At 63.8% G+C, this 57671-nt stretch carries 46 protein-coding genes and 2 tRNA genes (2 of these 48 cut by a window edge); 21 read left to right on the plus strand and 27 right to left on the minus strand.

All coding sequences use genetic code 11. The features are described from left to right. From QCE88_RS11505 to alaS, 7 genes are all read right to left on the minus strand, one after another. Nucleotides 1-177 carry the start of an ABC transporter ATP-binding protein gene (locus QCE88_RS11505; protein ID WP_309903537.1) on the minus strand. It extends 564 nt beyond the left edge of the window, so the window shows 177 of its 741 coding nt (coding positions 1-177); it begins with the start codon at nucleotides 175-177; the stop codon falls past the left edge of the window. 5 nt (nucleotides 178-182) lie between these two features. Further along, on the minus strand, nucleotides 183-1310 hold the full coding sequence (locus tag QCE88_RS11510) for a branched-chain amino acid ABC transporter permease (protein ID WP_309901925.1): 1128 nt from the start codon (nucleotides 1308-1310) through the stop codon (nucleotides 183-185). Beyond that, on the minus strand, nucleotides 1303-2184 hold the full coding sequence (locus QCE88_RS11515) for a branched-chain amino acid ABC transporter permease (protein WP_309903539.1): 882 nt from the start codon (nucleotides 2182-2184) through the stop codon (nucleotides 1303-1305). The genes QCE88_RS11510 and QCE88_RS11515 overlap by 8 nt, the downstream gene beginning before the upstream one ends. 68 nt (nucleotides 2185-2252) lie before the next feature. Next, a complete protein-coding gene (locus QCE88_RS11520) occupies nucleotides 2253-2690 on the minus strand; it encodes a thioesterase family protein (RefSeq protein ID WP_309901927.1) in 438 nt (145 codons plus the stop codon). Nucleotides 2691-2787: 97 nt separating this feature from the next. Next, nucleotides 2788-3849, minus strand: a complete 1062-nt coding sequence (locus tag QCE88_RS11525) for a low specificity L-threonine aldolase (RefSeq protein WP_309901929.1) — start codon at nucleotides 3847-3849, stop codon at nucleotides 2788-2790. A 143-nt stretch (nucleotides 3850-3992) separates the two neighbouring features. After that, nucleotides 3993-4229: a hypothetical protein gene (locus QCE88_RS11530; RefSeq protein WP_309901931.1), complete on the minus strand. Its 237-nt coding sequence runs from the start codon at nucleotides 4227-4229 to the stop codon at nucleotides 3993-3995. A gap of 124 nt (nucleotides 4230-4353) precedes the next feature. After that, complete coding sequence (gene alaS, locus QCE88_RS11535) at nucleotides 4354-6978, minus strand: alanine--tRNA ligase (RefSeq protein WP_309901933.1); 2625 nt, start codon at nucleotides 6976-6978, stop codon at nucleotides 4354-4356. 295 nt (nucleotides 6979-7273) lie between these two features. Here alaS and QCE88_RS11540 point away from each other — a divergent pair, with 295 nt between their 5' ends. Then, nucleotides 7274-8494, plus strand: coding sequence for a CaiB/BaiF CoA-transferase family protein (locus QCE88_RS11540; protein ID WP_309901935.1), 1221 nt, complete (start codon nucleotides 7274-7276; stop codon nucleotides 8492-8494). Nucleotides 8495-8516: 22 nt separating this feature from the next. Here QCE88_RS11540 and QCE88_RS11545 read toward each other — a convergent pair whose 3' ends face one another. Further along, nucleotides 8517-8726 (minus strand): ornithine carbamoyltransferase, encoded by a 210-nt coding sequence (locus tag QCE88_RS11545; RefSeq protein WP_309832787.1) that lies wholly within the window; start codon nucleotides 8724-8726, stop codon nucleotides 8517-8519. A gap of 350 nt (nucleotides 8727-9076) precedes the next feature. Here QCE88_RS11545 and QCE88_RS11550 point away from each other — a divergent pair, with 350 nt between their 5' ends. Both QCE88_RS11550 and QCE88_RS11555 read left to right on the plus strand, forming a co-directional pair. After that, nucleotides 9077-10786 carry a glutamine--tRNA ligase/YqeY domain fusion protein gene (locus QCE88_RS11550; RefSeq protein ID WP_309901939.1) on the plus strand — a complete coding sequence of 570 codons (1710 nt, stop codon included), beginning with the start codon at nucleotides 9077-9079 and terminating at the stop codon, nucleotides 10784-10786. Between the two features lie 99 nt (nucleotides 10787-10885). Next, on the plus strand, nucleotides 10886-11857 hold the full coding sequence (locus tag QCE88_RS11555) for a transporter substrate-binding domain-containing protein (protein WP_309901941.1): 972 nt from the start codon (nucleotides 10886-10888) through the stop codon (nucleotides 11855-11857). On the opposite strand, the gene QCE88_RS11560 is transcribed toward QCE88_RS11555, so the two are convergent. From QCE88_RS11560 to QCE88_RS11570, 3 genes are all read right to left on the minus strand, one after another. After that, a complete protein-coding gene (locus QCE88_RS11560; RefSeq protein ID WP_309808998.1) occupies nucleotides 11858-12307 on the minus strand; it encodes an NUDIX hydrolase in 450 nt (149 codons plus the stop codon). It abuts the gene before it with no gap. Nucleotides 12308-12370: 63 nt separating this feature from the next. Continuing rightward, complete coding sequence (locus QCE88_RS11565) at nucleotides 12371-12772, minus strand: RT0821/Lpp0805 family surface protein (RefSeq protein WP_309901944.1); 402 nt, start codon at nucleotides 12770-12772, stop codon at nucleotides 12371-12373. A gap of 198 nt (nucleotides 12773-12970) precedes the next feature. Further along, on the minus strand, nucleotides 12971-14329 hold the full coding sequence (locus QCE88_RS11570) for a cytochrome c peroxidase (RefSeq protein ID WP_309901946.1): 1359 nt from the start codon (nucleotides 14327-14329) through the stop codon (nucleotides 12971-12973). Between the two features lie 253 nt (nucleotides 14330-14582). Between QCE88_RS11570 and QCE88_RS11575 the strand changes: the two genes are divergently transcribed. After that, entirely contained in the window at nucleotides 14583-16145 is a 1563-nt protein-coding gene (locus QCE88_RS11575; protein WP_309901948.1) for an acid phosphatase, read from the plus strand. 100 nt (nucleotides 16146-16245) lie between these two features. On the opposite strand, the gene QCE88_RS11580 is transcribed toward QCE88_RS11575, so the two are convergent. Next, a complete protein-coding gene (locus QCE88_RS11580) occupies nucleotides 16246-16992 on the minus strand; it encodes a GntR family transcriptional regulator (protein WP_309901950.1) in 747 nt (248 codons plus the stop codon). A gap of 166 nt (nucleotides 16993-17158) precedes the next feature. Here QCE88_RS11580 and QCE88_RS11585 point away from each other — a divergent pair, with 166 nt between their 5' ends. After that, the gene (locus QCE88_RS11585; protein ID WP_309901952.1) at nucleotides 17159-18496 is read left to right on the plus strand and encodes a cyanate transporter; all 1338 of its coding nucleotides are present in this window, start codon (nucleotides 17159-17161) and stop codon (nucleotides 18494-18496) included. Here QCE88_RS11585 and QCE88_RS11590 read toward each other — a convergent pair. The 8 genes from QCE88_RS11590 to QCE88_RS11625 form a co-directional block, all read right to left on the minus strand. Then, entirely contained in the window at nucleotides 18396-18851 is a 456-nt protein-coding gene (locus tag QCE88_RS11590; protein ID WP_309901953.1) for a hypothetical protein, read from the minus strand. The genes QCE88_RS11585 and QCE88_RS11590 overlap by 101 nt on opposite strands. A 254-nt stretch (nucleotides 18852-19105) precedes the next feature. Beyond that, nucleotides 19106-19771: a GNAT family N-acetyltransferase gene (locus QCE88_RS11595; protein ID WP_309901956.1), complete on the minus strand. Its 666-nt coding sequence runs from the start codon at nucleotides 19769-19771 to the stop codon at nucleotides 19106-19108. Beyond that, a complete protein-coding gene (locus tag QCE88_RS11600; RefSeq protein ID WP_309901957.1) occupies nucleotides 19768-21096 on the minus strand; it encodes an aminotransferase class I/II-fold pyridoxal phosphate-dependent enzyme in 1329 nt (442 codons plus the stop codon). Before QCE88_RS11600 ends, QCE88_RS11595 begins: the two co-directional genes overlap by 4 nt. A 15-nt stretch (nucleotides 21097-21111) precedes the next feature. Continuing rightward, complete coding sequence (locus QCE88_RS11605; protein WP_409018116.1) at nucleotides 21112-22029, minus strand: UDP-3-O-acyl N-acetylglycosamine deacetylase; 918 nt, start codon at nucleotides 22027-22029, stop codon at nucleotides 21112-21114. Next, a complete protein-coding gene (locus tag QCE88_RS11610; RefSeq protein WP_309901961.1) occupies nucleotides 22029-29555 on the minus strand; it encodes a type I polyketide synthase in 7527 nt (2508 codons plus the stop codon). Before QCE88_RS11610 ends, QCE88_RS11605 begins: the two co-directional genes overlap by 1 nt. A 4-nt stretch (nucleotides 29556-29559) precedes the next feature. Next, nucleotides 29560-30993, minus strand: coding sequence for an LTA synthase family protein (locus QCE88_RS11615; protein ID WP_309901963.1), 1434 nt, complete (start codon nucleotides 30991-30993; stop codon nucleotides 29560-29562). A 101-nt stretch (nucleotides 30994-31094) separates the two neighbouring features. Continuing rightward, nucleotides 31095-31880 carry an SDR family NAD(P)-dependent oxidoreductase gene (locus QCE88_RS11620; RefSeq protein WP_309901964.1) on the minus strand — a complete coding sequence of 262 codons (786 nt, stop codon included), beginning with the start codon at nucleotides 31878-31880 and terminating at the stop codon, nucleotides 31095-31097. Continuing rightward, complete coding sequence (locus tag QCE88_RS11625) at nucleotides 31873-33078, minus strand: capsular biosynthesis protein (protein WP_309901966.1); 1206 nt, start codon at nucleotides 33076-33078, stop codon at nucleotides 31873-31875. Before QCE88_RS11625 ends, QCE88_RS11620 begins: the two co-directional genes overlap by 8 nt. A 442-nt stretch (nucleotides 33079-33520) precedes the next feature. On the opposite strand from QCE88_RS11625, the gene QCE88_RS11630 reads away from it, so the two are divergent. From QCE88_RS11630 to QCE88_RS11660, 7 genes are all read left to right on the plus strand, one after another. Further along, the gene (locus QCE88_RS11630; RefSeq protein WP_309901968.1) at nucleotides 33521-34741 is read left to right on the plus strand and encodes a hypothetical protein; all 1221 of its coding nucleotides are present in this window, start codon (nucleotides 33521-33523) and stop codon (nucleotides 34739-34741) included. An 8-nt stretch (nucleotides 34742-34749) separates the two neighbouring features. Beyond that, nucleotides 34750-35544: an ABC transporter permease gene (locus QCE88_RS11635; protein ID WP_309901970.1), complete on the plus strand. Its 795-nt coding sequence runs from the start codon at nucleotides 34750-34752 to the stop codon at nucleotides 35542-35544. After that, nucleotides 35541-36188: an ABC transporter ATP-binding protein gene (locus QCE88_RS11640; protein ID WP_309901972.1), complete on the plus strand. Its 648-nt coding sequence runs from the start codon at nucleotides 35541-35543 to the stop codon at nucleotides 36186-36188. The genes QCE88_RS11635 and QCE88_RS11640 overlap by 4 nt, the downstream gene beginning before the upstream one ends. Nucleotides 36189-36191: 3 nt before the next feature. Next, nucleotides 36192-37820 carry a glycosyltransferase family 1 protein gene (locus tag QCE88_RS11645; protein WP_309901974.1) on the plus strand — a complete coding sequence of 543 codons (1629 nt, stop codon included), beginning with the start codon at nucleotides 36192-36194 and terminating at the stop codon, nucleotides 37818-37820. A gap of 67 nt (nucleotides 37821-37887) precedes the next feature. Continuing rightward, on the plus strand, nucleotides 37888-39957 hold the full coding sequence (locus QCE88_RS11650) for a hypothetical protein (protein WP_309901976.1): 2070 nt from the start codon (nucleotides 37888-37890) through the stop codon (nucleotides 39955-39957). After that, nucleotides 39944-40894, plus strand: coding sequence for a KpsF/GutQ family sugar-phosphate isomerase (locus QCE88_RS11655; protein ID WP_309901978.1), 951 nt, complete (start codon nucleotides 39944-39946; stop codon nucleotides 40892-40894). The genes QCE88_RS11650 and QCE88_RS11655 overlap by 14 nt, the downstream gene beginning before the upstream one ends. A 9-nt stretch (nucleotides 40895-40903) precedes the next feature. Next, nucleotides 40904-42202, plus strand: a complete 1299-nt coding sequence (locus tag QCE88_RS11660) for a cytidylyltransferase domain-containing protein (protein WP_309901980.1) — start codon at nucleotides 40904-40906, stop codon at nucleotides 42200-42202. 53 nt (nucleotides 42203-42255) lie between these two features. On the opposite strand, the gene QCE88_RS11665 is transcribed toward QCE88_RS11660, so the two are convergent. Further along, entirely contained in the window at nucleotides 42256-43437 is a 1182-nt protein-coding gene (locus QCE88_RS11665; RefSeq protein WP_309903540.1) for a polysaccharide biosynthesis/export family protein, read from the minus strand. A gap of 141 nt (nucleotides 43438-43578) precedes the next feature. Between QCE88_RS11665 and QCE88_RS11670 the strand changes: the two genes are divergently transcribed. Genes QCE88_RS11670 through QCE88_RS11680 form a run of 3 tightly spaced genes read left to right on the plus strand, consistent with a single transcriptional unit; the run spans nucleotide 43579 to nucleotide 48021 of the window. Continuing rightward, nucleotides 43579-44739 (plus strand): glycosyltransferase family 1 protein, encoded by a 1161-nt coding sequence (locus QCE88_RS11670; protein WP_309901982.1) that lies wholly within the window; start codon nucleotides 43579-43581, stop codon nucleotides 44737-44739. Then, nucleotides 44739-46586 carry a capsular biosynthesis protein gene (locus tag QCE88_RS11675; protein ID WP_309901984.1) on the plus strand — a complete coding sequence of 616 codons (1848 nt, stop codon included), beginning with the start codon at nucleotides 44739-44741 and terminating at the stop codon, nucleotides 46584-46586. Before QCE88_RS11670 ends, QCE88_RS11675 begins: the two co-directional genes overlap by 1 nt. A gap of 4 nt (nucleotides 46587-46590) precedes the next feature. Further along, the gene (locus QCE88_RS11680) at nucleotides 46591-48021 is read left to right on the plus strand and encodes a mannose-1-phosphate guanylyltransferase/mannose-6-phosphate isomerase (RefSeq protein WP_309901986.1); all 1431 of its coding nucleotides are present in this window, start codon (nucleotides 46591-46593) and stop codon (nucleotides 48019-48021) included. Nucleotides 48022-48277: 256 nt separating this feature from the next. On the opposite strand, the gene QCE88_RS11685 is transcribed toward QCE88_RS11680, so the two are convergent. After that, nucleotides 48278-48354: transfer RNA gene (locus tag QCE88_RS11685), tRNA-Arg, on the minus strand. Between the two features lie 99 nt (nucleotides 48355-48453). Continuing rightward, on the minus strand, nucleotides 48454-49284 hold the full coding sequence (locus QCE88_RS11690; RefSeq protein WP_309901988.1) for an undecaprenyl-diphosphate phosphatase: 831 nt from the start codon (nucleotides 49282-49284) through the stop codon (nucleotides 48454-48456). 578 nt (nucleotides 49285-49862) lie between these two features. On the opposite strand from QCE88_RS11690, the gene QCE88_RS11695 reads away from it, so the two are divergent. The 3 genes from QCE88_RS11695 to QCE88_RS11705 all read left to right on the plus strand — a co-directional run bounded on the left by QCE88_RS11695 (nucleotide 49863) and on the right by QCE88_RS11705 (nucleotide 51930). Beyond that, nucleotides 49863-50765 carry an aldose epimerase gene (locus QCE88_RS11695; RefSeq protein WP_309903542.1) on the plus strand — a complete coding sequence of 301 codons (903 nt, stop codon included), beginning with the start codon at nucleotides 49863-49865 and terminating at the stop codon, nucleotides 50763-50765. A gap of 113 nt (nucleotides 50766-50878) precedes the next feature. Continuing rightward, nucleotides 50879-51580 carry a peptidoglycan DD-metalloendopeptidase family protein gene (locus QCE88_RS11700; RefSeq protein WP_309901990.1) on the plus strand — a complete coding sequence of 234 codons (702 nt, stop codon included), beginning with the start codon at nucleotides 50879-50881 and terminating at the stop codon, nucleotides 51578-51580. Between the two features lie 47 nt (nucleotides 51581-51627). Next, nucleotides 51628-51930 carry a hypothetical protein gene (locus tag QCE88_RS11705; RefSeq protein ID WP_309901992.1) on the plus strand — a complete coding sequence of 101 codons (303 nt, stop codon included), beginning with the start codon at nucleotides 51628-51630 and terminating at the stop codon, nucleotides 51928-51930. A 45-nt stretch (nucleotides 51931-51975) separates the two neighbouring features. Here the strand turns inward: QCE88_RS11705 and QCE88_RS11710 are convergent, their stop codons facing one another. From QCE88_RS11710 to QCE88_RS11720, 3 genes are all read right to left on the minus strand, one after another. After that, entirely contained in the window at nucleotides 51976-52128 is a 153-nt protein-coding gene (locus QCE88_RS11710; protein WP_309901995.1) for a hypothetical protein, read from the minus strand. A gap of 293 nt (nucleotides 52129-52421) precedes the next feature. Further along, nucleotides 52422-52592 (minus strand): hypothetical protein, encoded by a 171-nt coding sequence (locus QCE88_RS11715; protein ID WP_309901997.1) that lies wholly within the window; start codon nucleotides 52590-52592, stop codon nucleotides 52422-52424. A 154-nt stretch (nucleotides 52593-52746) separates the two neighbouring features. After that, a tRNA-Pro gene (locus QCE88_RS11720) sits at nucleotides 52747-52823 on the minus strand. A gap of 148 nt (nucleotides 52824-52971) precedes the next feature. Between QCE88_RS11720 and sixA the strand changes: the two genes are divergently transcribed. Both sixA and QCE88_RS11730 read left to right on the plus strand, forming a co-directional pair. Further along, entirely contained in the window at nucleotides 52972-53430 is a 459-nt protein-coding gene (gene sixA / locus QCE88_RS11725) for a phosphohistidine phosphatase SixA (RefSeq protein WP_309901999.1), read from the plus strand. A 145-nt stretch (nucleotides 53431-53575) separates the two neighbouring features. Next, a complete protein-coding gene (locus tag QCE88_RS11730) occupies nucleotides 53576-54400 on the plus strand; it encodes a GNAT family N-acyltransferase (RefSeq protein ID WP_309832805.1) in 825 nt (274 codons plus the stop codon). A 144-nt stretch (nucleotides 54401-54544) separates the two neighbouring features. Here QCE88_RS11730 and ppx read toward each other — a convergent pair whose 3' ends face one another. Beyond that, nucleotides 54545-56056 carry an exopolyphosphatase gene (gene ppx, locus QCE88_RS11735; protein ID WP_309902001.1) on the minus strand — a complete coding sequence of 504 codons (1512 nt, stop codon included), beginning with the start codon at nucleotides 56054-56056 and terminating at the stop codon, nucleotides 54545-54547. Between the two features lie 289 nt (nucleotides 56057-56345). Between ppx and ppk1 the strand changes: the two genes are divergently transcribed. Beyond that, nucleotides 56346-57671, plus strand: the 5' portion of a protein-coding gene (gene ppk1 / locus QCE88_RS11740) for a polyphosphate kinase 1 (RefSeq protein ID WP_309902004.1). Its footprint extends 738 nt past the window's final position; only the first 1326 of its 2064 coding nucleotides appear in the window; its start codon is at nucleotides 56346-56348; its stop codon lies beyond the right edge, outside the window.

The following is a 57671-nucleotide window of genomic DNA, read 5'->3' on the forward strand; positions in this document are numbered from 1 at the left end:
CCCGCCATCGGGACGCGTGCGGCCCGAGATGAGATCGAAGACCGTCGACTTGCCTGCTCCGTTCGGGCCGATCAACGCATGCCGCTCGCCTTGCGCGACGCGCAGATCAACCCCGCGCAGCACGTGGGTCGCGCCGAAGCGCTTGCTAACATCGTGCAACTCAAGCGCCGTGTTCATCGTGTTCATGACGCGGGGCGCATGCGGCGCGCCAGCCAGTAACCGAGCACCGCACATGGCAGCGCGACGAGCCAAGCGCCGGCGGGCAGCGTGAGTGCGCCCGTCTGGCGCGCATAGAGCGTCTCGACGACCGCCACCGTCGCGACGCCCCACGCCAGCGCGCTGAGGCCGCCGAGGCACAATGTGCGCACGTCGCGCCGCAACAGTCCCGCGACACCTTGCGGCGCCGCGACCACGACCCACACGAAGAACAGTCCGAGGTACATCGGCCAGGAGGCGGTGATGTTCGCCAGGGCGACGCTCGCGAAGGTCAGCAGCACCGCGCCCACGACCGGCCCGAAGAACGTCCCCGTTCCGCCAATGACGGTGGCAACGAGCACGCTCGTCGAGCGCGCGAGACCGACGCTTTCCGCCGACACCAGTTCGACATTGATCAGCCCCATCACGCCCGCGACGCCCGCAAAGAACGCCGACACCACCAGCATCGTGAAGCGCACGCGCGCCGGCGCGAAACCGATCGCGGCGGCGCGCGCGGGGTTGTCGCGCACGGCGTTGGCGAGGCGGCACATCGGCGTGTGCGAGAAAACGTACAGCGCAAGCACGGACACCGCGCACCAGCCCGCAATCAGCGCGTAGGCCTCGCGCGGCGGCCCGAAGGTCCAGCCGAACACGGGCTGGCCGCCCGCCCGGTCGATGGTCACGCCGCCCTCCCCGCCGAACCATCCCGGCACGAGCCAGACGCAGGCGGCGACCAGTTCGCCGATGCCGAGCGTGATCATGGCGAACGCCGTGCCGGCGCGTTGCGTCGAGATGAGGCCGAAGACTGCTGCGACGCCCATCGCGACCAGGCCACCCACCAGCGGCAACAGCGTGAGCGACACACCCGCGCGATTGAACACGTGCGCCGCGGCGAACGCGCCGAGCCCGGCATACACCGCATGCCCGAAGGACAGCAGGCCAGTTTCGCCGAGTAGCAGGTTGTAGGACAGGGCAAAGACAATCAGCGTCGCGGTCTGCGCGAGATACGCGAGCAGCCATGACTGGGTGAAAAACATCGGCGGCAAGGCGAGCGCCGCAATCAAAGCGATGAAGCCAAACATCGCGGGCCTGATGGACTGACGGGACTTACGCATCGCGGCTGCGCTCGCCGAAGAGCCCGCGTGGCCGCGCGGCAAGCATCGCGACGAGCAGCAGGTACGGCAGCACGGGCGCGAGTTGCGTCACCGTCAGCGCGCCCCACGCGGGCGGCAGCGTCACGCCGAACACGGCGGCGATACTGCCCGCCGACGCGCTCGCGCTCACCGCGAAGGTTTGCGCACAGCCGATCAGCAACGACGCGACGAGCGCGCCATACAACGAACCCAGCCCGCCGATGACCACGACGACGAACACGATGGGGCCCATGGCATCGGCCATGCCGGGTTCGATGACGGCGAGCGGCGCGCCGATCACGCCGCCCAGCGCGGCGAGCGCGGTGCCGGCGGCGAATACCGTGGTGAAGACGCGCGGGACGTCGTGGCCGAGCGTTTCGACGGCGGCGGGATGCGTCAGGGCCGCGCGCACGACGAGACCCATGCGCGAGGTGCGCAGCACGAGCCACAACGCGCCCAGCATGACGATGGCCACGACCATCATGAACACGCGATAGCGCGCGAACGACGCGCCATACAGCGTGAACAGCGGACCTTCCAGCACGTCCGGAATGACTGCGGGCAACGGCCCGAGACCCCAGACAAGCTTGACACCCTCGCCGATCAATAGCGCCGCGCCGAAGGTCAGCAGTAGTTCGGCGAGCGCGCCGCGCGCATGCACGCGGCGCAACAGCACGCGCTCGAACCACGCGCCCGCCAGCCCGACGAGCACCGGCGCCGCAACGAGCGCCAGCCAGAAGTTGCCGGCAGCCGCGAGCATCTGTCCGACATAGGCGCCGAGCATATAGAAGCTCGCGTGCGCGAAGTTGAGCATGCCGAGCATCGAGAAAATCAGCGTGAGCCCGGCGGACAGCATGAACAACAGCAAACCGGTGCTCACGCCGTTGAGCAGATTCACGCTGAACCACTGGAGCAAGGCGCGCCTCAGCGGGCAAGCAGCGGCTTCAACGCAGCGACGAGGGGCGCAGGCAGCGCCACGGGCCGACGCGTCGCGCGATCGACGTAGACGTGCACGAAGTGCCCTTGCGCGGCGGCTTCGTCGGCACCCTGCGCGAAGATGGCCACTTCGTAGCGCACGCTCGTCGTGCCGAGTTTTTCCACACGCAGGCCTGCCTCGATCGGCTCCGGAAACACTACCGGCGCGAAGAAGTTGCAGCGCGTCTCCACCACGAGGCCGATGGTCTCGCCCTCGCTATAGTCGAGCACGCCGTGACGCAGCAGGTACTCGTTCACGACGGTATCGAAATAGCTGTAGTAGACGACGTTGTTGATGTGCCCATACACGTCGTTATCCGACCAGCGCGTGCTGATCGACAGGAAATGCGCATAGTCCGCGCGAGTGGTTCGGACAGGTTTGGTCATCGTGGGATGCGCGTCGGGACGCGGGACGGTCGGCGTGGCGCCATGTTAGGAGCGGCCCGCCGGACGTGTCAATCCGGCGCGGCAAAGAGGTTCGAAGCTAGTTGCCGGCGCTCGTGCACAACGCACGGACCTCGTCGGTGAAACGATCAACCGTCTCTTCGCGCGTATCCCACGCACACATCAGGCGGCATCCGCCCGAACCGATGAACTGATAGAAGCGCCAGCCCTTCGCGCGCAACTTGGTGGCGACCTGCGTGGGCAACTCGGCGAATACCGCATTCGCCTCGGGTTCGAACATGAGCTTCACGCCGGGAAGACCGGCGAGGCGCGCGGCCATCCGTTGCGCCATCGCATTGGCGTGACTCGCGTTGCGCAGCCAGACGTCGTCGTCAAGCAGGCCGAGCCACGGCGCGGAGATGAAGCGCATCTTCGAGGCAAGCTGTCCCGCCTGCTTCAGCCGATACGCGAAATCGGCGGCAAGCGCGCGGTCGAAGAACACCACCGCTTCCCCCACCGGCAAGCCGTTCTTCGTGCCGCCGAAGCACAGCACGTCGACGCCCGCGCGCCACGTGATCTCCGACGGATGCACATTCAGGCTCGCCACCGCATTCGCGAAGCGCGCGCCGTCCATGTGGACCTTCAGGTGCCGCCGCTTCGCAATCGCCGCGATCGCGCGGATTTCCTCGACGGTGTAGACGGTGCCGACTTCCGTCGCCTGCGTCAGCGCGACGACTTTCGGCTTCGGATAGTGGATGTCGGCGCGCCGCGTGACGATCTCCTCGATCGCGTCGGGCGTCAGCTTGCCGTTCGCACCTTGCGCGGTGAGCAGTTTCGAGCCGCCCGAGAAGAACTCCGGGCCGCCGCATTCGTCGGTTTCGATATGCGCGAGCTCATGGCAGATCACCGAGTGATACGACTGGCACAGCGACGCCAGCGCCAGCGAGTTCGCCGCCGTGCCGTTGAAGACGAAGAACACTTCGCAGTCGGTCTGGAACAGGTCGCGGATGCGGTCGCAGACCTGGGTGGTCCAGGAATCGTCGCCATAGGCGGGTTCGTGACCGCTGTTGTTGGCCTGGATGAGCGCCTGGAGCGCTTCGGGGCAGATGCCCGCGTAATTGTCCGAGGCGAAATGCTGGGTCGTGTCCGTGGGCGCTGTCATGGGAGCGGAGGGCCGGAGAATCTTGATGAACGGGCGCGCGCAGATGACAAAGGCACGCCCGGCGATCCGGCCATTCTAGCGGCTTGAAGCGGCGGCGCGTCCGATCCGTCCGACGCGCCGCCCAAAACCATACGAGGAGAGGCTTACTTGCTGTTCGGCGCGCTGGCCGCGTTGGCTTCCTGCGCCTTCTTTTCCTTCTTGCTGGCTTCGTGATGGCCGATTGCGCAGCCACCCACGGCGCCCACCGCGCCATGCTTGCCGGCGACATGCCCCGCCACGCCGCCCACGGCCGCGCCTTCGATACAGCCCTTCGCCTGAGCAGCGCCTGTTGCAGCCAGCATGGCCGAAGCCAGAACGATCGATGCCAATGTGCGATTCATCGTGTGTCTCCCTTGGGTTGTTGTGGACCCTGAAGGCGTTGCACGCGATGTGCCTGACAGGCTGTAAGAAAAAACGGCCCGATCTGAACCGATCGAGCCGTTCCTTGCGAGCGTCGAAAAACGCTTAGAGCTGCTGTTGCACCCACGCCGTCACACCGGCGAGCGCGGCCGGCAGCTTGGCCGGTTCGGTGCCGCCCGCCTGGGCCATGTCGGGACGGCCGCCGCCCTTGCCCCCCACCTGCTGCGCAACGAAATTGACGAGTTCGCCCGCCTTGACCTTCTTCGATGCATCCGGCGTCACGCCCGCGATCAGGCTGACCTTGCCGCCGTCCACCGACGCCAGCACGATGGCCGCATGCTTCAGCTTGTCCTTCAACCTGTCGACGGTTTCGCGCAGCGTCTTCACATCGGCGCCTTCGAGTTGCGCCGCGAGCACCTGCACGCCCGCCACGTCGACCGCCTGCGACACCAGTTCATCGCCCTGGCTCGCCGCCAGCTTCGACTTCAGCGCGCCCAGTTCCTTCTCCAGCGTCTTCACGTGCTCCTGCACTTGCGCGATGCGCTGCGTCAGTTCCGCCGGCTGGGCCTTCAGCACGCTGGCCGCCGCGTTGATGCGCTGGTCGAGTTCCTGCACGTAGCGCACGGCGTTGTCGCCGGTGATCGCTTCCACGCGACGAATCCCCGCCGCCACGCCGCCCTCCACCACGATCTTGAAGAAGCCGATGTCGCCGGTGCGCTGCACGTGCGTGCCGCCGCAGAGTTCGCGCGAGAAGCCGAGGTCGAGCACGCGCACCGTGTCGCCGTACTTCTCGCCGAACAGCGCCATTGCGCCGCCCTTTACCGCGTCGTCGTAGGCCATCACGCGCACCACGCCCGGTGCGTTCGCGAGAATTTCGTTGTTGACGATCTGCTCGACACGGCGGATTTCGTCGTCCGACATCGGCGCGTTGTGCGCGAAGTCGAAGCGCGTCTTGTCGGCATCGACGAGCGAGCCCTTCTGCTGCACATGGCCGCCCAGCACGTCGCGCAAGGCCTTGTGCATCAGGTGAGTGGCCGAGTGATTGCGTGCGGTGCGGGCGCGGCGGATGGCGTCGATCTCCGCCTTCACCACATCGCCCACCTTCAGCGTGCCCTGTTCCACCGTGCCGTGATGGCCGACGACATCCGCCTGCACCTTCAACGTGTCCGCAACGGCAAAGCGCACGCTGGCATTCGCCAGCACACCCTGGTCGCCGACCTGGCCGCCGGATTCCGCATAGAACGGCGTGTGATCCAGCACCACGACGGCCTGCTGGCCGTGCTGCGCCTCGTTCACCGTCACGCCGTCCACATACAGCGCGAGCACTTTCGCGTCGTCGAAGATTTCCTTCTCGTAGCCGTGGAACATCGACTTCGCGCCCGAATACTCGAGGCCCGCCGCCAGCTTGAACTTGCCCGCCGCGCGCGCCTGGTCGCGCTGGCGCGCCATGGCGTCGTCGAACGCGGGTTCGTCGACCGTCACGCCGCGCTCGCGGCACACGTCCGCCGTCAGGTCGAGCGGGAAGCCGTAAGTGTCGTGCAGCTTGAAGGCGAGTTCGCCGTCCAGTTGCTTCACGCCCTTCCTGTCCAGTTCGGCCAGCTCGCCTTCGAGGATCGACATGCCGTTCTCGATGGTCTCGAAGAAACGCTCTTCCTCCTGGCGCAGGACGTCGGTGACGCGCTGCTGCGCGTCCGCGAGTTCCGGGTAGGCCGCGCCCATTTCCGCGACCAGATCCGCCACCAGCTTGTGGAAGAACGCGCCCTTCCGGCCGAGCTTGTAGCCGTGACGGATCGCGCGGCGCACGATCCGGCGCAGCACGTAGCCGCGGCCTTCGTTGCCGGGAATCACGCCGTCCACGATCAGGAACGAGCACGCGCGGATGTGGTCCGCGATGACCTTCAGCGAGTTGTTCTCCAGATCCGCCGTGGCCGTTTCACGCGCCGCGGCCTTGATGAGAGTCTGGAAGAGATCGATTTCGTAGTTGCTGTGCACGTGCTGCAACACGGCGGCGAGGCGCTCGAGGCCCATGCCCGTATCGACGCACTGCTTGGGCAGCGGCGTCATGTTGCCCTGCGCGTCGCGGTTGAACTGCATGAACACGAGATTCCAGATCTCGATGAAGCGGTCGCCGTCTTCTTCCGGCGATCCCGGCGGGCCGCCCCAGATTTCCGGGCCGTGATCGTAGAACACTTCCGAGCACGGGCCGCACGGGCCGGTGTCGGCCATCTGCCAGAAGTTGTCGGACGCGTAGCGCGCACCCTTGTTGTCGCCGATGCGGATGATGCGCTCGACCGGCACGCCGATTTCCTTCGCCCAGATGTCGAAGGCTTCGTCGTCTTCCTGATAGACCGTGACGGTGAGCTTCTCCGCCGGCAGCGCATAGACCTTGGTCAACAGCTCCCAGCAATAGTGGATGGCGTCGCGCTTGAAATAATCGCCGAACGAGAAATTGCCCAGCATCTCGAAGAACGTATGGTGCCGCGCCGTGTAGCCGACGTTCTCCAGGTCGTTGTGCTTGCCGCCCGCGCGCACGCTGCGCTGCGCGGTGGTGGCACGCGAATACGGCCGCGACTCCGCGCCCAGGAAGACGTCCTTGAACTGGACCATGCCCGAATTGGTGAAGAGCAGCGTCGGGTCGTTGCCGGGCACGAGGCTCGACGAACGCACGATCGTGTGGCCCTTCGATTCGAAAAACTTCAGGAATTTCTCGCGTATTTCGGCGGCTTTCATAGCGTACGGGGCGTGTCTTCGGTTCTTTGATGGTGCCCGCGGGCGGCTCGCGCATGAATCGACGGCAAGCCCGGCCGGCGTGGCGAGGGTGACTGTCGATTATACGGGATTCGCCGCGTCCGGCCGGGCGCGCGGCCAGCCGGCACAAGCTCGCGCGTGCGCCTTTGCAGCGCCTTCGGTATCGCGCGCGGCGCGGTTCTGTGCGACAGTCGCGAAACCGGCGGCCGGCGCCGCAAGACGCCCGCCGTAGCCACTGACGCCACTGAAGCACGAACAAGAGGAAGCGAGCAGACGAATGGGAGCCTTGAGCCATATCCGCGTGCTGGACCTGACCCGCGTGCTGGCGGGACCGTGGTGCGCGCAGACCCTCGCCGATTTCGGCGCGGACGTCATCAAGATCGAACGGCCGGAAACCGGCGACGACACCCGCCAGTGGGGCCCGCCCTATCTCCGCACGCCCGCCGGCGAGGACACCCGCGAGGCCGCGTACTATCTCGCGGCGAACCGCAACAAGCGTTCGGTGACGGTGGATATCGCGACACCCGAAGGCCAGCGCATCGTGCGCGAACTGGCCGCGCAAAGCGATGTCGTGCTGGAGAACTACAAGGCCGGGCAGTTGAAGAAGTACGGGCTCGACTATGAATCGCTGAAGGCCATCAAGCCGGACCTCGTCTATTGCTCGATCACGGGCTTCGGGCAGTCGGGGCCCTATGCGCAACGGGCGGGCTACGACTTCATCGTGCAGGGCATCGGCGGCTTCATGAGCATCACCGGCGAGCGCGACGGCCAGCCGGGCGGCGGCCCGCAAAAGGCGGGCGTGGCGATCGCGGACCTGATGACCGGCATGTATGCGACCGTCGGCGTGCTCACGGCGCTCGCGCATCGCGACCGCACTGGCGAGGGGCAGTACATCGACATGGCGCTGCTCGACGTGCAGGTCGCAATGCTCGCCAACATGAACACCAACTTTCTCGCGAGCGGCACGCCGCCGGTGCGCTGGGGCAATGCGCACCCGAACATCGTGCCGTACCAGACGTTCCAGACCAGCGACGGCTGGATCATCGTCGCGGTGGGCAACGACGGGCAGTTCCGCAAGTTTGTCGAGGCGGGCGGCTGCCCGCAACTCGCCGACGATCCGCGCTTCGCGGCCAATCCGTCACGCGTGCGCAATCGCGAAGTGCTCGTGCCCCTGCTCGCCGACATGGTGCGGCGTCAGGGCAAGCATGAGTGGATCGCGCAGCTGGAGGAAGCCGGCGTGCCGTGCGGACCGATCAACGATCTCGGCGAAGTGTTCGAGGACCCGCAGGTGCTGGCGCGCCGGATGCAGATCGATCTGCCACATCCGAGCGGCGGCACGGTAAAGCTCGTCGCGAGCCCGATCAAGATGAGCGCGACGCCGCCCGAGGCACGCTCGCATCCGCCGCTGCTCGGCGAGCACACGGCAGGCGTGCTGGCCGAACTGCTCGGTTATGACGAGGCGCGGATTGCGGCGTTGCGGGCGTCGAAGACGATCTAGACCGAAGACAACGCGCGGGGAATCAGCGCACACCCGCGCCGATCACACCGCCCGCCGCCGCGCCCGCGACCGTGCCGATCGGCCCGCCCGTGACCAGATAGCCGAGCGCACCGCCCGCAGCGGCGCCCACGCCTGCATGGGCCTGCTGGCGCGAGACCGCGCAGGCCGCGAGGCTCGACACGAGTGCCGCCGCGGCGGCGAGCTTGAAAGTGGTGGCGAGGATCCGCTTCATGATCATCTTCCTTGTGTTGTCGTTGTGATGTGTTGTGGTTGTGCTTGCCTGCCGAAGCGCGTCGCAAAACGCCGTGCTTCATGCAGTCGAGCCGATCATAAAAGCCCGCGCGAGCGCCTTTCAACGCGATTTACGTCCGGTTACGGCGGTTACGAAGCGCACCGCACGCCGTAATCGGTGTAACGAAACTCGCGGGCGAACAACCCGCACGCATCGTCGGAAGCCGGCGGTTGCGTAAGGTAGAATCGACCCCATCTTCAAGGCATTCGTACGCGTCCCTGCCCGTCTCGCGGGAACGCTTCCCGAACCGTTTCACGCGCGCGAGCGCATCCGCTGGCACTCTTTTTCGCATGAACACCGATCGCAACGACGCCCCGGCCCCCTCCAATTTCATTCGCAACATCATCGAAGACGACAACCGCTCCGGCAAATGGTCGCAGCGGGTCGAGACGCGCTTTCCGCCCGAGCCGAACGGCTATCTGCACATCGGCCATGCGAAGAGCATCTGCGTGAATTTCGGCCTCGCCGCGCAATACGGCGGCGTGTGCCATCTGCGCTTCGACGACACGAATCCGGAGAAGGAAAGCGTCGAGTACGTGGATTCCATCATCGACGCCGTCGAATGGCTTGGCTTCGAATGGAACAAGGACGGCCGCGAGCACAAGTACTTTGCGAGCGACTACTACGACCAGCTGTACGACTACGCCGAGATGCTCATCAAGAAGGGCCAGGCCTATGTCGACAGCCAGACCGCGGAAGAGATGCGCGCCACGCGCGGCTCGGCCACCGAGGCCGGCATCAATTCGCCGTACCGCGACCGCACGCCTGACGAGAACCTCGACCTGTTCCGCCGCATGAAGGCGGGCGAGTTCAAGGAAGGCGAACACGTGCTGCGCGCGAAGATCGACATGGCGTCGCCGAACTTCAACATGCGCGACCCGGTGATCTACCGCATCCGCTTCGCGCATCACTACCGGACCGGCGACACCTGGTGCATCTACCCGATGTACGACTACGCGCACTGCGTCTCGGACGCGATCGAGAACATCACGCACTCGCTGTGTACGCTGGAGTTCGAGGATCACCGTCCGCTGTACGACTGGTTCCTCGCACAACTGGCCGACGACGGCGTGTTCCAGCGTCCGCTGCCGCAGCAGATCGAGTTCTCGCGCCTGAATCTCACTTACGCGATCACCAGCAAGCGCAAGCTGCTGCAACTCGTGCAGGAGAATCACGTCGAGGGCTGGGACGATCCGCGCATGCCGACCATCGTCGGCGTGCGGCGGCGCGGCTTCACGCCGGAGAGCATCCGCTTGATGGTGGAGCGCGTCGGCGTGACCAAGGTGGATTCGTGGATCGACATGAGCGTGCTGGAAGGCGCGCTGCGCGACGATCTCGACGAGAAAGCCCCGCGTGCGATCGCCGTGCTCGACCCGCTCAAGCTCATCATCGACAACTATCCGGAAGGCCAGAACGAAGACTGCAGCGCGCCGGTGCATCCGCATCATCCGGATCGCGGCGTGCGTTCGTTCCCGTTTTCGCGTGAATTGTGGATCGAGCGCGAAGACTTCCAGGAAACGCCGCCGAAAGGCTATTTCCGCCTTTTCCCGGGCAACAAGGTGCGCCTGAAATACGGCTTCGTGGTGGAGTGCACGGGCGCGGACAAGGACGAGCACGGCAACGTGACCGCCGTGCACTGCAACTACTTCCCGGACAGCCGCTCGGGCACCGAAGGCGCGAACAACTACAAGGTCAAGGGCACGATTCACTGGGTCAGCGCGGCAACCGCGTACGCGGCCGAAGTGCGTCTCTACGATCGCCTGTTCAAGGAACCGCAGCCCGGCGCGGGCGGCGCGGAGTTCCTGGACGCGCTCAACCCGGATTCGAAGCGCGTGGTGAACGCGTATCTCGAACCGAGCGCGCGCGAAGCGAATGCCGAAGACCGCGTCCAGTTCGAGCGGCATGGTTATTTCGTTGCGGACCGCGTGGATTCGCAGCCGGGCAAGCCGGTGTTCAACCGCATCGTCAGCCTGCGCGACAGCTGGGGCAAGCCGGCCTGAGGGCTTGCCTTCAAAGAAAACGCAGAAAACGCGCCGCGCGGCCACGCGGCGCTGCTGTAGCCGGTCCAGTCGTCGCACGCCGCTCCTCACGAGGACATCATGAAGCTGCCGCATGCCGTCGCGCACGGGTTCCGGGCGCATCGAAGCGCCGCCCTCGCCTGCCTGATCCTGCTCGTCTGCGCTCGGGCGCAGGCCACGAGCACCGCGGAGACGACCCGCGCCAATGCAGCCGTGGATCAGCTGCCGCCTTCCGCCACACTGCGCAAGATCGCCGAGAACGGCGCGATCGTGCTGGGCACGCGCGAGTCGTCGGTGCCGTTCTCGTACACGGTCAAGCAGCAGCCGGTCGGCTATTCGTATGCCATCGCACTGCGGATCGTCGACGAAATCAAAAAGCGGCTCGACATGCCGAACCTCGCGGTGAAGAACGTGATGGTCACCTCGGCCAACCGCATCTCGTACGTGGTGAACAATCAGGTCGACCTGGAATGCGGCTCCACCGCGCATGTCGCCGACCGCGAGCCGCTGGTGGCGTTTTCGAACAGCTTCTTCCGCTACGGCATCCGCATGGCGGTGAAGAAGAAGTCGGGCATCCGCGATTACGCCGATCTCGCCAACAAGACGGTCGCGACCACCGCCGGCACGTCCGATGAACGCATGCTGCGGCAGATGAGCATCGACAAGAAGCTGAACCTGCGCATCATCAGCGCGCGCGATCACGCCGAGGCCTTCGCCGCGCTGCGCTCCGACCGCGCCGTGGCCTTCGTCATGGATGACCCGCTTCTGTACGGCAAGATCGCGCAGGAAGGCAACGCGCGCGGCGAGTATCTCGTGACCGGTGCGTCGCTGGCGAACGAGGCTTATGGCTGCATGATGAGAAAGGGCGATCCGGTGTTCAAGAAGATCGTCGACGACGTGATCGCCGGCATGCAGCGCTCGGGCGAAGCAGCCAAGCTCTACGACACCTGGTTCATGAGCCCGATTCCCCCGGACGGCGTGAACCTCCAGTTCCCGATGTCGCCGGAAATGAAGCTGCTCTTCGACCATCCCAACGACCGCACGCTGGAATGATCAAAGCGTCTCGTGCAGGTCGGCCAGCGACAGTGTGGTCTGGAACAGACGCGCAAGGCTGCGGCTCGCGAACCGGTCGACATCGGCCGGACTGACCCAGCGGTACGCATCCATCTCGGGGATCATCGTGCCGTCGCTGTAACGCGGAAAATAGGATTCGCACACGCAGTTTTCGAGCTGCACTTCGTCGTCGCCGACGCGCACGGCAAACAGATGCAGGTCCTTGTCGCGGCGATAGAGAAAGCGCCCGAGATCCTTCAGCCGCTCCGGCGCCAGCACGATGCCGGTTTCCTCGACGAGCTCGCGCAGCGCCGCCTCGCGCGGGCTTTCGCCGGGATCGGACGCGCCCTTGGGCACGTCCCAGTGCGTGGTTTCGGTGGCGTGACACAGCAGCACGTCGCCCTGTGCGTTCAGCATGACCACGCCGCATGACACGGTGCGGTGGGTCATGCGCGGCTCGCCCCGTTGCGAGCGCTTCGGTTTGTTCTTCTGCTTGCCCGGTTCATCGCGCCTTCACTGCTTCTTCAGCTTCCATTTGCCGTCGCTGGCCTTGCAGGCGGTCGGCGTCCAGGTCTGGGTCTGCCCTTTCGCGTGCGCGACGAGTTCGACCTTGCGGCACTTCATGCCGTCGGACTCGAAGCTGCTCTGCGGCGTGACCGTGCCGTTGACCGGCACCGGATTGCCGGCGCCCTTGTTGTCCCAGTCGAGCGATTCGCCGTCCTGCTTGGTCTCGAGCGCCTTCTGCGCGGCGTTGTTGAGCGCCTGCAGGTCGCGCTGCTTCATGTAGGTGATCGGCGTGTTGTTCAGGAAGCCGAGGTTGGCGGCTTGTGCCGTGGTGCCGGCGATGACGCATGCGCCAGCCGCGAATGTCAGCGTCAGCGTCAGGCGAGCCATGACTCGGGATGGGTTCGGCATTGGGTTCTCCTCGTCGCGGATGAGTATGGCCGCCTGCACGTCCACGCACCCGTGCAACCACAGCGGCAACGGCGATACACCAACGTCAGCCCGTCAAAGCGGGCCGCAACGAGAATAGCATGATGCGGAGCCTTCAGCCGCCGCGCGGGCCGGGATGGCGCCTCGGGCGGCGGTTCGGCCGGCGGTTCGGCCGACAGTTCAGTTCGACACCGACTTCATCTCGCCGATGCCCGTCCCCTTCTGCGCGTCCTTGTCCTTCGCGGGATCGTAGCCGTCGGTGAGCGTGCCGAGGAACGCCACGACATCCTTGATCTCGGCATCGCTGAGCGCCGGCTTGTCGCCCTTCTTGCGATCGAAGGGCGGCTCGGTGTTGATGTTGTCCCAGTACTTCTTCGGCAGGTCGTCGAACTTCTGGACCGCGCCCGTCTTCGACACCGGATAGAACTTCTCCGGATTCGTATCGCGTTCGACGTAAAAGCGCACCACGTCGTCCAGCTTGTGATAGATGCCGTTGTGGAAGAAGGTCTTGCGCGTCGCGACGTTGCGCAGCGACGGCGTGCGGAAGATGCCGCAGTACTCGTCCTGCCCCTTGAGGTCGGTTCGTTCCGGACCGCACGCGCCGAGATCGTGATACTGCGGGTTGCGGTTGATCGGCAATGCGCGATTGCGCGGCACACCGAGCGCGATCAGACCGAAGTCGCTGAACTGCGGCGGCGAGCCGTCCTTCGCGCGCGTGCTGATGTGACAAGCCGCGCAGTTGCCCTTGCTCTCGTCGTTGAAAAGCTGCAGGCCGTGCATCTCGGCGTCGTTGAGCTTCGCGCGGCCGGCGAGGAACGCGTCGTACTTGCTCGTGTACGGATAGAAGCGCTCGGGACTCTGCTCGAAGGTTTCCAGTGCGACCAGCACCGCGGCGAAGACCCGCTCGTCGTTCTGGAAGACATCCGCGCCATAGGCCTGGCGGAATGCGTCGGCATAAGGCGCGGCCTTCACCGCCGCCGCGACCTTAGCCGGCGTGCTGCCCATTTCAAACGACGACAACAGCGGAATGCGCGCCTGATCCGCGCCATGGTCCACGCGGCCGTCCCAGGTGAGGCCGCCGGTGGGACCGGCGTCGACGCTTTCGTCACCTTCGTCGTCCGAGTCGTGGAAGTGCCGCGTGAAGGCCGGCACGCTCTGCAGATACTTGAGCGACGGCACCGCGCGAATCCCCGTCTGATGCATGTCGCTGCCGCCCAGTTGCACGGAGAGCGCGTTGGGCGGACCGAACGCGTGCTGCGGGCTGTGGCACGACGCGCAGGCGAGCTTGCCCGAGCCGGACAGCGAGGGATCGAAGAACAGCTTTTCGCCGAGCACGGTCATCTGATTGACGTGAGCGAAGACCTCGGCGCGCGACTGCGGTTGCGCCGCGACTTTGACGACGCCTGCTTGTGCGCTGGCCGCTGCCGCGCTCGTTCCCGTGTTGATATCGGCCGCATGAGAATCGCAGCCGCTGAGCGCCGCGGTCAACGCGGCAAGGGCGAGCGAGCAGAGAACGAAAGGCAAACGCATCGAAGACATGGGCTTGAAAAAGCGAATTTGAAAGATGCCGAAGCGTATGTCGAACGTGTGTCTTTCATGTGACAGCGCTGTCTTCCCCGTTGCGCCTCGGTCTCCGCCTAAAAATTATTAAGCGCAGATTACGTAATCGAAAGCCTTATTACATGTTCACGTCAAAACGAATTGCCACACTGCGCACGCCGGCGGGCAAAGGCTTTCAAAACTGACCAAGCTTGCGTCACGCGCCGGTCCCCAACACAAGAGAGATTCCTCAATGAACAAGAAACTCGTATGCGCGGTGCCGCTGGCGGCCACCGTTGCATTCGGCCTCTACGCTTGCGGCGGCGACGACCATCACGACGACATTTCCTCGGTGAAGAACGTCGTGGTGATTTATGCGGAGAACCGCAGCTTCGACAACCTGTACGGCCACTTCCCGGGCGCGAACGGCCTGCAGAACGTGACGGCCGCAAACGCGCAGCAGCTCGACCGCGACGGCAGCGTGCTGACGACGCGGCCGACCATCTGGGGCGGCCTGACGGCGACCGGCGTGACGCCGGCGATCACTGCGGCAATGACCACGAATCTGCCGAACGCACCCTTCGCGATCGACGATCCGAAGGGCTTCAACACGGCGCTCAACGTCACGACGCGGGATCTGTATCACCGCTTCTATGAGAACCAGATGCAGATCGACGGCGGCAAGAACGACAAGTTCGTTGCCTGGGGCGATTCGGGCGCGCTGGTGATGGGCCACTACGACACGCCGCCTGAGAAGCTGCCGCTCTACAAGATCGCGCAGCAATACACGCTGGCGGACAACTTCTTCATGAGCGCGTTCGGCGGTTCGTTCCTGAACCACCAGTGGCTGATCTGCGCCTGTACGCCGGTCTATCCGAATGCGGATACGAGCGTGGCCAAGGGTTCGATCTCGTCGGTGAATCCGGACGGCGTGTCGCTGAAACTGGCGACAGCGGCCGGCTCGGCCCTCACGGCCAACACGTCGGGCCTGTTCGTGAACTCGGGCAACCTGACGCCCGACTTCTACGCGGTCAACACGATGCAGCCGCCGTATCAGCCGAGCGGCAACAAGCCCGCGACGGGCGGCGACGCGAACCTCGCGGACCCGACCGTGGCGACGACGCTGCCGCCGCAGACGCAGCAGCACATCGGCGACCTGCTCAATAAGGCCAACGTGAGCTGGGCGTGGTTCGGCGGTTCGTGGAGCGCGGCGCTGGCGGACCGTTCGGTCATCAATGGCGCGGTCAACGTGGTGCCTGACTTCCAGACCCACCATCAGCCGTTCAACTACTTCGCCGATCTGGCGCCGGGCACGACCAACCGCGCGCAGCACTTGCTGGACGGCGGCACCAACGGTGCCGAGTTCATCAAGGCGATCGACGCGGGCACGCTGCCGCAAGTGTCGTTCTACAAGCCGCAGGGCAACCTGAACGAGCACGCCGGTTATACCGACGTGGCGTCGGGCGACCAGCACATCGCCGACCTGATCAGCCATCTGCAGAAGAGCCCGCAATGGAAGAACATGGTCGTCGTCGTGACCTACGACGAGAACGGCGGATTCTGGGATCACGTCTCGCCGCCGAAGGGCGATCGCTGGGGTCCGGGCACGCGTATTCCGGCACTGATCGTGTCGCCGTACGCGAAGAAGGGCTTCGTCGATCACACGCAATACGACACGACGTCGATCCTGCGCTTCATCACCAAGCGCTTCAACCTGCCGTCGCTGCCGGGCCTGACCTCGCGTGACGCGGCGCTGACGGCGAACGGTGCAGCGAAGATGGGCGATCTGACGAACGCGCTCAACTTCTCGCAATAAGCTTTTAGCAGCGTTGTAACCAGACGGGCCGCGGTCGTGTGACCGCGGCCCGTTGCTTTTTTGCCGTCCAGCGCGATGTGCTTCGTCGGTTTGCTTCGTCTCAGGCGCCCGCGAAGAGCGTCGCCAGATCGTTGCCGCGCGCGGCCCCGGCCTGCGCGAGCACGCGCGATTCGAGCTCGTCGATATGCAGGCGCATCGTCGCGAGCGCGGCGTCCAGATTACCCGCTTCGAGGGCATCGACGAGTTGTTCATGTTCGTCCGATGCGCAGTTGGACACCTTCGACGGATCGAACAGCGCCTTGTAGAGCTCGGTCTTCGCGACCAGCTTCGACAGGAACGCCTGCACCTCGGGTACGTTCGCGAGTTCCGCCAGCAGCACGTGGAAGCGCCCCGCGAGACGCACGCATTCCTCCACGCTGCCCGCCTTCACCGCCCGCTGCTCGGCCTTCACATGCGCCCGCAGCGCGCGCTTCGCCTGCGTGCCCAGGGCGCCGCACAGCGACGTGACGATGCCCGCCTCCACCACCTGCCGCGCGCGATAGGCCGCGCGGATATCCGCCACCGTCGGCGACGGCACGAACGCGCCGCGATTCACTTCCAGCGTCAGCTTGCCTTCCGCGCCGAGACGCGCCAACACCTTGCGGATCGTGCCGCGCGTGCAGCCGAAGGCGGCGGCGAGTTCGCGCTCGACCAGCTGCGCGCCCGGCGCGAGCTTGCCCTGCAGCAGCGCGGAAGTGATCGCCGCATGGACGCGTGCATCGGGCGCGGGTGGGTTCGCAGGGGAATCGTTTTCCGGGTGGGGAGTGCTTGCGGCCATGGTGACTTGGGTGCCTGGGTTGTCACGCATTGTAGCGACTGCTTTCGCCGGCGCACGAATCCGGAGTATCAGCGTCCGCGTATTCTTGGTTGACCAAATTCCTATAAAATGGTCAACCAAACGAACGATTCAACGAGGGCTGCTCCATGCAAACATCGACATCCATCCTCGGCTCATGGCTGGCGGATCCCGCGCGATGAAGCCGCGCACGTCGGACCTTGCGTGGCTCGTGGTGATCGTCGTGATCGGCCTGAATCTGCGGCCGCTGCTGACTTCGATCAGTCCGCTGATGAGCGTGATCCTGACTGCGACGGGGCTGTCGTTTCGCGGGGCGTCGATGCTCACCGGCCTGCCGGTCGTCGCGATGGGCGTGTGCGCGTTCGGCGCCAGCGCACTCTCCCGGGCGGTCGGCAACGCGCGCGGCGTGGCGCTCGGGCTGGTCGCGATCGCGGCGGCTTGCGCGGGCCGCTGGTTCGCGGGCAACGCCACGGCGCTGATCGTCAGCGCGGCGGTCGCAGGGACGGGCGTCGCCGTGATCCAGGCGCTCTTGCCGGGGGTCATGAAGGCGCGTTTCGCGGCGCGCCTGCCGTTTGCGATGGGTCTTTATTCCGCTTCGATCATGGCGGGCGGCGGGCTCGGCGCGAGCATCACGCCGGGTGTGGCTTCACGCATGTCGTGGCAGGCGGGGCTCGCGGTCTGGGCGCTGCCCGCGCTCGTCGCGCTGGCCGTCTGGCTGATGCTGATGCTGATGCGCGCCGCTGCGTCGCCGCGCGCCTCCTCGACGCAGCACGCCGCGGCGGCGCCGTCGCTCTTTCTGAACCGGCGCGCGTGGACGCTCGGCGTGTTCTTCGGGCTCGTCAATGGCGGCTATACCAGTCTCGTCGCGTGGATGCCCGCGTATTACCAGCAACTCGGCCAAAGCGTGAGCGCAAGCGGCGCGCTGCTCGCGCTGCTGACCGTCTTTCAGGCTTCTTCGGCCCTGCTCCTGCCGATGGCCGCCGCGCGTTTCGGACACTGGTTCGGGCATGCGAAGGATCGTCGTCCGTGGCTTGCGCTGGGCCTCGTCGCGCAGTTGGGCGGCTTCGCCTTGCTGCTGCTCGCGCCGCTTGCCGCGCCCGTCGTGACGGTTGCACTGATGGGCGGCGGACTGGGCGGCGTGTTCGCGCTGTCGCTCGTCCTGACACTCGATCACGCCGACGATCACGCGCTCGCCGCGCGGCTCGTCGCGTTCGTGCAGGGCGTGGGCTTCGTGATCGCGGCGCTGGCGCCAGTTGTGGCGGGCGTGGTGCGCGACTTGAGCGGGAGCTTCTCGATGACGTGGATGATGCTGTCCGCGAGCCTCGTCGCGATGCTGGCGCTGAGCGGCGTGTTCGGACCTTCGGGGTATGCGCGTGCGATGGGGCCACGCACGAGCGTGCGTCACATGCCGCTCGTCAGCGCACGGCGTGGCAGGCGAAGTATTCGTCGAGCAGATCGGTCATCTGCCACACCGGACACGGACGGCGGCAATGGCCGTCGTAGCCCGCTTCCTTGAGCAGCGCAATGGGCTCCTCCGGGAGAAAACCGCTCATCGCGACGATCAGGCGGTCCGCGTCGTCGGCGGCGGCGCGCAGTTCATGCACCAGCGTGTAGTTGGCGCTGCCGCCGATGCGCGTATCCAGCAACAGCACATGCGGACGCCATTCGGCGATGCTGTGCTTGACCGTCGCGGCGTCCAGCGCCAAGTGCGCAGGAAAACCCTTCAGCTCGAACAGCGACACGAGCGAGGCGCCGAGCACGCGCTCCGGCAACGCGAGCAGCACACGCCGCGCCTCCGGGCGCAGGCGCGTCCGCTTGCGGTTCCATTGCGAGCATTGCGACGGGCTGGTTTCGTAGGCGCGGTTGTTCAAGGCGTCGATCCTTTTTGCGGTCCTTTTCCGATTCGCTTGCGGGAGGTCGGCCCACGCTCGTCACCGCTGCGGCGCATTGCGCGCCATGTTGGCGCATGCGCGCACCGCGGGCGGGCGGCGTGGTTCGGTGGTCCGTGCGGCTGGAGAGCAGCGGACCCTTGCGCGGCGGGGATTGCGGGGTGGAAGCGGTGCGGCCGCCGCGCGGGCTTCGGAAGAGGAAGGGCAGGAAGTGCGCCAGGCAGGCCGCCTCGACCTCAGCGCAGGGACGATCTACGCTGTAGCAAACGCTGAGGCTCGGCGCGCTCAGACCGGTCCACGCCCATCCGCTCCGACGCCAGCCCGTCCGGCAATCCGGGTTTCCCAGGCGCGCGCCGCTTCGGCATCGCCTTGAACCCGAGCCTGCAATACAGTGCTCGTGCCCGAACGTTATCCAGCCTCACATCGAGTACGAAGCAACGTTGTGCGCCCTCTCCGTCCAGCACGCTCGTCATGAGCGCCGTCAGCGCGCCCCGGCTGCGATACGCTGCGTGTGTTGCGCAATGCGCGATCAACGCCTGTCCGCGCGACGGCGCGGGCAATTCCATGGCAAGCCGTGCCCCGCGCATCAAGACACCGACCGCACGTGTCACGCCGAAGTGCCGCAAAACTTGCCACGCAAACACGAGATCGTCGACAACGACCTTTCCGCTCTCATGAATCGCGAGAATGCTGCAGGGCTCGTTGCCGACATCGACTGCCAGCCGATGCCGACGATACGAGAAGCGCCCGAAGCGCGACCCGAAAGCATCTCGGAGGAACGCGATGCATTCGTCAGCGCCGACGCCGAACATATACCCGAACTCGGCCTCGCCCGATGCAAACACGAGCGGCGCACACGACGCAGCGTCCCCGATCCGCGCCGGCCGGCACACGAAGTTCATCGACCTGAGAACGCAAGGCGCGCGACAGCATCGACCGTGCGATCGATCTGGGCTTCCGTATGCGTTGAACAGATGAAGAAGCGCAGGCGCGCAGCCGCCTCTTCCACCGCGGGATAGAAAATCGGCTGCACGTTGATGCCTTCGTCAAACAGCGCATTCGCCCATTGCGCCGCCTTGAGCGAACTGCCCGTGATCACCGGCACCACCGAATAGCCCGCGCTCCTGCCGGTATCCAGTCCGGCTGCACGGGCCCGCGTCAGAAAACGCTGTCCGTTCGTCTGCAAACGGGCGATGCGTTCCGGCTGGGCCTGCATGGTGTCGAGCGCCGCCAGCGAACCCGCCGCCAGCACCGGCGCAAGTCCCACGCTGTACAGGAAGCCCGGCGCGAGGTGCCGCAACATGTCGGTCAAAGCGGTGCTGCCCGCAATGTAGCCGCCGCAGCCCGCCAGCGTCTTGCTCATCGTGCCCATCCAGATGTCGACATCGCCGGACGCCACGTTGCAATGCTCGCGTACGCCGCGTCCCTGCGCGCCGAGCACACCCAGCGAATGCGCTTCATCGACCATGAGGAACGCCGCATGCCGCTGCTTGATCTCGACGAAGCGCGCGAGGTCGGGCACGTCGCCGTCCATGCTGTACAGGCCTTCGATCGCGATCAGCACGCGCCGGTATTCGCCGCGCACGCGCGTGAGCAGTGCATCGAGCGCCTGCCAGTCGTTGTGCGGAAAGCTCAGGCGCTTGGCGCCGCTCAACTGCGCGCCCTGCACGATGCTGTTGTGCGCCAGCGCATCGTGCACGATCAGATCGCCCTGCGCGAACAACGCGCCGATCACCGTCACGTTGGTCGCATGACCGCTCACGAACGCCACGCAATCCTCGACGTCGTAGAAACGCGCAAGCGCCCGCTCCAGCTCGCGCTGCACCGGCCGTTCGCCAGCCACCATGCGGCTCGCCGATGCCGACGTGCCATAGCGATCCAGCGCGGCCTTGGCGGCTTCCGTGACGATGGCATCGCCCGACATGCCCAGATAGTTGTAATTGGCGAAGTTGATGTACTCGGCCCCGTCGATGCGCGTCGTCGCGCCCGCACTGCCCTCGTGCACCCGAAAGAACGGCGAAGCGACTTTCAGCGTCGTCGCCATCTGGCGCATGATGCGCACCTGTTGAGACGCGGGCATGTCCTCGAAGCTCGCAAGGGACGCACGTTCGGCCCGCGTCACCTTCTGCGCATCGAACGGTTCGGCGGCTTGCGCGCCGGTGCGTTCCAGTTGCCGTTGCAGCGCCTTCGCCGCGAGTTTCTGCCTGATCTGTTCCGGCAAGCTCATTTCTTGCGTATTTCCCTATGCGACTTCGGCCAGTTCCCACGCATCGCGATCCGCGAGCAGCGCGGCAAGCAGCCGGTAATTCATTTCATGACTCGGACGCCACGCCGTGACGCGGCCGAGGATCGGCGCGCCCGCCATCGCCAGGTCGCCGATGAGATCGAGCGCGCGATGCCGCACGAACTCATCCGGCATCCGCAAGCCGCCCATCACGCTATTGCCGACGATGGTGGCCGTGCTCGACGGACGCGCGCCGCGCAAGATCGGCTTGCCGGTGACGATGCCCGCGGCAATCGCCAGCACCGCCCACTTCAGGCGCCCATAAGAACGCGACGGCGCAATCTCGCTGGCGAAGGCCGCGGGCGTGACCGTACCCTGCCAGCGCAGGTCCGGAAAGCCGCGCAGATCGGTGCGTACATCGAGTTCGTATCGATCCGACGGTTCGATGCACATGCGGCGCACTTCCTTGCCGTCCGCCTGCTCGACCGTCACCGCTTTCAGCACCCGGACAAAGCGCTTGCCGTGCGCGAGCGGCGCGCGGCCGGCATCGCGCAAGGCGTCGCACCAGGGGGTTGCGCTGCCATCGAGAATCGGCACTTCTTCGGCATCGAGATGCACGGTCGCGTGATCGATTTCCTGCGTCAATAAAGACGCGAGCAGATGTTCCACCGTGCGGATGCCCGTGCCATCGGACGAACGCAGCATCGTGCAGAGTGGCTGACCGTGGCGCAACGACGGATCGACGGGCACCGCGGCAAGTTTCCGTCCGCCACGCGAGCGCTCGAACCAGATGCCGGCGCGTGCACCCCGCACTGCCGGATCGACCGGAACGATGCGCACCTTCACGCGCCGCCCGGTATGCAGTCCACGTCCTTCGATCTCGAGCTCGCGCGCGAGCGTCCCTTGTTCGCGTTGCCATCCGGCAGGCGCGTGGATCATGCGCGCTCCTCGACGCTGCGGCGGTTCGCCGCCCCGTCCGCCGCGGCGTCCGCCTGCAGCGCCTGGACCACGCCGTCGACCTTCGAGACATCCAGCGCATGACGTGCGGCGAGCGCGTTGACCTGACCGGCGACATCGGCCTCCGCCGGTGCATCCTGAGCGCCCTTGATATCCGCGACGATGCGCGCCGCCAGCGAACTCACGGTCGCGCCTTCGGCAATCGCCATCACGGACAGCTTGACGCCGAGCGTCTCTTCGACGGCCATGCCGAGTTCGATGCCCATGAGCGAATCCATGCCGAGTTCGAGCACCGATGCGCACGGCACGATCTTCTCCGGCGACAGATGCAGAATGCGCGCAATCTGCGCCTGCAGGACCGTTTCGACCTGTGCCTGCGCGTCTTCGACGGGAAGCTCGCGCACCTGATCGCGCAGTTGCGCGCCACCTTCCAGCGCGCCTTCATCCGCGACGCCACGCGACAGTTCGCGATAGCGCCGCGCACTCGCCGCCGGCATGCCGCGCGCAATCACCTGCCAGTCGAGACGCAGCACGGCCTCGCCCGCGTGCTTATCGGCGATGGCGCGATCCAGCGCAGCCAGCGCTTCCGTCGACGTAATCGAACCGCCGCCGATGCGCCCTTGCAGCGCCTTCTTCGTTTCGCCGTTGCGCGCGAGGAAGCCGACGTCATCGAGCGGTCCCCACGCCATCACCGTGCCACACAGTCCTTGCGCGCGACGCCATTCGACCAGCGTTTCGAGGAAGGTATTGGCGGCGACATAGCTCGATTGTCCCGGATTGCCGAGATACGTCGTCGCCGACGAATACAGCACGAAGCAATCGAGCGCCATGCCGAGCGTCGCGCGATGCAGGTTCCATGCGCCCGCCACCTTCGGCGCGAACACCGCGCGCATGCGCGCATCGTCGAGATTGCGCAGCAGGCCGTCGTCGATATGCATGGCCGAATGGACGATACCCTTCAGCTCGCGCCCTTGCTGGTTGATCCATGCGATCAGCGCGTCGACCGCGCTGCTGGAGGACACATTGCAGGCACGCACGTCGATACGCGCACCGGTCGATGCCGTCAGTTGCGCAATGCCCTCGGCCTGTTCTGCATCCAGACGTCCGCTGCGGCTTGCGAGCACCATATGCCGTGCGCCGCGTTCGATCATCCAGCGCGCCGTCGCGAAGCCGAAGCCGCCCGTGCCGCCGATGATCAGATAGCTCGCGTCGGCCTTGAACGATGCCCTGGCTGCCGTGGGACGCGCCTTCGGCTGCGGCGTGCCGTGCGGATACGTCACCAGCACCTTGCCGATCTGACGCGCCTGCTGCATCGTGCGGAACGCCGCTTCGGCCTCGCGCGCGGCGAACGCGCGATACGGCAGCGGATGCAGCGCGCCCTCCGCGAAGAGCGCCATCACGTCCGCGAACAGACGCGCGGTGAGATCGGGACGCGCGCTCATCAACTGGTCGGCATCGATACCGAAATAGCTGATGTTGTTGCGGAACGGCCGCAAGCCGATCTGACTGTTTTCGTAGAAATCGCGCTTGCCGAGTTCGAGGAAACGGCCGAACGGACGCAGCGTATCGATGCCGCGCACCATCGCTTCGCCTGCCAGCGAGTTCAAGACGATGTCGATGCCCTCGCCGTTCGTCAGCGCGCGTACATCGTCAGCAAAAGCGAGGCTGCGCGAATCGAGCACGTGCTCCGCGCCGACCAGACGCACGAACTCGCGCTTCTCGCGGCTGCCCGCGCTCGCAAACACTTCCGCGCCGAGATGACGCGCAAGCTGGATCGCCGCGATGCCGACGCCGCCCGCGCCGCCGTGAATCAGCACGCGCTCGCCGCGACGCACGCGCGCCAGTTCGACGAGCGCGTAATAGGCGGTGAAGAATGCGGTCGGAATGGTGGCGGCTTCTTCGAAGCTCATCGACCCGGGTTTCTTCGCAACGGCGTCCGCGCGCGTCTGCACACGGCTGGCAAACGATGCGCTCGCAAAACCGAGCACGGCATCGCCCGCCTGCAGATGCGTGACCTTGCGGCCCGCACGCGTCACGCGGCCCGACAATTCCATGCCGATGGTCGCGCCCGCGAAACCGTTCTCGACGGCTTCGTCCGAGAGCAGGCCCATCGCGTACATGACGTCACGGAAGTTGAGGCCGGTCGCGGCGGGTTCAATCTCCACTTCGTCATCGGCGAGTTCGCGTTCGGGCAGCGGCAGCCATTGCAAATGACGCAGCGAACCCGGCGCTTCGAAACCGAGGCGCGCGTGTAGCGTTTCGGCTTCTGCGCCTGAGGGCTTGGCATCGGCGGGCAGCATACGGGACACATAGCGGCCCGCTGCCGTCAGCACGACTTCTTCTTCGGCATCGTCCGACAGCGCGGCGAGCAGTTCGTCCGCGAGGTGCGCGGCGCTTGCATCGTCCATCTGTTGCAAGTCGATCAGACGACACGCCATTTCCGGATGCTCGTTGGCCAGCGTGCGCGTCAGGCCCCACAGCGTGCCATGCGCAAGCGATGCATCTTCGCTGCGCGCCTCGGCGGGCAATGCCACCGGCGCCGCGCCGTGCGTGACGACGTTCAATTGCGGCATGCGCGCGTTGTGCGTGGCGGCTGCATCGCGCACGAAGGCGGCGAGCGCGAGCGCCGTGGCGTCCTGCGCGCGGAGCATTGCTTCGCCGCTGCGGGTGGAATCGGCTGGTTGCGGCGCGACGAACACCAGATGCGGCGCGTGTTCGAGCGAATGCAGACGCAACGCGGCATCCGCGAGTGAGACGCGCGTCACGGCTTGTCCGCGTGATGTCAGGGCGCGACACAGCGCGGCTTCGAACCCGCTGTCCTGTTCGCTGCCCGCGATCCACCAGGTGCCGCGCGGCGTCACGCCTTCAGCCTGCGACATGTCCAGCGGCTTGCGCGCCACGACGATCGCCGGCACGCTTTCCAGATCGATGTCGTGTTCGATCTCGCGCGTCACGTGCTCGAAGCCCGCGGCTTCAAACAGTGCTTCGAGTTGCGCGGCGGGCACGCCAGACGCGGTATCGAACACGAGTTCGCTGAAGCGTCCGCGCTGCGGCTCCGCCATCACGACGATGCCGCCCGGCGCGAGCCAGCCGCGCAGCGCTTCGAGCAGCTTGCGCGAGGCTTCCTGCGTACCGGGCGCACCGGGCGCACGGCGGGCGACGATCACATCGAACGGACCGCGCTCGCCTTCCAGCGACGGTGCGTCGCCGAAGCTGATGACGGCCGTGCGCGTCGGATCTTCGCTGGCCGGATCGAACGCCTGCACTTGCGCGAACGTTCCGGCCAGCACGCGCTCACAACGTTCGCCCGGCAGCGCAACGTCAAGTCCGTGGATGAACTGCGCATCGGGTGCCGCGATCTCCAGCACGCGAATGCGGCGCGCCGGCGTCCACGACAGCACCGCCTGCGTCACGCACTGCTCCAGCACGCGATTGGCGTGCGCCCAGGTGGGCGAGGCATCGAGATAGTGTTCGTATAGTGCGTCGCGCGTGCTCGAAGGCGCTTCCGCGCTGTCGCTCGCGAGCAGCGCAGGCAGTTGCGCGCCGCGATGCGCCAGCAAGGTCAGTTCCGCCACATGCGCGGGCGACGACGCGAGCAGCGAGCGCCACAGTTCGTCGGCGGCAGGCCAGTCGGCGCAGGCGGCTTCATCGCGCGCGAGGTGACCGTCGCGCTCGATCAGCAAGCCGTCTTCGAGCAGCATGCGTTCGAGTGCATGATGCAGGCGCTCATTCGACGCATCCGCATCATCGATGCCTTCCAGCGCACGCAGTGCGTACGCGCTTGCGAGCACATCGAACAGCGGCAGCGTTTCGGTGAGATGCGACTGCCGGCGCGCAGTGGCGTCGAGCGGGCTCAGCGCGGTCAGTGCATCGAGCGCACGGGCGATCAGCGCAGCCGGTGCGGGCAGCGTGTGCGAGCCGGCAGCGGCGTCGAGCGGCTGCGGACGCGCGATGAACTTCAGGCGCGCAGGCGGCACATGACGGCGTCCGAGCAGATCCACGCGACGGAAACGGCACCCGGAAAGACGCATGACGACGTGATGATCGGCATCGACGAAATCGAACGATGCCAGCACCGAGTGCGGACTGCGCCGGTCGATGCGCGCAATCACCGCGCACACTTCTGCCGTGCGCAGGAAATCGATGCGGCCGATCTGCACCGGCACGTAGGCGGCGTGGTCCTTGCCGCTTGCACCGAGCAGCGCGAACAGCGGATGGAAACCGGCGTCGATCAATGCGGGGTGCATGGCGAAGGCATCGGCGTCCTTCATGACGTCGGCGGCGTCAACGGGCAACGACAGATGCGCGAACGCACGCTCGCCGTCGATGCGCACATCGCGCACCCAGCGGAACGCCGGACCGTAGGACAGACCGATGCGATCGGCCTGTGCATAGAGCTGGTCGGCATCGATGACGTCACGCGCCAGCAAGCCGGACAGATCGTCGGACCGGGACACGACCGGTCCGCTCTGCAGGAAGCGGCCGCTGGCGTTGAGCGCCCACGGATCGTCGCTCATGCGGTCGCGCGTTTCGATGCGGAAGCGCGCCGTTGCCGGATCGATCACGAACCGCACGCGCTTGCTGACACCCGCCTGGAAGACGAGCGGCACATGAATCTCGAGATTCTCCAACGCGCAATCGTCGCGGCGCATGAATTCACGCCCCGCAGCCAGCGCCATCTCGATGTAGCCCGCGCCCGGAAACGCGGGCGCGCCATCGACGACGTGATCGTTCAGGAACGCGATGCGCGCCGGATCGATCTGATTGCCCCACGCCAGCGCGTGCTCCGAGAGCCGGTAACCGAGCAGCGGATGCGCCCGCTTGCGGTTCACCAGGTCGTAGGACTCGGGCGTCGGCATGCGCCAGAAGGTTTCGCGCTGCCACGGATAGGTCGGCAACGCGGTGCGCGCGGCGGGCGGTGCAAAGCGGTCCACTTCGACCGGCGCGCCGTGTGCAACGGCGTTGAGCACGGCGCGACGCAGCATGACCGCGTGGTCTTCATTGCGCTTGAGCGTGATCAGCGCACGCGCGCCGTTGAAACCGCCTGCCTTCAGCGTCTGATCGACATAGCTGCGCAGAATCGCATGCGGGCCGACTTCGAGGAACAGCGCGATGCCCCGCTCCGCCAGATGCCCGATCGCCGATGCGAAGCGCACCGGGTCGCGCACGTTGCGCCACCAGTAGGCGGCATCGAGCTGCGTGCCGTCGAGCGTCGCGCCCGTCACCGTTGAAACGAAGCGTCGCGCGGCCGCGCCCGGCTTCAGATCGGACAGACCGCTTTCGATCTTGCTCTGGATCGCGTCCATGTGACGGCTATGGAACGCGTAGTCGAGCGTGAGCATCCGGAAGAACGTGCCATCCACGCCCAGCGCCGCTTGAATCTCGAGCAGTGCATCGGGGTCGCCTGCGAGCGTGACGGCTTGCGGACTGTTGATGCCTGCAATTTCGACGCGCTCGGCCAGATCGAGTTGCGCGATCAGAATGGCCGCCGCTTCCTCGCTGATGCCCGCTGCCGCCATCAGGCCGCTTCCGCGCGTGAGCGCCTGCGCGCCGCTGCGGATGCGGATCACGCGCACGGCCTGTTCCAGCGTCAACGCGCCGGCCGCCCACGCAGCCGCGATTTCGCCGACGCTGTGTCCGCAGGCCGCGACGTAACGTACGCCGCGTGCCGCGATGGCGCGCGTGATACCGACTTGCATCGCGAACAGCAAAGGCTGTGCGATCTCGGTGGCGGCGAGCGTGTCGGCATCGACGCCTGCTTCGAGCATGGCGGCGAGCGACGGGCTGCCGTCGGCGCACCAGAGTGCATCGACTTCGCGCAGCGCTTCGGCAAACGCGGCGTCTTCCTTCATCAGGCGCTGGCCCATGCCCGCCCATTGCGCGCCGTTCCCCGAATACACGAGCGCGAGCGGCGCGCTTTGCTGCGAGGCCTGACCGGTGACGATCGCCGCTGTGTCGCTTCCAGTCGATGCCGCGAACGCGCCCAGCGCCTCGCGTGCTTCGTCGAGCGATGCGGGCGCCACGATCGCGCGCTGTTCCATCCACTGACGACGGCGCGCAGCGCCTGCTGCGAGCGCGGACCACGGCGTGCCGGCATCGAGTGCGTTCAGATAGCGCGACGCCTGTGCGGCCAGCGCGGCGTTCGAACGTGCGCTGAGCATGAGCGGCGCGAAGCCGGTTGCGGGCGGGTGCTCGTCGGCTTGCGGCGCGGCTGGTGGCGCTTCGCTCAGCACGACGTGGGCATTCGTGCCGCCGAAGCCAAACGAATTGACGCCGACATGCAGCGGCTCGCTGCCGGATTCGAGCGGCGTAAAGCGATCGACCACGCGCATGCGGCCGGCGCCAAAATCGATTTTCGGATTCGGCGACACGAAATGCAGCGAGCGCGGAATCGCGCGGTGCTTCAGGACCAGCACCGCCTTCAGCAGACCCGCCATGCCCGATGCCGTTTCCAGATGGCCGAGATTGGTCTTGACGGAACCGATGAGCAGCGGTGCATCGGCTTCGCGGCCCGCACCGGCGACATCGAGCAGCGCGCGTGTTTCGATCGGATCGCCGACCTGCGTGCCGGTGCCGTGGGCTTCGACGTAGGCGAGTTGCGCGGGCAGGACGTTGGCATCGGCATAAACGCGGCGCAGCAAGGCAGCCTGCGTCGCCGCACCCGGTACGCTGATGCCGCCTTGCGTGAAGCCGTCCGAATTGACGCCGGAACCGGAGATGACGGCGTGGATCGTGTCGCCGTCCGCGAGCGCGCGAGACAGCGTTTTGAGCATGACGAACGCGCCGCCTTCGGAGCGCACATAGCCGTCGCCGCGCGAATCGAAGGCGCGGCAACGGCCTGTCGGCGACAACATCGACGCCTTGGCGAAACTGACGAAGCCGAACGGATGCAGCAGCATGTTCACGCCGCCCGCGAGCGCCGTTTCCGCTTCGCCCGATGCCAGTGCGCCACAGGCCTGATGCAGCGCGACCAGCGACGAGGAACAGGCGGTATCGATCGACATGCTGGGACCGCGCAAATCGTACAGATAAGAGACGCGGTTGGCCGCGATGCTCATCGTACTGCCGGTTGCCGAATAGGGATCGACAGCCGACAGATCGTCCATGCTGCGATTGCCGTAGTCCGTGCTCGCGACCCCGACGAAGACGGCGCAATTGCGGCCTTTCATGTCGGCGGGACGCACGCCTGCATCTTCGAATGCTTCCCACGCGAGTTCGAGCAGGAGACGCTGCTGCGGGTCCATCTGCGCGGCTTCGCGGGGCGAAATGCCGAAGAACTGCGCGTCAAAGCCGGCCACGTGATCGAGGATGCCTGCTGAGAAGGTGTAGCTCTTGCCGGGCTCCTGCTTCGAAGGATGCTGGTAGAAATCCGTGCCGAAGCGATCGGCCGGGATTTCAGTGACGGCATCCTTTTCCTGTACGAGCAGATTCCAGAGATCGTCGGTGTTGGTTACGCCACCAGGGAGCCGGCACGACATGCCGATGATTGCGATTTTTTGGGTCATGTTCTCAATTCATCTCTGCAGGCGCGAATTGCGTTTGCGGCGCGGGGCGTGTGGCGCGTTCGCCTTCCATGACGCCAACCAGCGCACGACCCAGTTCATCGATGCGCAGGTCCCGCGACCCTTGTGAGGTCGCGCCGTAATTCGTCCAGATAAAGAAGTCGCTCTTGTGCGGAAACTGACCGATATGCCGATACGCGCGTGACATCGCCGGGACGTGATCGCCGTAGAAACACACGATCGTGTCGCGTTCGCGCGTGCGCAGATACTCGAGGAGGCGGCCGATCATGGCGTCCGCGTTTTCGAGATGGCGCAGGTAAGCGGTGAGTTCGTGCAACTCGGGTGCGTCGCCGAGGGCGTGCCAGGCCGCGCCTTCGCCCGGTCCGACCGTTTCCAGATGCAGCGGACCGTGGTTTTCCATCGTCACGGCGAAGATGAACGCCGGTTCGGCACTGGCTTCGAGCGACTCGATGATCTTGTCGGCAACGGCTGCATCAGCGACGTAGGCACCGGCGCGGCGCGCTGTTTCAAAGGCCTTGATATCGATGAAGCACTCGAAACCGAGATGGCGATAAGCGCGATCACGGCCAAAAAAGTCGCTGTGGTAAGGATGGATCGCGCTTGTCCTGTACCCCGCGCCTTTCAGCCACGACGCCAGGCTTGCACCCGCTCGCCGCACGAACGCATACGGATAAAAGCGCGCGTATCCGAGCTTCGACTGATCGAGGCCGGTGAGCAGCGCAAATTCGCTGCGCATGGTGTTCGCGCCCCACGCGGGAACATCGAGTTCGCCGCTCAGGCAGGCTTCGGCTCGGGCGATGTCGAACTTTTCGAGGACGGAAGCGCGAATTTTTGAATGAAGACGGCGGGCATCGAAGAAGGATTCGCTCTGAATGACGAGCACGTCCGGGCGATGTGGAGCGGCGTTCGCGAGCGCAAACGAGTTGGTGTCGAGCGCTGTCTGCATCGCTCGAAACGTCCGCACGCGCATGCCGTTCACGAGATAGGCTGCGAAGACCGCGACGAAGCCGTGCATCACGTGATCCAGTGGAGGATCGAGCGTAAGCGGCAGGCGAGAAGGAAGCATGGCGCACGCTCCGAGCGAGAGCGCGACGATGCATGCAAGCAACGCGTAGTGCGGATGCCCGAGCGGCGCATCGAGGACGAACGCGATCACGAAGACGCCGATGCCGAGCACGATCGCGACAAGCTTGCCCAGGCTCAGAAACGGCAGATACAGACGGGGATGCCGGAACAACTGCGAGAAGAGACTGAGATCGGTGAAGACGAACGGCTCCCGCAAAGTCTCGTATTTCGCGTTGTTGACGATGACGAGAGCAGCCACGCAGGCAAACGCGACGAACGCGGAGAACGCGGGCCGGGCGCTTGCCATCAGCGCGCTGCAGAACAACAGGTTGACCACGCTGGCCAGCAACAACATCGAACGCCAGGAACGGCGCCAGCACGCTGTGGCGCGCGGACGTGCGCAGGCATCGGCGCACAGGGATGCCGATAGTGCGATGAGACAACCGAGCAGCGCGTTCACCGCGGCGGGCGCGCGGGGCGCACCGGATAAAACAGCGCGAGCAGCGCGTCGCCGATGGCTGCGGGCATTGCACGAACAAAGCGCATGCCGAGATAAAGCGGACCGGGAAACGCGATGATCTTGCGGCGCGCGGCGAGTCCGCGCTGAATGACGCGTGCAGCTTTCGATGAAGTCCAGAGGAACGGCTTGCTGCCGGGGAACACATCGCTCATGGCGGTTTTGACAAAGCCGGGCAGAACGATCGACAGCGCAATGCCATGGCGCGCGAGCAACGGCCTCACCGATTCGCCGTACGCGTGCAGCGCCGATTTGCTCGCGCAATAGGCCGGCGAAACGGCCATGCCGCGGATAGCGGCGAGCGAAGCGACGAGTGCGATCTGGCCGCGTCGGCGTGCGCGCATACGCTCCGCCACGGCTTGCACGGCATGCATCGCGCCGAAGAAGTTGGTTTCCACGACCCTGCGCGTGCACGCGAGATCTTCCCAGTCATCCGGCGAAGACAGCGTGTTGGCGACGCCTGCATTCGCGATCAGAAGGTCGACGGGATAGCGATGATCGAAGTCTGCGAGCCATGCGTTCATGGCATCGGCGTCACATACATCGAGCACGCCTTCCACGACATGCGCACCCGCTTCGCGGCAGCGATCCGCGCATGCATGCAGGCGCGCCCGATCGCGGCCGAGCAAACCGAGCGTTGCGCCGGGCTCAGCGTAAGCACGGGCAAGCGCTTCCCCCAGACCGGCGCTCGCGCCCGTCACGACGATCACGCGGGCGCTAGCCATCGCTGCCCGCCTCCAGACGTGCGACAGCGCCGGCCACCGCCATCTCGATGCCGCGCCGCGTGTAGAAGTCGCCGTTGATCTGGGTATTGCAGATCACGTAGTCGAGAAACGCCTGATAGAGCTGCATGTCGGGAGGGCTCGCCTGACTCCAGAAGTCGTCGAGCGAACCTTGCCAGGTCATGCCGGGCATGTTGTAGATCGCGCTACCCAACGCGATGAGCGGACGCTGGTGATGCAGCGCCGACAGCCCCACCGTGCTGTTCACGACGACCACGCCCTGCGCGTGATCCAGCAAGGTTGGCAGATGACCGGCTTCGAGATAGACGAGACGCTGCGCCATATCGAGCGACTTCGCCAGTTCGCGTGCGAATCGCTTGTATTCGATGAGACCTGTATCGAGCGGATGATTCTTGATGACGAGCAAGGCGTCCGCGGGCGCATTCTGCGCGAACGAACGCACGACACGCTCGATGGCTTCGCGCACGCCGCCGCCGAACGGCGAATGCACGACGATCTGCGAATCCGAATTCAGTTGCAGGGGGAACAGATAGTACGGATGCCTGGCATCGACGAGGTCGGCCGTGGCGCGCACCGCGTCATCGCGATGACGCTTCTGCCGCGCGAAGCGCGCCGCGAGCGCCGAGTATTCCTTCATGCCGTTGTGCGGGCGATGACTTTCGTAGCCAGGAAAACGCTGCGCATGGAAAGCATTGCCCAGCCGATACCGGATGTCGTGCCAGGCGCGTTCGTAGAGGTTGTAGCCGGTTGCCCGCGCCTCAGGGACCGATGCAACGCGATTCTCGAGGTACCACGCCGGATCGCGCGGCATGCGCGAGCGGCCATTGACGCCGTATTGCTCAAGCGTCAGCCAGTGTGGCCGCACATAGCCTTCCTCGAAGACGTGCACACGCACGCCGTGGCGCTCGGCAATGGGATGCAAAGGAGCGTGAATGGCGCGGCAATCACCGAAAAGAAAGATATCCGAGAAGAATCCGGAGCCGATTTTATGCTCGTACCAGGCCGGTAAATCCCGAGTGTGCTCCGTGTAGTTCAATGCCTGCGATCCGCGTGAATAAAGCAGATCCCCGCCGCAGAAATTAATCCGCTGCACCGTGTGTCGTTTCTCGCTTAGCGCTGCCGAGAGATGCGAAAAGAAATGGGACGCGGTGCCTTGAAGGGCGAGGAACGATCGCGGCATCGGAAATGGGAATTGAAAGGAAGCAGTTGGGGAAAGCCCAACCGACCATCAAGATTCGGTAAGTTTTACGTATTTGGCGAGATGATTTTTCGCAATGATACGTTCGTAATATTACTTTGTCTGACAGTTCTTAAGCACATGTTGCAAAAATAGCACAATGAAATGTAACACTTCAACACTTTCTCACATCAGATATAATCCGCCGCAATCTTGCCCAGCAAGGAGTTCACGCAGCCGACGCCCCTTTCGGACGTCTGGCAGGCGGGAAGAGTGACAGTCGGTTGAGGAAGATCGGCCCGATTGATGCTTTCGCCGACCGCGTGATGAATTGTAACATTTCTTAGCAAAGGTAGTTTTTACCTTTTATGCGTTTGTAAGATTTTCAACCAAAAGTTGAGATCAGTTTACGCGTTCGAACCCGCTTCGCTCGTCGATCGTCGAGGTGAGAGCGCCGGGCATATTCATTTGTATGCTCAATTGCGATTTCACGCTTTGGAATAAAGCTTTGGAAAAGACTCAGCATTTGCCGGCTCAACCGATTGGCAACAAGGAAAGTCAAGGGATATTGGCGCGGTGGAAGGGCGTTAATCGGCTATGTCTCCTCACCGTGATTTTTCCGACGGTTATTGCCACCTTGTATTACGGGCTTTTCGCTTCCGATGTTTATGTATCGGAGTCGCGGTTCGTCGTGCGGAGCCCGCAGAAAGAGACGCAAACCGGCTTCTTCAGTTCGCTTCTGGACAGTACGGGCTTCAGCAGCTCGCAAGACGACACGTACGCGGTCAACGACTACATGACCTCGCGGGACGCGCTCGCCGCGCTGAACAAGAGCGACTACTTCGCCAAGGCCTACTCGGGCACGCACGGCGACGTTCTCAGTCGCTTCCCGGCGTTCGACTTCGATCGCAGCTTCGAAGGTCTCTACAAGTACTACGGCAAGCAGGTCGACGTGCAGTTGGACAGCACGACGTCGATCACCTCGCTCAAGGTCAATGCGTTCACGGCGCAGGACGCCTGGCGTATCAACGTGCGGCTGCTTGAACTGGCCGAGCAACTCGTCAACCGAATGAACGACCGTGCGCGTCAGGACACGCTCAAGGTCGCGCGCGATGAAGTGGCGCGCGCCGAGAACCGCGTAAAGGATGCGTCCGTCGCGCTGTCGGGCTACCGGAATGATCAAAATGTGTTCGACCCGGACAAGCAGTCGGCCTTGAAGTTGCAGCAGGTAGCGACCTTGCAGCAGGCGCTCATCGAAACCAAGACGCAACTGGCCCAGCTTCAGTCCGTGGCGCCCGACAATCCGCAGATTCCGGTACTGCGCACGCGCATGACGGCGCTTCAAAGCGAAATTGCGAACGCGGCCGGGACCGTGGTGGGCGACAAGTCGTCGCTCGCGCGCAAGGCGCCTGGCTACGAACGGCTGATGCTCGAACGGGAGTTTGCGGAGAAACAACTTGCCTCCGCGATGGCTTCGCTGGAAAGCGCGCGCACGCAAGTCCAGAAGCAGCAGTTGTACCTCGAACGCATCGCCGCGCCTGGACTGCCCGATCAGGCCTTGCTTCCCAAGCGCCTTCGCGGAGTGATTACGGTCCTGATCGCCGGTCTGGTGGCGTGGGGCTCCCTGAGTCTGCTCATTTCAAGTGTTCGCGAACACAAGAGCTAAGACTGCGCATGAGTACCTCCACGCCCTTCGCTACGTCTCTGCGCATTCAGCTTCGCGTCGTGCACGCACTGTTGATGCGCGAGATCATCACACGCTATGGACGGCATAACCTCGGCTTTGCGTGGCTTTTTGCAGAGCCGATGCTGTTCACGGTGGGCATCATGGCGTTGTGGAGCACGATACACTCCATGGGGTCGTCGCATCACATCGATGCAGTTGCCTTTGCCCTGATGAGCTACTCGACCGTGCTCGTCTGGCGCAACACCATCGGACGATGCACGCTGGCAGTGGAGCCCAATACGGCTCTCCTGTTTCACCGCAATGTGCGCGTGCTCGACCTATTCCTGTCTCGTATCGCACTCGAGCTCACCGGCGCGACGCTGTCGATCAGCATTCTGCTTCTGATCATGATCGTCGCAGGCGTGGTTTCGCCTCCCGCCGACCTGCTTGAAATGTGCCTCGGCTGGGGGTTGCTGTGCTGGTACGCGGCATCCATGGCGCTCGTCGTGGGCGGCCTGTGCGAATACAGCGAACTTGTCGAACGTCTTTGGCACCCAATCGCCTATTTTCAGTTGCCTGTCTCCGGCGCGTTCGCCATGGCTGCCTGGCTGCCCGATCGACTGCGGGCAATCGTGTTGCTCTTTCCCGCGCCGAATTGCGTCGAGATCTTCCGTGAAGGCTACTTTGGCGAACAGTTCAAGGCGTACTACGACATTCCCTACGTGGTCTCGATTCTCTCGGTGCTGACCTTCGTCGGCCTGTGGATCATCCGGGACGTCTCCAGCCGCGTGGAGCCGCGATGATTCATCTCGACGGCGTGACCAAGTACTACAAGACGCGCAGCGGGCGCCGGCGGATTCTCGACAACGTCAATCTTCGTGTGAACCGTGGCGACAAGATCGGCATTCTCGGCAAGAACGGCTCCGGCAAATCGACCTTGATTCGCCTGATTGGCGGGTCGGAAGCGCCGACGTCGGGAAACATCGACCGTGAAATGAGCGTGTCGTGGCCGCTGGCCTTCGGCGGCGGCTTTCAGGGCAGCCTGACCGGTCTCGACAACCTGCGCTTCATTTGCCGCGTGTACGGCGTCAAGCACGAAGACGTCCTCGCGTTCGTCGAGGACTTCTCCGAACTGGGCGTCTATATGCGTGAGCCCGTCAAGAATTACTCCGCCGGCATGCGCGCACGTCTGGCGTTTGCCCTGTCCATGGCGATCGAATTCGACTGCTTTCTGATCGATGAAGTCATCTCCGTGGGCGATGCGCGCTTTCATCAGAAGTGCCACGACGAACTGTTCGTCAAACGCAAGGACCGCGCTCAGATCATCGTGTCGCATGAAGCGCACAACATCCGCGAGCATTGCAATCGGGCCTGCGTGCTGCATAACGGCGTGTTGACGGAATTTCCGAACATCGACGCTGCGTACGACTACTACAACTCGAGGTAAAAGTTGAAGCATCCCGTCAACAAGAAGCAGATCAAGGTCTTGCTGGAAATGCGCCCCGCGCTCGAAGGCTTCGCGGGCATTCCTCAGGAATGTCGCCTCCTATTCCGTGGCTTGCGGATGCTCGACGATGTGGACGCCGAGGGGATGATCCAGACATCCCAGCGCACGCTCGCGCGCGGCACGCCGATCCGTACGAAGCGCTTTAAGAAGGTCACGGCCGCGAAACGCCTCAACCGCTATTCGCGCGTGATCGTGTCGCTGGCCGAAAAGCCCTATCGCACGCTGATAGACGAAGTCTACAGCTACATCGAAAAGCGCCTGGCGGCGACATCGCTATCGCTTCGCTCGCTGGCCGGCGGCGGCCGCATCAAGCTGACGCAGTTCGAATCGCACAACTTCACTGACTTCACGTGGCGCACGCTGTTTGCCAAAACGCTTCCGGCGTCGGACTTCGACCTGGTCTCCAGCGCGGATCATCGGATTTGCTCCGTACCGTGGCACACCATGCACATGGCCGGCCTCAAATCGATGAGCGTGTCGCCGAACCCGCAGTACCCGCGTCTTGCGACCGAAGGCGTTGATGTCTTCATTGCGCAGACACCCTACCCGGCCTCCATCGACCGCAAGACGGCTTTTGTCGTGCGATATCACGACGCTATTCCCGTCCTGATGCCGCACACCATTCCGGATAAATCGCTGCATCAGGCGACGCACTTCTACGCGCTGTCGAGCAACGTGAAATCGGGCGCTTACTTCGCATGTGTTTCGGAATCGACGCGCCAGGACCTCCTGCGCATGTTCCCCGAGGTCGCCGATCGTGCCGTGACCATCTACAACATGGTCTCGCATCACTACTTCAAAGAAGCCGCGCAAGCGCAACGCGTGCCCGACATCATTCGCGGGCGCCTTTACGAAAGCGATGCAGTGAAAGGCGTCGAGCTTCGTCCGAAGTTCTTCAGCCTGCGCGAGCAGGAGGGCTTCTATCGTCGCGTGCTCAACGAGAAGCCGCTCAAATATCTGTTGATCGTGTCGACTGTCGAGCCGCGCAAGAACCACACGCGTCTGCTCGCTGCTTGGGAAGTGCTGAAGGCCGAGGTCGATCCAGATATCAAGCTGGTCGTGGTCGGCACAATCGGATGGGATTACATGTCGATCGTCAAGGGCTTCCGCTCGTGGATCGACCGTGGCGAACTGTTCATGCTCAATGCCGTGCCCGCGCCGGACCTGCGCGTGCTCTATCGAAATGCGGCCGCGACGGTTTGCCCGAGCCTCGGTGAAGGCTTCGACTTCTCAGGCGTCGAAGCAATGCGCAGCGACGGCGTGGTGATCGCATCCGACATCCCCGTGCATCGCGAAGTCTATGAAGATGCAGCGGAGTACTTCGATCCCTACTCGACCGCAACGCTCGTCAAGGCGCTCAAGAACGTACTCTACGCCTCTGACGCAGAACAGCGCCAGGCCCGTCTGCGCGAACGCGGCCACGCAGTGTCCGAGCGATATCTGCCGGAGAACGTTCTGCCGAAGTGGCAACAGTTCATCGAGAACGTCGCTTCAAAGCCGCGGCCGGCTCTGACGGACGCGAACGCCCTGCCCACTCCCAATCAAGTGCGGGGTGCGGTTGACGTCCGCTGATCGACAATCCGGCAATCCGCTGGCGTGGCTCGGCGCTGCAATCGCAGCGCCTGCGCGCCTGCAGCGTATGTTGAAGACTCACGCCGAAGCCATCTTCGATGCGCTCTTCATGCCGTTGGCCGGCCGCGAAGCGAGCGAAGCGGAACGCTCCGCTTTCGTGCATCGGCTTCGGCAGGGCCTCGGCTTGCGAGAGTTCGCGCAAGAAGTCGCAGCGATGGAAAGCGCGTGGCAACGCGCGGTCCGCACGTCATCGAACGAGCTGGTGCAACAGGCGTATCGAGGCGTGCTCGGACGCGATGCTGATCCCGAAGGCCTCCAGGTTCATGCGTCATTGCTTGAACGGGACGGCGATCTCGCGCGTCTGATCCAAGTCATGGATCGCTCGGTCGAAAGCGAACGCAACCGGTTCCAACACGTGCGCGCTCAATGGCTCGACGCGCTCGAGCAGGCCGATGCATCGCATGAATCGGTCGTGACGCAACTCGCGGCCAACGTGCGTACGGCTGATACGTTCGACGACATGGCAGTTGCTCTTCACGCACTGACAACCCCCGATGCCTTGTGGGCCTCGGTCGTTCGGCTCCGCGCGGAGGACCTCGTGAACGAGGCCTACGCAGCCGTGTTGAAACGTGAAGCCGACGTCGACGGTCGCACGGTTCACGCCGCCGCGCTGCGCAAGCACCTGAGTGTAAAGACGCTCGTAGAGGGTCTCGTCAAATCCAGAGAGCACGAACAAAACCAGTTCGGGCAGCTCAAGCGATCGTTGCACGATGCACTCGCCGGCTACGCACTGCTGTCCGCGCAGATGAATGCACGAGCGATCGAACGCGTCGTTCAGGCAAGGAACCATACTGAACTGGTAGGCTCGCTGGCGGCTTCGCTCGATTCCGAACTCGAACGTTCCGCGCTCTTCCATCGCAAGCATCCGCAAATTCGCTTTCGGCCCGTGGGTATCGGGCGGCTGCTCACGCCGCGGCCACTCGGGCTCATCTTCGTGCCGTCTGAAGCATGGCTGCCTTTTGCGCTGGGCATCAGCGAATACTTCCAGCAGACTCAGTCGATCGAATCGGTTCTGGTCTATCAGGAATGGTCACCCGCCATCTCCGACGCGTGCGCGCTTTCGGCATCGGTCTTCGATGTCATCGAGCTTCGAACGCTGCTGACGAATGCCCAGACCCTCAAACTGCGTCCATCGTTCATCGTGTCGCATTCATTTGGCTGGCTGCCGCAAACACGCTCGCTCCTCGCGCAGTTCAGCAGCGCGAGCTTCTTCACGTATGCGGACGCCTTCAAGAACGAGATGGACTCGAGACTCGACGCCGAGCGCAACATCATCGGCGGCTTCTACTTCGGCTATCAGCCCGAAGGGCGCAAGGTCCGACCGCAGGCCATTCTGCCGACGACCGAAATCGTGCGGCACATCCACGCCATTGCCGGGCAATACGAGTTCGCAGACAATTTCAAGGAACAGATCGGCGGGCGGCGCGACTACGCCCTCGTTTATCTGCGCTATTGGGGAACCGGACCGTACGCATTCTCACTCGAAGAAGTCGCGCGTTGCATCGTCGATACGGTGACGCGCTTTTCCGATCCAACGAGCACGATCGTGCTCAAGCGCGATTCGCGCGCGCATCCCGATCTTTACTCGATCGTCGATTCGGCGTTGAACCAGGCAGGCTTTATCACCGAAGACTTCGGCAGCCTGCTCACTCGCGTCGGTGTGGGCGAAGCGTACGAAGCCATGCCGGTGGAGTACTTCCTGTCCAAGGGCCTTCTGTGCGATGCGGTCCGTCACTTCGTATTCGACAGCAGCCTGAGTTTTCACATCGCCGTGGCGCCGAAAATCGAGCGAGACACGGAGATCGTCATCGGAGCGGCACTCGACAGTCTCGCCAATGAAATGGAGCAAGAGGTCGCGCATGTCGACAACGTCGAAGACCAACTCGCTCAAGAACGGGGCACGGCTGCCCGCAGCAAGCTGGCAGGCATCAAGACGATCCGCCGCTATTCGAAGCACTACTTCGACGCCGTCATGAATCACACCGCGCCGCGCGCGCTCAGTTGCGCGCACGTCTCGGACGGTCTCTATCTGGTCAAGCTTCATTCAGTTTCGCATCCAGGCCATGAACAACAATAATCACATCATCAACGCGCGGCATGTCTTCGAAGTCGAGATGGACGGGCTCCGCAAGGTGCGCGATCTCATCGACGACGCCTTCGCCGGCGCAGTCGAATGCATCATTCAGTCAAAGGGACGAGTCGTGCTGTGTGGCATCGGCAAGTCAGGGTATGTCGCACGCAAGATCTTCGCGACGCTGGTGAGCACGGGCACCCCGAGTCTCTACATGCATCCGGGCGAAGCGTTCCATGGCGATCTCGGCATGGTCTTACCCGACGATATCTTCGTGATGGTGTCGAACTCCGGTGAGACCGAGGAAATCCTGCGGCTGGTCCCGTTCATCGAGGAAAACGGCAACAAGATGATTGCGCTGACCGGCAATCCGGAATCGAGCCTTGCACGTGTCGCCGATCATCACCTCAACGTACGCATCGAAGAAGAGGCTTGCCCGCTGCAACTGGCGCCGACGGCGTCCACGACAGCAACACTCGTCATGGGCGACGCACTCGCCGTCGCTCTGATGAAAGCACGCAACTTCGGCGCGGAAAATTTCGCACGCTTCCACCCCGGCGGTTCGCTCGGACGAAAGCTGCTGCAGCGCGTGCGCGACACCTTGCAATCAGCGACTTTCGTCGAAGCGAACGCACCCGCGACCACGGTTATAGCCAGGCTCGCCGAATCCAGAACCGGGCTCATCTGCGTTGGCTGGGACCACGACCTGCAGGGAATCATCACCGATGGCGACCTGCGCCGCTCCCTGAATAAACACGCCGACTCGAGCTTCTTCGAGTTGCAAGCTCGCGACCTGATGTCGTCCCAACCCAAAACGGTGGATGCGGCCACACGCTGCGCCGACGCGGATCTGCTGATGCAGAGCGCGGGAGTGAATTCCCTGATCGCCATGAATCAGGGACGTGTGTGCGGAATCTACCAACTGCTCAACAAATCGATCTGAAGGCGCTCGATGAAAGTCATTGCTTTTCTACCTGCCAAGGGTTCGAGCTCTCGCATCGAGAGCAAGAACATGAAGCTTCTCGACGGGAAGCCGCTGTTTCTTCATATGCTGGAAAATCTCACGGCGTGCGATTTCATCGACGAGGTCTATCTCGATACCGAATCTGAAGATGTAATCGCAGCCGCAAGCGAAGTTGCGTGCAAGGTTATGCGCCGCGATCCCGAACTCGCGAGCAACCGGACCGACGGGAACAAGCTGTTCCTGAACGAAGTCCGGTACGCGCAGGCGGACATCTATATACAGGCGCTTGGCACCAGTCCGTTCATCACACCCGAGACGATCAAGAAAGGTATCGACATTCTTGTCGAACACCCGGAATACGATTCGGTCGTGCTGGTGCGCAAGGAGCGTCAGTACACCTGGCGCGACGGCCACCCCGTGTATGACATCGAGCATATTCCCAACAGTTCAGATCTCGGCGACACGGTAATCGAAACGATGGGGCTCTACATCGTGCGGCGCGAGGCAGCGCTCGATACGCAGCGCCGGATCGGCAATAACCCATATCTGCTCGATGCCTCTGCGCTCGAAGCGGTGGACGTGAACTGGCCCGAAGATTTCGCGCTGGCGGAGCTCATCGCGGCAGGTATGCGCGAGAAGGACCGCAAGCTGCTCGGCAATATTAAAAATCACCTGACCAGCTCGATGCTGTCCGACATCCTCGATGATCTCGGCTATCCGAATCAGATCGTCAAGGGTCTCACGCCGAATTTGAGCGGCGCGAAGATTTTCGGCCGTGCCAAAACGCTCAAGCTGCGTGCGCTTGAGGAAGGTGAAGATTTCCGCGGTATTTATCACGCGCTCAAGTCCTACGAGACGATCGTTCCCGATGACATCATCGTCGTGGAGAACGAGGTGTCCACGCATGCATATTTCGGCGAGTTGAATGCCAATCTCGCGATCCGCTCCGGTGCAGCCGGCGTGATCGTCAACGGCATGACACGCGACACGGTTGCTGTGCGCGCAACGGGCTTGCCGGTGTTTGCGAAAGGTTCGACCTGTCAGGACGTCCGCAAACGCGCGACGACCGAGTCGATCAACAAGACCATCTCGCTGAACGGAATCGAAGTGCGTCCGCACACCTTGATTTTCGCGGATGCGGAAGGTGTCGTCGTGATCCCGCTGCGCATCGAAAAGCAGATCATCGAAGAAATCTTCAAGGCTGCAGCGAATGAAAAGCGCATTCTCGTTGATATCTCAAACGGCGCAGACGTGGATCATCTGACGTCGGCGTACGGCTTTTTCTAAATAAAAAGGGCGCCCCCGTTCGGGGCGCCCCGGATCAAATCGGGCTTCGGATATCAATACGTCCGAATCACGTTGGTCACCGGGAAGGCCACCGAAAACACCAGATTCAAGAACTTCTGCAACTCGGCCACCGGCGCATTCGACACATACACCAGGTCTCGATTGCTCATCGGAAACGACTGCGCGACGAAGAAACTCGACGGGTCTTTCAGATTCAAGCGATACACCACCGGCACCTTGTCGTCCGCCGTGGTACGCACCGGCTGATTGGGCCAGTTGAGAGCGTCTTTAGGCTCGAAGCGAAAGATGAACACGCCCTTCGGGTCCGAACGACTGTCGTTCAAACCGCCCGCGCGAGCGAGTGCCTGCGAGAGCGTGATGCCTTGCGCTTCGAAGTTGATTTCGTCGTTCTTGCCGGAGGCGCCGAGCACCGTGAAGCTCAGCGGCTGGAACAGCGCGGTCACGACGTCGCCTGCATGAAGCGGCACGTTCTGGCGCGGGTCGCGAATGATGGTCTGCAACGGCAGCGATTCGACCATGTCGCCGCGTGTGACCTGAATCATGGTCTTGTCGACAGGTTGCTTGACGCCACCGGAGTTGGCCAGTGCATCGAGGAGTCGTTCGCCGCCCGCGGTAAGTTCCATGCGCGAACTGGCGTTCACGTCGCCCACTACCGTGACATAGGAGGTGGCGTTCTTGACGAGGCGGACGAGGACTTGCGGCTGATTGGCCTTGCCCTTGAGGCGCGCTGCGATCGCTTGCGACAGTTCGGTCGACGAGCGGCCGGCGGCCTGTACCTGGCCGACGAAGGGAACATCGATCTTGCCGTCCGTATCGATGATCTGCGCCGGCAGCACCGTGGCCTTCGCGCCTGCGCTGCCACCGATGTCGGCCTGCGACATGGTGGTGCCGAAGAGCGTGGCAGGCGGAGCCTCCCAAACGGAGACTTCGATCACATCGCCCGGGCCGAATTGCTGGCGTCCGAGGCGGGCGTTGCCGAGGCTCTTTGCGAAGTCGTCGGTGCTGCGCTCGGCGAGCAGTTTGCGGGCGACATCGTCAGTGACGTCGATGATTTGAATGCCACCCAGTGCCTGGGTGGCCTGGTTGTTGGATTCATCGCCGACGCTCATGACCTGGGCCGCGGTGGGACCCGACGAAGGAACGACCGAACACGCGGTCACTCCGAAGAGCGTGGAGGAAGCGATCAGGCTTAGTGCAGTTCTTCGGCAATACATGGGTAGGGAAGCTCGTTGTTGACGCAGTTGAACACTACGAGAAGCGATTCGAAATAGAGAGAAGCAAGTTGAATCAATCAGTCGATCAAAGTATCGGTCGCCACGAATTCTGTCACAACACGTTTGGGTAGCATAGAGAAATTGGCCGCTGTTCTGCTGGATGTTTCGCGTTTGCTTCATCGTCTCTTGAAGCAGAAATTGCCTACCGGGGTGGACCGCGTCGGGCTCGAATACGTACGCCATTACAGCGTGCGCCCAGACACGCGCGCCGTACTCAGCGAAGCAGGCATGAGCGTCGTGTTGTCGTCGTCACAATCGAAGCGCGCCTTCGAACTCTTGCTCGAACAGAATTTCGCATCGTCAAACAAGGTGCGAAAGCTCATTGTCGAAGCGGCATGTCGCGTGTTGCGCAATGACAACTTCATGCAGGCAACGCTGCTGCATACCAGTCACTCGGGAATCGAGCGCGCGCGTTATATGCATGCGATGAAGCGTCGCGGCATACGCACTGTCGCGATGGTGCACGACCTCATTCCGCTCACCCATGCAGAGTATTGCCGGCCTGCTGTCGACGCTACTCATCGTCAGCGCATGCATTCGGCTTTGAGGCACGCACACGGCATCATCGCCAATTCGAAGTACACGCTGGATACGCTGGATGACGAAGCGCACACCGCAGGCCTGTGCGTGCCGTCAGCAGTCGTTGCCCATCTTGCCCCGGGTCTCGAACTCAGGGCGCGCGTGAAGCGTCTCATCGATGTGCCCTACTTCGTCATGCTCGGCACCATCGAGCCGCGCAAGAACCACTGGCTCATGCTCCAGGTATGGCGTCGACTCGTTGAACAACTCGGCGATGCTGCGCCGAAACTCGTCATCATCGGGCGTCGCGGATGGGAGTGCGAAAACGCCGTCGACATGCTTGAACGCAGCGCGCCGCTTAAACAAGCGGTCATCGAAGAAGCAGATTGCAATGACGAACGGCTTCAGGCGTGGCTTCAGCATGCGCAGGCGCTGCTGTTTCCTTCTTTCGTCGAAGGCTATGGCATGCCGCTCGTGGAGGCGCTCACGCTGGGCGTGCCCGTGCTCGCCAGCGATCTCGATGTCTTCCACGAGATCGCCGGCGATATCCCCGAGTATCTCGATCCGCTCGACGGTCCATGCTGGCTCCAAAGCATTCGCGCCTATTCAGACCCTTCAAACACGGCACGAAACGCGCAGATCGCGCGTATAAAAGACTTTCAGGCACCAACGTGGCAGCAACATTTCGATGTAGTCGATCGCTTCATTGAGGCGTTGCGCTGATGTCCATGTCGGGTCCGGTATGGTCGAACGCGCCGCGCGGCACTCGCATGCTGTCGCGCTGGATCGTGCCATCGGAGGCATTGACGGATGCGCTCCACGACATCACCCTCGGTCTCTCGCCCAGCATCGCGCATACGATGCAACGCGTGCTGTCTGCGCACGCCACGCCCGCACGTGATCGCTTGCCTTACTGTGCGCCCGCGTTGCTGACGGCGCGCGAACGGACACGTGTGCTCATCATCGACCAACGCCAGCGCTCATGCACGATGCATGGCGTCGCGCGCAACGACCCACGCACATGGTCACTCATGTTCGATGCGGCGCGCACGTCGCACCCCGACGCCGAGTTGTGGATCACGCGATCCGGTGAACGTGCGCGAGGAACCTGGCTGTCGGCCTCATGCGACCTGACGTTGCACGATGTTCGCAGCATCGACGATAGATACTCTATCTGCGCCGCGTTTGCGCATGTGGATCATGTCTATACGCTGAGCGCGGCAGAGGGCATGCACGCGTTGATCGCAGGCAAGCCGGTACATGTGTTCGGCGCACCGTACTACGCAGGCTGGGGCCTGACGCATGATGCAAACGCCTTGCCTGATCGCACCGCGCGCCCTACATTGCATGCGCTGTTCGAACTGACATTCATGCATTGGGCTCGCTATGTCGATCCGTCGACACACAAGGAAGGCACGCTCGATCAACTGCTCGACGCGCTCGAAGCACATGCTCAAGTGCGTCAGCGTTTTGCGGATCTGCCGACCGTCGCGGGCGTACGCTTTCAAATATGGAAGCGCCCCTTCGCGACGCCTTTCTTGCGCGCGGGCGGCAACGCACTCTGCTGGACCGACGAGCCCGGGCAACGCTCGTGCCACGAACTTGCCGCTTTTTGGGGCGCACGAAGCGCAAAAGGATTACCTGACGGCGTGAAGCACTTTCGTATCGAAGACGGCTTCTTGCACTCGTGCGGGCTCGGCTCCGACATGATCGCACCGATGAGCCAGGTGATCGACCAGCGCGGCATTTACTTCGATGCAAGCCGCCCAAGCGACCTTTCCACGCTGCTGAACGAAACCGACTTCAGCGAGACCGAACTCGCACGAAGCGCAGCGCTGAGACGCTCTATTGTCGAAGCGGGCCTTACCAAATACAACCTCGGCCGATGTGCGCCTGCATGGCGCGCGCCGCGAGGAAAGCGTGTCGTGCTCGTGCCGGGCCAGGTTGCCGACGATGCATCGATCCGGCTCGGCACACGCGGCATCACGACGGCCGATGCCTTGTTGCGCGAAGTTCGACGGCTGCGTCGGGACGCGTTCATCGTGTACAAGCCGCATCCGGATGTACTGTCAGGTAATCGGGAGGGACTGATCGATGCCCACAGTCTCGCCGATATGGTTGATATCGAAGCCGATCTGCTTTCGCTCGTGGATCGCGCCGATGAAGTTCACACGCTATCATCGCTCGCCGGTTTCGATGCGCTGCTGCGCGGCAAGGACGTCTTCACCTATGGCATGCCGTTCTATGCGGGCTGGGGTCTTACGCACGACGCGCTCGCCCCGCCTTCATGGCGCAAGCGCACGCTTACGCTCGACCAGTTGGTGGCAGGCGCATTGATTCGCTATCCGATTTACTTCGATTGGCATCTGGCGATTCACACTACACCGGAAGCAATCGTCCAGCAACTTGCCCGGCGGGCTTCGCGCCCGCTGTCAAAGCAACCGAAACATCTGCGGATGCTCTTGAAGATCATCCGATGGTGCCGCAATGCACTCCGACATATGGCATGGCGTGTGCGGCACGCGCATTGTGGCTCAACCGAATCAAACACCCAGGCACAGGAACAGTAATCACATGAAAATCGTACCGGTCATTCTCTGCGGCGGTAGTGGCACTCGTTTGTGGCCCATGTCCCGTGGCGGTTATCCGAAGCAGTACCTCAAGCTCACGGGGGAACTCACGTTGGTTCAGCAGACGGCCAGGCGACTGCACGACGTCGAGCATGTCGCCGCGCCGATCGTCGTCACCAACAACGAGCAGCGCTTTCTGGTGGCGGAACAACTGCGCCAGATCGGCGTGCAGCCCTCCGCGATCGTGCTGGAACCGGCGGGTCGCAACACGGCGCCGGCAATTGCCGTGGCAGCACAACTCGCCACCCGCGATGGACAGGATGCTTTGCTGCTCGTACTGCCCTCGGATCACGTCATCCTTAACGAACGCGTGTACGCCGAACTCGTGCAAGCGGCGAGTGCCGTGGCGGCGGACGGCCATCTCGTGACCTTCGGTATCGAGCCGACGTCCGCGCATACGGGTTATGGCTACATTCGCGCAGGCGCGGCCTTGTCGTCGCAATCGGGCGCGCATGCGGTCGATGCCTTCGTTGAGAAACCGGATGCGCAGACCGCCGAACGCTTTCTGTCGGACGGCGGATATTACTGGAACAGCGGTATGTTCATGCTGAAGGCATCGACCTATCTGGCTGAACTGACGCGCCATGCACCGGACATCGCCGAAACGTCTGCGCTCGCGCTCGATGACGCCAAATGCGACAACGACTTCATTCGCCTCGACGCGAGTGCTTTCATGCGCTGCCCGAACGTATCGGTCGACTATGCGGTGATGGAAAAGACGGACCGCGCGGCCGTGATTGCGGCCGCGGACCTCGGCTGGAACGATATCGGCTCATGGTCGGCATTGGCCGAAATAGCCGACACCGATGACGCAGGCAACGCTGTGATCGGCGACGTGCTCGCTGAAGGCGTCACGAATTCCTATGTGCGCGCCGAGCATCGGATGGTGGCGGCGATCGGGCTGGACAATGTCGTCATCGTCGAAACGGCGGATGCGGTGCTGGTCGCGCATCGCGATCGTGCGCAGGACGTCAAGAAAATCGTCGAGCGGCTCAATGCGTCGGGACGGCATGAGTCGGTCACGCATCGCCGCGTGGTACGTCCGTGGGGCTCGTACGAAGGCATCGATCAAGGTGACCGCTTCCAGGTCAAGCGAATCGTCGTGAATCCTGCCGCTCAGTTGAGTTTGCAGATGCATCATCATCGCGCGGAGCACTGGATCGTCGTGAAGGGCACGGCGATCGTCACCAATGGCGACAATGAAATCATTCTTTCCGAGAATCAGTCGACGTATATTCCGCTCGGCGTCACGCACCGCTTGCGAAATCCTGGCCGCATTCCGCTGGAACTGATTGAAGTGCAATCGGGCTCGTATCTCGGCGAGGATGATATCGTCCGCTTTGAAGACACGTACGGGCGCGTAGGCAACAATTGAAGAGGTAGGCGGTGGTGCGGCGTCCTTGTCCCGGTTCGGCTGATTCAAGCCCGCCGGGGGACGCCCCGCCAGCAAGTGATCTTGTCCTTACACCAGCGGGCGCCCCCATGCATCGCCAAAGGCTACCTCATGGAATCAGAGCGCTCGAGTTTGCGTAGGGACGGTCGAGGATAGCAATGCACCGAGGCTGCGCGTACAGGCGAAAATCCCTCGCCTTCGAGCCAGCAGGAAACGCAGCCATAACCCCAAGATTTTCTGGCCCGCCCTACACGACTCGAACGTGTGACCTACGGCTTAGAAGGCCGTTGCTCTATCCAGCTGAGCTAAGGGCGGATATCGACGCGCGCGGCCAGGATGAAGCAACCCGGCCGCGGATCTGAAGAGACGGCGATTTTACCTCATTCCGGGGCGCCCACACCCCGCTTCGTCTGGCTAGAGCGGCTGCGGATGCATCATGAACCAGCCGAGGAAGAAGATCCCCGCGATCACGCAGTACACGCCGAACGACGCCAGCTTGCCGTGCCCTTCGAAGTAGCGCATCAGGAAGCGCACGCTGAGATAGGCCGCGATGCCCGTCAGCACGCCGCCGAGCACCGAATCGAACAACTGGCCCGGCGCATGGAACAGCTTCGGCAGTTCGAGCACGCCTGCTGCAAAAATGATCGGCGTACCGAGCAGGAACGAAAACTCCGCCGCTGCCTCGGCCGTCAGGCCAGCACCGACGCCCGCGATCATCGTCAGGCCGCTGCGCGAGAACCCCGGAATCAGCGCACCGATCTGCGCCAGCCCCACCAGAAACGCCTGCTTGAACGTGAGCTTCTCCGGCGCCTGCAGCGCGCGGCGCTTTTGCAGCCGGTCGCCGAACCACAGCAGCACGCCATTGACGATCAGCGCCGCCGCCACGATCCGCAAATCGTGAAAAAGTGCCTCAAGACGCTTTTCGAGCAGCAAGCCGACGATGCCCGTCGGAATCGTACCGATGATGAGCGCCCACATCATGTGGCCGTCGTCGTTCTTGCGGCCGCCAAGCGACGCAAAGAAGCCGCGGATCAGCGCGACCCAGCGCACGCGGAAATACCACAGCAAGGCGATGGCGGTGCCGAGATGCAGCGCTACGAGAAACGGCAGCAACTGCGGCGCATGCTTGTCAATATGCATGCCGATCAGTCCGGGGACCAGCAAGGTATGGCCGAGACTGCTGACGGGGAAGAGTTCGGTAACGCCCTGCAGGACGCTCAGGAATACGAGAAACCACAGAGTCACGCGTCGGTCCTTTTTCGGGAAGGGAGGGACGCGCCGTGGAATTGCACCCCGGCATCCCGCGCGTCGCGCGAAGCCAGACGAGGCGTACAGGGAGATCAGGCAGGAAGGCAGGGTGACACGGCGCACGAACGGACCCGATTATGCCGACAGGCCTATCGAGCGCCAAGCGCTACCGCACACAAAACAGCACACAAAAGACACCGACAGACAATCGTCGGCGAATCGATAAGTTATAGAAAGCAGTTCAAAGGCAATCCGAAAGAAATGCCCTCGCGCAAGCGGCTGTGCGACGGCCGGTCAGGCCTTCAGCTTGTACAGAAAAAGCGCCGTGCTCGCCCCGAAGAGGCCGAACATCGCGACACCCATCGCCATCGCCAGATCCATGGTCACTCCTTGTCCGTCTGGTTCCCAACACTGGGAACCTATAAGACCATATCGACCGGGCATCGGTCAGTCGCAATTTCCCGCAAAGGGTTTCCCTGTAGACAATCTGAGGCAGAATCATCCCACTCGCGAGCAGCGCCGTCTCCTCGTCCCGACGCGCGCTAGCCCTACCCTCAACGGAGTGCATGGCCATCATGTCAATGGAACAGGAAGTCATCGAAATCGAGCGCGACGGCGCCGCCCTTCTGCTCGCGCCGCATGCCGGCGGGCGGCTCATGACCTGGCGGGTCGGCGGCGAGCCCGTCATTCACTGGCCCGATGCGCCCGACTGGTCCAAGCCCGCCAAAATCCGTGGCGGCAATCCGCTGTTGTTCCCGTTTCTCGGGCGGCATTTCGTCGACGGGCAGATCGGGCATTGGCGCGATCCCGAAGGCGTCGTCCATGCACTGCCCACGCACGGCTTCGCGCGCGACCTGCCCTTCACCTGGACGCGCGACGCGGATGGCCACGGCGTGCGCATGACCCTCGTCGACAGCGACGCCACCCGCGCCGGCTATCCGTTCGCGTTCCGCTTCGAGGCGGCCTACCGCATCGTCGATGCGCACACGCTCGAAGTGGAACTCACCACGTCGAATCCGGGCGAAGTGCCGCTGCCCTACTACGCCGGACATCACTTCTACTTCCATCTGCCGCACGGCCAGCGCGCCGAAAGCAGCGTGCAGCTGCCGCACACCGAACGCCGCCGGCAGTTGCCGGACGGATCCATCACCGCCGCCGAAGCGGGCCTGGCGAGTTATTCGCTCGCGGATCCGGCCATCGTCGACGTGTTTCACTGTCTCACGCGCCAGCCCGACGAACCGATGCTGCTGAATCTGCCGAGTCTCGGGCGCGCAGTGCGCTTCGAACTGCAACAGCCCGACTCGGTGCCGTGGTACGCCGTCACCACCTGGACCGAGTCGGATACCTCGGACTTCTACTGCGTCGAGCCGTGGATCGGCCTGCCGGACGCCATTCACAACGGCCGCGGCCTGCGCTGGCTCGCGCCCGGCAAGACCGAAACGGCATCGCTCAGACTGGTCGTGACGCCCGCTGCGTGACGCACTGCGGGCGGCTTTCTGTTCGGGCAAACCCGAGCCTGTAAAATCCTGCCTTTCTTTCCGCCGCGCGGCCGTGCTCCGACTCCGCGTGGCGACGCCTTGCGAGGTCAGGTTTGCAAACAGGAATTCGACGGCTCGTCTGCACGTCACTCATCGCGGTGCTGGCCGCCTGCGGCTCGGCGCCGGTCGGGCCCGGCTTCTATCGAGTGGAGCGCGGCGACACGGTATCGAAGATCGCGCGCGCCAAGCGCACCAGCGTCGCCAATATCGCGCGCTGGAACGGGCTCTCCAATCCCGACGCCATCGAGGTCGGACAGGTGCTGCGCGTCGCCCCGCCCCCCGGCAGCGCGACCTCGGCGACATCCGCCGCGGCCTCGTCCGGCTCGACGGACACGAATGCCGGCACACAATCGGCAACGCAATCGTCGGCACAGGGCAAGGCGGGACCGGGCGTGTCGCTCGTCTGGCCTGCACAGGGCAGCGTGATCCGCGGTTTCGACGGCAAGAATTCGAAGGGCGTCGACATCGCCAATGCCGCGGGCACGCCGGTCATCGCGGCGGCGGCCGGCAGCGTCGTCTACGCGGGCAACGGCCTGCGCGGCTACGGCAACATGCTGATCGTCAAGCACGACGACGACTATCTGACCGCCTACGCACACAACCGCGTCCTGCTGGTGAAGGAAGGCCAGACCGTGCAGCAGGGCCAGCAGATCGCCGAGATGGGCGATACCGACAGCAACCGCACGATGCTGCATTTCGAAGTGCGCTATATGGGCCGCTCGGTGGACCCGGCGCGCTATCTGCCGTCGCGCTGAACGCGCGGCGGACGTTACAAGGAAGATCGATGAATTTGAAGAAGAGAATGAACGCTGCGGCCGTCTGCGCGGCGCTCGCATTGACCGGTGCGCTCGCAGGCTGCGCGCATACGACGAAGATGACCTATCTGCCTTCGGGCGATACCGGCTTCGCCATCAACTGCAGCGGCGGCGACGCTTCCACCAGCTGGGCTGCCTGCTACAAGCAGGCGGGAGAAACCTGCGGTGCGTACGGCTATGACGTGATTTCGAAGGATGCCGACAACGGCGCGACGGCCGGCGGTTCGGTGGGCGGAATCTTTGGAGCGAACATCAAGAATCGCTCGATGGTGATCCGCTGCAAGCAATGAGCGTTGCCGCGGCGGCGTGATGGCCGACTACCTACGCGGATTGTTTCAGGCGTCGAAGCCGGCCATGGCATCGTCATCCGGGAGCGTGTCGGACGGGGCGCGCCAGTGTCCCGATAACGGATCGATACGCGCGGCAAACGCGAACAGCGAGGCCAAACCCAAAGGGGCGACGACGGCGAAAACCCACAGCAGATTCATGATCGATACATTTTGAAACAATTTGTTGGATGATACCGTTCCAGCAAAATGTTCGCTTGAATGATTCGTCAGTGTGTGCGGCAGGTAGCTATTTCCGTATCTTGCCGACTGGGCGCCCGTCACTCCGCCTTTGCATCCCGTTACGCTCCGAAACAAGCGCATACAGCCCTGTCCCGGGCGTCTTCTTAAAATGTGTTCAGCCCGTGCGCGGTATCCGCGCGAACGGCCGGCGCGGGTCAGAGGCCCCGGTGCGTCTGCATCGGGGCCTCGCCTGTGCGCTGGCCTCGTGAGCGTTATTGCGGTTGTGCCGGTGCGATGATCATCGGCGGCGTCATGTCGGTGGGCACGCCCTTGTAGTCGGGCGGATCCTGCGGCGGATGTTTCTGGTTCGGGGATTCTGCGCAGGCGGACAAGCCGAGCGCCAGCGTGAAAACAGTGACAGCTGCAAGAACGATACGCGACATGGTGCTCCTGGACAGGGTTGGACAGAGCATCGGCTGGACGCCTGGCCGATTGAAGCTCAATGGAACTTCATCGACACGTTCATCAACGCGCCGATTGAACTTCAGAAACGGCAAAGGGGTTACAAGCCGTAACTTGTAACCCCTTCGTGTGTGGTGGTCGGAGCGATAGGATTCGAACCTACGACCCTCTGATCCCAAATCAGATGCGCTACCAGGCTGCGCTACGCTCCGAACGAGCCGCGAATTGTAGCGTGCCGGCCACGCATCCGCAATGCCGGACATGCAAGCTTCTTAGCAGCGACGCGCGGGCACGCAACTTCCTGCAATGGAACCTGCGTGCGAACCTTGCTCGTTACCCCTTTCTCAGCGGAGACAAGCGATGAACCTCATTCTCTGGCGCCATGCCGAAGCGGAAGATCAGGCGCCAAGCGATCTTGCGCGTCAGCTCACGTCGCGCGGGCGCAAGCAGGCGCAGAGCGTCGCGAGGTGGCTGAAGGCGCGCGTCGGCGATGACGCCCTCCTGCTCGCCAGCCCCGCGACGCGCACGATCCAGACGGCCGAAGCGTTCGGCGACCGGTATCGCGTCGTCGATGCGCTCGCGCCCGGCAACAGCGCGCAGGCCGTGCTCGACGCTGCGGGCTGGCCCGACGGCATGGCTGAAACGGTTGTCGTGATCGGCCATCAGCCGACGCTCGGCCGCCTTGCCGCCCTTCTCATGACGGGCACGGAAACGGAATGGTCGGTGAAGAAGTCGGGCGTCTGGTGGTTCCAGTCGCGCACGCGCCTGGGCGACGGCCAGACGGTGCTGCGCGCGGTCATCAATCCGGATCTGCTATGAACTGAAGCGCGTCACGCGGACAGCGGCACATGACAAGGTCCAAGGCGTTTCACCGAAACGTCATTGCCATGCCATGCGAGCGTCATCGCGGATTACTACATTGGCGAGGACTCAAGCCACAGCCACGTCCTGTCGAGGAAAGCCAATGCAAGATCTGCCGACGCCCGTCCTGCAACTCGGAGCGGCATCCTTCTCGCTCGAATCGCGCCGTCATCTTCCGCGCACGTCCGAAACCCACACGGGACGCGAGCGCCTGCAAGTCTCGTGGGCGCGCGACGACGACGCCCTGCGCGACGCTCAACGCCTGCGCTATCGCGTGTTCTCGGAAGAGATGGGCGCGCGTCTTTCCGGTCCCGCCGGGCTCGACGTCGATGTTTTCGACGCCTATTGCGATCACCTGCTCGTACGCGATCTGGACAGCCTGCAAGTGGTTGGCACGTATCGCGTGCTGCCGCCGCATCAGGCTGCGCGTATCGGCCGCCTGTACGCGGAAAGCGAGTTCGACGTGTCGCGTCTCACGCACCTGCGACCGAAGCTCGTCGAGGTGGGCCGTTCGTGCGTGCATCCCGACTATCGCAACGGGGCGGTGATCATGTCGCTGTGGGGCGGGCTCGCCGCCTATATGATGCAGAACGGCTATGAAACGATGCTTGGCTGCGCGAGCGTCGGCATGATCGACGGCGGCCACTACGCGGCGAATCTCTACACCTCGCTTGCCGCCGATGCGCTGACGGCGCCCGAATACCGCGCGTTCCCGCATACGCCGCTGCCGGTCGAAGAACTGCGTACCGGCGCGAACGTCAGTCCGCCGCCGCTGGTGAAGGGTTATCTGCGCCTGGGCGCGAAGATTTGCGGCGCACCCGCGTGGGATCCCGACTTCAATACCGCCGATTTCCTCACGCTGTTCCGTCTCTCCGACATCAACGCGCGTTATGCGCGCCACTTCATCGGCGACATGCAGGGACGCTGAGCTGCACTTGCGGCACGCGTTCAGGAAGAAGGCCCCGGCGCATCCATGCGGCTGGGCCTTCGTCATTCAGGCATCGGTGCTTCAGTCACGCACTCAGTCAACCGCTTCAGTCAGCCGCTTCAGTGAGCCGCTTCAGTGACCCGCTCAATCACCCGTATAGACCACGCGATACGGACGCCCGATCTTCTCCCATTCCATCGCCTCCTGGACGAGGCTGTAATCGGTGAGCGGATTGTTCGTGACCCAGTCGCTCGGCAGACGCACCTCGAAGCCGCCGCCCGCAGCCCGCACCTCGATGCCCGGCAAGCCGACCTCCGCGCGCCGGCGCGACAGCAGCGCCGCGAGCCGCAGGCAGAACAAAAGCGTCCAGTCGACGTCGCGCGTCTGCGCGAGCTTGCCAAGCTTGCCCGCATGCCCGAGCACGAGCGTGGCGAGGCGCGCCTGATCGGTGCGTGAGAAGCCCGGCATGTCGGCGTTGCTGGCGATGTACGCGGAATGCTTGTGATAGGCGCTGTGCGCGATCGACAGCCCGATCTCGTGCAGCGACGCCGCCCACGCAAGGAACATGCGATTTTCCTCGCGCAGGTCTTCGTCGGGCTCGCCCAGTTGATCGTGGAAGCTGATGGCGAGCTCGCCGATGCGGTCGGCCTGCGCCGCATCGACCCCATAGCGCCGCTTGAAGCCCTCCACGGTGACCGTGCGCATGTCCTGATGCTGCGAGCGGCCCAGCAGGTCATAGAGCACGCCGAGACGCAGCGCGGCATCGGTCGTGTCTGCATAGTCGATGCCCAGTTCCTCGAAGACGCCGAGCATGATCGAGAGTCCGCCTGCCAGCACGGGCACGCGATCCGGCTTGAGCGCGGTGAGCTTCAGCCGGTTGACGTTCTCCGCCTTGATGACCGCGCGCTTCAGCCGCTCGAGACCGCCGCGCGAAATGCCGTGCGTGATGCCTTCGTCGTTGAAGCCGTTCGCCTCGATCAGCTCCGCCAACGCCCGTGCGGTGCCCGACGAACCGATCGCCTGATCCCAGCCGGTCTGCTTGTACTCGCTTGAAATGATCTGGATCTCGCGTTTGGCGGCGAGTTCGGCCTGGCGCATCGTGTATTCATCGACGTTGCCGGACGGGAAGAACTGGAGCGTATGGCTCACGCAGCCAATGTAAAGACTCTCCATGTGGATCGGCGTGTAGTGCGAGCCGATGATGAACTCGGTCGAGCCGCCGCCGATGTCGACGACGAGACGCCGGCCCGCGATCGCCGGCACGGAATGCGCGGCGCCGGCGTAGATCAGGCGCGCTTCCTCGCGTCCGGCGATGACTTCGATTGGAAAGCCGAGCGCCGCTTCGGCTTCGGCGAGGAAGTCATGCGCGTTCTTCGCGACGCGCAGCGTATTCGTGGCGACCGCGCGCACCTGGTCTGGATGGAAATCGCGCAGCCGTTCGCCGAAACGCTTCAGCGCGTCCCAGCCGCGCACTTGCGAGGCGCGGTCGAGCAGCTTGTCCCGGGACAGCCCGCCGCCGAGGCGGACCGGCTCGCGCAGCGCATCGACCTGATAGATCTGGCTACCGGCGGGCGTTTCCTCGACCCGGCCGACGATCAGCCGGAAACTGTTCGATCCGAGGTCGACTGCGGCAAGAAGATGGGGATGTGTGACCATCGGAGATCCAGAAAACGTGATGTGGGGGAGCGTTGTTACTGTGGCACTGCTGCTTCGGCGCCGTGACGGCGGCGCTGTTGCAGCGCACGAATTCTATTGCATGCCCGCGCCTTCCGCGTCCGCCCGTTTCTGACAGCCCCTTCGCGGACCGGGTGCGCACGCTCTTGAGACGCTATTCGCATTGTGAGTAGAATTTGTGAAAATCGTTCTGTCATCAAAAATACATCAAACTGTGAGAGCATTCGAGCGCACCTTTACCTCTTTGATCGAGACACCTCCCATCCCGCCGATGTCCATCCGCTATCCGCTCTTCAACCGCGAACTGGGCATATTGGGTTTCAACGAGCGCGTTCTCGCGCAAGCCGCCGATACGACGGTTCCCTTGTTGGAACGCCTGCGCTTCATTTGCATCACCAGCAGTAATCTCGACGAATTCTTCGAAGTCCGCATGGCGGGTCTGCAGGAGCAGATGCGCGACAACCCCGGCACGCTTTCGCCGGACGGCATGTCCTTGCAGCATGTGTACGACCTCGTGTCTGAACGCGCGCAGCGTCTGGTGCGCCAGCAATACTCGATGCTGCATGACATCGTACTGCCGGCGCTCGAAATGGAAGGCATCTACTTTCACGGCGCCGAAAGCTGGAGTGAACAGCAGACTGCCTGGGCGCGCGATTATTTCCACAATGAACTGCTGCCGGTGCTGACGCCGATCGGCCTCGATCCCGCGCATCCGTTCCCGCGCGTGCTGAACAAGAGCCTGAACTTCGTTGTCGAACTGGAGGGCACGGATGCCTTCGGACGCCAGGCGATGATGGGCATCGTGCAGGCCCCGCGCGCGCTGCCGCGCCTCGTGCGCATGCCGGAAGCGCTGTCAGGCTATCCGCACGGTTTTGTGCTGCTGAGCTCGTTCATGCAGCATTTCGTCAACGACCTGTTTCCGCACTTGATCGTGCGGGGCTGCAACCAGTTTCGCATTACGCGCAACAGCGAGTTGTTCGTCGACGAAGATGAAATCACCAATCTGCGGGTTGCGCTGCAGGGCGAACTGCCGGCGCGCCATCTGGGCAATGCGGTGCGGCTGGAGGTGTCGGCGGAGACGCCGCCGCATCTCGTGCGCCGCCTGCTCGACGAAAGCCAGTTGAGCGAGCGCGACCTGTACCGCGTGAACGGGGCGGTGAACCTGGTGCGGCTCATGCAGTTGCCTGAGATGGTTGATCGGCCGGATCTGAAGTTCGTGCCGCATATTCCGTCGGTGCCGAAGGCGATTGCCAACACGACCAATCTCTTCGATGCGATCGATCAGGGCGACATCCTGATGCATCATCCGTACGAGAGTTTTCAGCCTGTGCTGGAGCTGTTGTTGCAGGCCGCGAAGGACCCGCAAGTGGTCGCGATCAAGCAGACCATCTATCGCACGGGCACGGATTCGCCGCTGATGGACGCGCTGATGCAGGCGGCGCGCAATGGCAAGGAAGTGACGGTGGTGGTGGAACTGCTGGCGCGCTTCGATGAGGAAACCAATATCAGCTGGGCTTCGCAGCTGGAGGCGGTGGGCGCGCATGTGGTGTATGGCGTGGTGGGCCACAAATGCCACGCGAAGATGGTGTTGATCGTG

The sequence above is a fragment of the Caballeronia sp. LZ035 genome (assembly GCF_031451175.1).
In the GTDB taxonomy this organism is placed as follows: Bacteria; Pseudomonadota; Gammaproteobacteria; order Burkholderiales; family Burkholderiaceae; genus Caballeronia.

Coding starts and splice junctions, on each gene's coding strand:
- QCE88_RS11650 (WP_309901976.1), top strand. CDS start 37,888: ATGTTGAAGACTCACGCCGAAGCCATCTTCGATGCGCTCTTCATGCCG.
- QCE88_RS11715 (WP_309901997.1), bottom strand. CDS start 52,592: ATGTCGCGTATCGTTCTTGCAGCTGTCACTGTTTTCACGCTGGCGCTC.
- QCE88_RS11675 (WP_309901984.1), top strand. CDS start 44,739: ATGTCCATGTCGGGTCCGGTATGGTCGAACGCGCCGCGCGGCACTCGC.
- QCE88_RS11655 (WP_309901978.1), top strand. CDS start 39,944: ATGAACAACAATAATCACATCATCAACGCGCGGCATGTCTTCGAAGTC.
- sixA (WP_309901999.1), top strand. CDS start 52,972: ATGAACCTCATTCTCTGGCGCCATGCCGAAGCGGAAGATCAGGCGCCA.
- QCE88_RS11570 (WP_309901946.1), bottom strand. CDS start 14,329: ATGTCTTCGATGCGTTTGCCTTTCGTTCTCTGCTCGCTCGCCCTTGCC.
- QCE88_RS11680 (WP_309901986.1), top strand. CDS start 46,591: ATGAAAATCGTACCGGTCATTCTCTGCGGCGGTAGTGGCACTCGTTTG.
- QCE88_RS11530 (WP_309901931.1), bottom strand. CDS start 4,229: ATGAATCGCACATTGGCATCGATCGTTCTGGCTTCGGCCATGCTGGCT.
- QCE88_RS11640 (WP_309901972.1), top strand. CDS start 35,541: ATGATTCATCTCGACGGCGTGACCAAGTACTACAAGACGCGCAGCGGG.
- QCE88_RS11710 (WP_309901995.1), bottom strand. CDS start 52,128: ATGAATCTGCTGTGGGTTTTCGCCGTCGTCGCCCCTTTGGGTTTGGCC.
- QCE88_RS11625 (WP_309901966.1), bottom strand. CDS start 33,078: ATGCCGCGATCGTTCCTCGCCCTTCAAGGCACCGCGTCCCATTTCTTT.
- QCE88_RS11560 (WP_309808998.1), bottom strand. CDS start 12,307: ATGACCCACCGCACCGTGTCATGCGGCGTGGTCATGCTGAACGCACAG.
- QCE88_RS11525 (WP_309901929.1), bottom strand. CDS start 3,849: ATGACAGCGCCCACGGACACGACCCAGCATTTCGCCTCGGACAATTAC.
- QCE88_RS11545 (WP_309832787.1), bottom strand. CDS start 8,726: ATGAAGCGGATCCTCGCCACCACTTTCAAGCTCGCCGCCGCGGCGGCA.
- QCE88_RS11585 (WP_309901952.1), top strand. CDS start 17,159: ATGAAGCCGCGCACGTCGGACCTTGCGTGGCTCGTGGTGATCGTCGTG.
- QCE88_RS11600 (WP_309901957.1), bottom strand. CDS start 21,096: ATGAGCTTGCCGGAACAGATCAGGCAGAAACTCGCGGCGAAGGCGCTG.
- QCE88_RS11515 (WP_309903539.1), bottom strand. CDS start 2,184: ATGCTGTCCGCCGGGCTCACGCTGATTTTCTCGATGCTCGGCATGCTC.
- QCE88_RS11540 (WP_309901935.1), top strand. CDS start 7,274: ATGGGAGCCTTGAGCCATATCCGCGTGCTGGACCTGACCCGCGTGCTG.
- QCE88_RS11565 (WP_309901944.1), bottom strand. CDS start 12,772: ATGCCGAACCCATCCCGAGTCATGGCTCGCCTGACGCTGACGCTGACA.
- QCE88_RS11615 (WP_309901963.1), bottom strand. CDS start 30,993: ATGTTGTTGCTGGCCAGCGTGGTCAACCTGTTGTTCTGCAGCGCGCTG.
- QCE88_RS11660 (WP_309901980.1), top strand. CDS start 40,904: ATGAAAGTCATTGCTTTTCTACCTGCCAAGGGTTCGAGCTCTCGCATC.
- QCE88_RS11510 (WP_309901925.1), bottom strand. CDS start 1,310: ATGCGTAAGTCCCGTCAGTCCATCAGGCCCGCGATGTTTGGCTTCATC.
- QCE88_RS11695 (WP_309903542.1), top strand. CDS start 49,863: ATGTCAATGGAACAGGAAGTCATCGAAATCGAGCGCGACGGCGCCGCC.
- QCE88_RS11665 (WP_309903540.1), bottom strand. CDS start 43,437: ATGTATTGCCGAAGAACTGCACTAAGCCTGATCGCTTCCTCCACGCTC.
- ppx (WP_309902001.1), bottom strand. CDS start 56,056: ATGGTCACACATCCCCATCTTCTTGCCGCAGTCGACCTCGGATCGAAC.
- QCE88_RS11620 (WP_309901964.1), bottom strand. CDS start 31,880: ATGGCTAGCGCCCGCGTGATCGTCGTGACGGGCGCGAGCGCCGGTCTG.
- QCE88_RS11575 (WP_309901948.1), top strand. CDS start 14,583: ATGAACAAGAAACTCGTATGCGCGGTGCCGCTGGCGGCCACCGTTGCA.
- QCE88_RS11635 (WP_309901970.1), top strand. CDS start 34,750: ATGAGTACCTCCACGCCCTTCGCTACGTCTCTGCGCATTCAGCTTCGC.
- QCE88_RS11730 (WP_309832805.1), top strand. CDS start 53,576: ATGCAAGATCTGCCGACGCCCGTCCTGCAACTCGGAGCGGCATCCTTC.
- QCE88_RS11595 (WP_309901956.1), bottom strand. CDS start 19,771: ATGAACTTCGTGTGCCGGCCGGCGCGGATCGGGGACGCTGCGTCGTGT.
- QCE88_RS11580 (WP_309901950.1), bottom strand. CDS start 16,992: ATGCGTGACAACCCAGGCACCCAAGTCACCATGGCCGCAAGCACTCCC.
- QCE88_RS11550 (WP_309901939.1), top strand. CDS start 9,077: ATGAACACCGATCGCAACGACGCCCCGGCCCCCTCCAATTTCATTCGC.
- QCE88_RS11705 (WP_309901992.1), top strand. CDS start 51,628: ATGAACGCTGCGGCCGTCTGCGCGGCGCTCGCATTGACCGGTGCGCTC.
- QCE88_RS11555 (WP_309901941.1), top strand. CDS start 10,886: ATGAAGCTGCCGCATGCCGTCGCGCACGGGTTCCGGGCGCATCGAAGC.
- alaS (WP_309901933.1), bottom strand. CDS start 6,978: ATGAAAGCCGCCGAAATACGCGAGAAATTCCTGAAGTTTTTCGAATCG.
- QCE88_RS11520 (WP_309901927.1), bottom strand. CDS start 2,690: ATGACCAAACCTGTCCGAACCACTCGCGCGGACTATGCGCATTTCCTG.
- QCE88_RS11610 (WP_309901961.1), bottom strand. CDS start 29,555: ATGACCCAAAAAATCGCAATCATCGGCATGTCGTGCCGGCTCCCTGGT.